The 57,671-nt window shown below is 72.9% G+C and carries 48 protein-coding genes (1 of these 48 running past the window's edge); 20 read left to right on the forward strand and 28 right to left on the reverse strand.

Annotated features, from left to right (window positions below; translation table 11 throughout):
• Positions 1-49: 49 nt before the first annotated feature.
• Positions 50-1,276: an HNH endonuclease signature motif containing protein gene (locus tag SD460_RS30990; protein WP_318307112.1), complete on the reverse strand. Its 1,227-nt coding sequence runs from the start codon at positions 1,274-1,276 to the stop codon at positions 50-52.
• A 167-nt stretch (positions 1,277-1,443) separates the two neighbouring features.
• On the opposite strand from SD460_RS30990, the gene SD460_RS30995 reads away from it, so the two are divergent.
• Entirely contained in the window at positions 1,444-2,262 is an 819-nt protein-coding gene (locus SD460_RS30995) for an IclR family transcriptional regulator (RefSeq protein ID WP_290062516.1), read from the forward strand.
• Positions 2,263-2,326: 64 nt separating this feature from the next.
• On the opposite strand, the gene SD460_RS31000 is transcribed toward SD460_RS30995, so the two are convergent.
• The 9 genes from SD460_RS31000 to SD460_RS31040 are packed head-to-tail and all read right to left on the reverse strand — an operon-like array spanning position 2,327 to position 11,861.
• Complete coding sequence (locus tag SD460_RS31000; protein ID WP_290062514.1) at positions 2,327-3,796, reverse strand: dihydroorotase; 1,470 nt, start codon at positions 3,794-3,796, stop codon at positions 2,327-2,329.
• An 8-nt stretch (positions 3,797-3,804) separates the two neighbouring features.
• The gene (locus SD460_RS31005) at positions 3,805-5,184 is read right to left on the reverse strand and encodes an FAD-dependent oxidoreductase (protein WP_318307113.1); all 1,380 of its coding nucleotides are present in this window, start codon (positions 5,182-5,184) and stop codon (positions 3,805-3,807) included.
• A complete protein-coding gene (locus SD460_RS31010; RefSeq protein ID WP_290062512.1) occupies positions 5,181-5,813 on the reverse strand; it encodes an aspartate/glutamate racemase family protein in 633 nt (210 codons plus the stop codon). Before SD460_RS31010 ends, SD460_RS31005 begins: the two co-directional genes overlap by 4 nt.
• Positions 5,814-5,825: 12 nt before the next feature.
• Positions 5,826-7,148, reverse strand: a complete 1,323-nt coding sequence (locus SD460_RS31015) for an MmgE/PrpD family protein (RefSeq protein ID WP_318307114.1) — start codon at positions 7,146-7,148, stop codon at positions 5,826-5,828.
• Complete coding sequence (locus SD460_RS31020; RefSeq protein ID WP_290057279.1) at positions 7,145-7,846, reverse strand: ABC transporter ATP-binding protein; 702 nt, start codon at positions 7,844-7,846, stop codon at positions 7,145-7,147. The genes SD460_RS31015 and SD460_RS31020 overlap by 4 nt, the downstream gene beginning before the upstream one ends.
• Positions 7,833-8,567, reverse strand: coding sequence for an ABC transporter ATP-binding protein (locus tag SD460_RS31025; RefSeq protein WP_290057280.1), 735 nt, complete (start codon positions 8,565-8,567; stop codon positions 7,833-7,835). The genes SD460_RS31020 and SD460_RS31025 overlap by 14 nt, the downstream gene beginning before the upstream one ends.
• Complete coding sequence (locus SD460_RS31030) at positions 8,564-9,610, reverse strand: branched-chain amino acid ABC transporter permease (RefSeq protein ID WP_290057281.1); 1,047 nt, start codon at positions 9,608-9,610, stop codon at positions 8,564-8,566. Before SD460_RS31030 ends, SD460_RS31025 begins: the two co-directional genes overlap by 4 nt.
• Positions 9,607-10,620, reverse strand: coding sequence for a branched-chain amino acid ABC transporter permease (locus SD460_RS31035; RefSeq protein WP_318307115.1), 1,014 nt, complete (start codon positions 10,618-10,620; stop codon positions 9,607-9,609). Before SD460_RS31035 ends, SD460_RS31030 begins: the two co-directional genes overlap by 4 nt.
• Positions 10,617-11,861, reverse strand: a complete 1,245-nt coding sequence (locus SD460_RS31040; protein ID WP_290057283.1) for an ABC transporter substrate-binding protein — start codon at positions 11,859-11,861, stop codon at positions 10,617-10,619. Before SD460_RS31040 ends, SD460_RS31035 begins: the two co-directional genes overlap by 4 nt.
• 246 nt (positions 11,862-12,107) lie before the next feature.
• On the opposite strand from SD460_RS31040, the gene SD460_RS31045 reads away from it, so the two are divergent.
• From SD460_RS31045 to SD460_RS31060, 4 genes are read left to right on the forward strand one after another with little or no spacing between them, the layout of a single operon-like run.
• Positions 12,108-13,295, forward strand: a complete 1,188-nt coding sequence (locus SD460_RS31045; RefSeq protein ID WP_290057284.1) for a CaiB/BaiF CoA transferase family protein — start codon at positions 12,108-12,110, stop codon at positions 13,293-13,295.
• Positions 13,292-14,107: an HpcH/HpaI aldolase/citrate lyase family protein gene (locus SD460_RS31050; protein WP_290057285.1), complete on the forward strand. Its 816-nt coding sequence runs from the start codon at positions 13,292-13,294 to the stop codon at positions 14,105-14,107. Before SD460_RS31045 ends, SD460_RS31050 begins: the two co-directional genes overlap by 4 nt.
• Complete coding sequence (locus SD460_RS31055) at positions 14,104-14,925, forward strand: cyclase family protein (protein ID WP_290057286.1); 822 nt, start codon at positions 14,104-14,106, stop codon at positions 14,923-14,925. Before SD460_RS31050 ends, SD460_RS31055 begins: the two co-directional genes overlap by 4 nt.
• Positions 14,922-16,325: an MmgE/PrpD family protein gene (locus tag SD460_RS31060; RefSeq protein ID WP_290057287.1), complete on the forward strand. Its 1,404-nt coding sequence runs from the start codon at positions 14,922-14,924 to the stop codon at positions 16,323-16,325. The genes SD460_RS31055 and SD460_RS31060 overlap by 4 nt, the downstream gene beginning before the upstream one ends.
• A 42-nt stretch (positions 16,326-16,367) precedes the next feature.
• Here the strand turns inward: SD460_RS31060 and SD460_RS31065 are convergent, their stop codons facing one another.
• Entirely contained in the window at positions 16,368-16,979 is a 612-nt protein-coding gene (locus tag SD460_RS31065) for a TetR/AcrR family transcriptional regulator (RefSeq protein ID WP_290057288.1), read from the reverse strand.
• 115 nt (positions 16,980-17,094) lie between these two features.
• Between SD460_RS31065 and SD460_RS31070 the strand changes: the two genes are divergently transcribed.
• From SD460_RS31070 to SD460_RS31080, 3 genes are read left to right on the forward strand one after another with little or no spacing between them, the layout of a single operon-like run.
• Positions 17,095-18,648, forward strand: coding sequence for an acyl-CoA synthetase (locus SD460_RS31070; RefSeq protein ID WP_290057289.1), 1,554 nt, complete (start codon positions 17,095-17,097; stop codon positions 18,646-18,648).
• Entirely contained in the window at positions 18,645-19,637 is a 993-nt protein-coding gene (locus SD460_RS31075) for an LLM class flavin-dependent oxidoreductase (RefSeq protein ID WP_290057290.1), read from the forward strand. Before SD460_RS31070 ends, SD460_RS31075 begins: the two co-directional genes overlap by 4 nt.
• Positions 19,638-19,648: 11 nt before the next feature.
• Positions 19,649-20,404: an SDR family NAD(P)-dependent oxidoreductase gene (locus SD460_RS31080; protein ID WP_290057291.1), complete on the forward strand. Its 756-nt coding sequence runs from the start codon at positions 19,649-19,651 to the stop codon at positions 20,402-20,404.
• Between the two features lie 39 nt (positions 20,405-20,443).
• Here SD460_RS31080 and SD460_RS31085 read toward each other — a convergent pair whose 3' ends face one another.
• Positions 20,444-21,925: a tannase/feruloyl esterase family alpha/beta hydrolase gene (locus SD460_RS31085; RefSeq protein WP_438860855.1), complete on the reverse strand. Its 1,482-nt coding sequence runs from the start codon at positions 21,923-21,925 to the stop codon at positions 20,444-20,446.
• A 159-nt stretch (positions 21,926-22,084) separates the two neighbouring features.
• Entirely contained in the window at positions 22,085-23,524 is a 1,440-nt protein-coding gene (locus SD460_RS31090) for an MFS transporter (protein WP_290057293.1), read from the reverse strand.
• Positions 23,525-23,625: 101 nt separating this feature from the next.
• Between SD460_RS31090 and SD460_RS31095 the strand changes: the two genes are divergently transcribed.
• Entirely contained in the window at positions 23,626-25,344 is a 1,719-nt protein-coding gene (locus tag SD460_RS31095) for a helix-turn-helix domain-containing protein (protein WP_290057294.1), read from the forward strand.
• Between the two features lie 6 nt (positions 25,345-25,350).
• Here the strand turns inward: SD460_RS31095 and SD460_RS31100 are convergent, their stop codons facing one another.
• Positions 25,351-26,985, reverse strand: coding sequence for a long-chain fatty acid--CoA ligase (locus SD460_RS31100; RefSeq protein ID WP_318307117.1), 1,635 nt, complete (start codon positions 26,983-26,985; stop codon positions 25,351-25,353).
• 100 nt (positions 26,986-27,085) lie between these two features.
• The gene (locus tag SD460_RS31105) at positions 27,086-28,387 is read right to left on the reverse strand and encodes an MFS transporter (protein WP_290057296.1); all 1,302 of its coding nucleotides are present in this window, start codon (positions 28,385-28,387) and stop codon (positions 27,086-27,088) included.
• Between the two features lie 118 nt (positions 28,388-28,505).
• Between SD460_RS31105 and SD460_RS31110 the strand changes: the two genes are divergently transcribed.
• Positions 28,506-29,360 (forward strand): PaaX family transcriptional regulator, encoded by an 855-nt coding sequence (locus SD460_RS31110; RefSeq protein WP_290057297.1) that lies wholly within the window; start codon positions 28,506-28,508, stop codon positions 29,358-29,360.
• 458 nt (positions 29,361-29,818) lie between these two features.
• Here SD460_RS31110 and SD460_RS31115 read toward each other — a convergent pair whose 3' ends face one another.
• A complete protein-coding gene (locus tag SD460_RS31115) occupies positions 29,819-30,826 on the reverse strand; it encodes a LysR family transcriptional regulator (protein WP_290057298.1) in 1,008 nt (335 codons plus the stop codon).
• Positions 30,827-31,181: 355 nt separating this feature from the next.
• Between SD460_RS31115 and SD460_RS31120 the strand changes: the two genes are divergently transcribed.
• The 6 genes from SD460_RS31120 (at position 31,182) to SD460_RS31145 (ending at position 38,942) form a co-directional block, all read left to right on the forward strand.
• Positions 31,182-31,949, forward strand: a complete 768-nt coding sequence (locus SD460_RS31120) for a choice-of-anchor P family protein (protein WP_318307118.1) — start codon at positions 31,182-31,184, stop codon at positions 31,947-31,949.
• Between the two features lie 4 nt (positions 31,950-31,953).
• Complete coding sequence (locus SD460_RS31125; protein ID WP_318307119.1) at positions 31,954-32,547, forward strand: class F sortase; 594 nt, start codon at positions 31,954-31,956, stop codon at positions 32,545-32,547.
• A 172-nt stretch (positions 32,548-32,719) separates the two neighbouring features.
• The gene (gene fdh, locus SD460_RS31130) at positions 32,720-35,995 is read left to right on the forward strand and encodes a formate dehydrogenase (protein ID WP_318307120.1); all 3,276 of its coding nucleotides are present in this window, start codon (positions 32,720-32,722) and stop codon (positions 35,993-35,995) included.
• The gene (locus tag SD460_RS31135) at positions 35,992-36,918 is read left to right on the forward strand and encodes a 4Fe-4S dicluster domain-containing protein (protein WP_290057302.1); all 927 of its coding nucleotides are present in this window, start codon (positions 35,992-35,994) and stop codon (positions 36,916-36,918) included. The genes fdh and SD460_RS31135 overlap by 4 nt, the downstream gene beginning before the upstream one ends.
• Positions 36,915-37,883, forward strand: coding sequence for an NrfD/PsrC family molybdoenzyme membrane anchor subunit (nrfD, locus tag SD460_RS31140; RefSeq protein ID WP_290057303.1), 969 nt, complete (start codon positions 36,915-36,917; stop codon positions 37,881-37,883). The genes SD460_RS31135 and nrfD overlap by 4 nt, the downstream gene beginning before the upstream one ends.
• A gap of 84 nt (positions 37,884-37,967) precedes the next feature.
• A complete protein-coding gene (locus SD460_RS31145) occupies positions 37,968-38,942 on the forward strand; it encodes a LacI family DNA-binding transcriptional regulator (RefSeq protein ID WP_318307121.1) in 975 nt (324 codons plus the stop codon).
• A 169-nt stretch (positions 38,943-39,111) separates the two neighbouring features.
• Here the strand turns inward: SD460_RS31145 and SD460_RS31150 are convergent, their stop codons facing one another.
• Positions 39,112-39,411 carry a helix-turn-helix transcriptional regulator gene (locus SD460_RS31150; RefSeq protein ID WP_290062367.1) on the reverse strand — a complete coding sequence of 100 codons (300 nt, stop codon included), beginning with the start codon at positions 39,409-39,411 and terminating at the stop codon, positions 39,112-39,114.
• A gap of 186 nt (positions 39,412-39,597) precedes the next feature.
• Here SD460_RS31150 and SD460_RS31155 point away from each other — a divergent pair, with 186 nt between their 5' ends.
• Both SD460_RS31155 and SD460_RS31160 read left to right on the forward strand, forming a co-directional pair.
• On the forward strand, positions 39,598-40,521 hold the full coding sequence (locus SD460_RS31155; protein WP_290062368.1) for a TerC family protein: 924 nt from the start codon (positions 39,598-39,600) through the stop codon (positions 40,519-40,521).
• A 40-nt stretch (positions 40,522-40,561) separates the two neighbouring features.
• Positions 40,562-41,776: a GNAT family N-acetyltransferase gene (locus tag SD460_RS31160; protein ID WP_290062369.1), complete on the forward strand. Its 1,215-nt coding sequence runs from the start codon at positions 40,562-40,564 to the stop codon at positions 41,774-41,776.
• Here SD460_RS31160 and SD460_RS31165 read toward each other — a convergent pair.
• The 5 genes from SD460_RS31165 to SD460_RS31185 all read right to left on the reverse strand — a co-directional run bounded on the left by SD460_RS31165 (position 41,773) and on the right by SD460_RS31185 (position 48,245).
• A complete protein-coding gene (locus SD460_RS31165; RefSeq protein ID WP_290062370.1) occupies positions 41,773-42,750 on the reverse strand; it encodes an Acg family FMN-binding oxidoreductase in 978 nt (325 codons plus the stop codon). The two genes, SD460_RS31160 and SD460_RS31165, sit on opposite strands and share 4 nt — an antisense overlap.
• Before the next feature lie 89 nt (positions 42,751-42,839).
• Positions 42,840-43,835: an Acg family FMN-binding oxidoreductase gene (locus SD460_RS31170; RefSeq protein WP_290062371.1), complete on the reverse strand. Its 996-nt coding sequence runs from the start codon at positions 43,833-43,835 to the stop codon at positions 42,840-42,842.
• Positions 43,836-43,918: 83 nt separating this feature from the next.
• Positions 43,919-44,557 carry a response regulator transcription factor gene (locus tag SD460_RS31175; RefSeq protein WP_290062372.1) on the reverse strand — a complete coding sequence of 213 codons (639 nt, stop codon included), beginning with the start codon at positions 44,555-44,557 and terminating at the stop codon, positions 43,919-43,921.
• Positions 44,558-44,660: 103 nt separating this feature from the next.
• Positions 44,661-47,375 (reverse strand): helix-turn-helix transcriptional regulator, encoded by a 2,715-nt coding sequence (locus SD460_RS31180; RefSeq protein ID WP_318307122.1) that lies wholly within the window; start codon positions 47,373-47,375, stop codon positions 44,661-44,663.
• Positions 47,376-47,408: 33 nt separating this feature from the next.
• Positions 47,409-48,245 (reverse strand): SDR family NAD(P)-dependent oxidoreductase, encoded by an 837-nt coding sequence (locus SD460_RS31185; protein WP_290063007.1) that lies wholly within the window; start codon positions 48,243-48,245, stop codon positions 47,409-47,411.
• Positions 48,246-48,315: 70 nt separating this feature from the next.
• Here SD460_RS31185 and SD460_RS31190 point away from each other — a divergent pair, with 70 nt between their 5' ends.
• The gene (locus SD460_RS31190; protein WP_290063006.1) at positions 48,316-49,227 is read left to right on the forward strand and encodes a LysR family transcriptional regulator; all 912 of its coding nucleotides are present in this window, start codon (positions 48,316-48,318) and stop codon (positions 49,225-49,227) included.
• 224 nt (positions 49,228-49,451) lie between these two features.
• Positions 49,452-50,342: a transposase family protein gene (locus SD460_RS31195; RefSeq protein ID WP_318307123.1), complete on the forward strand. Its 891-nt coding sequence runs from the start codon at positions 49,452-49,454 to the stop codon at positions 50,340-50,342.
• A gap of 565 nt (positions 50,343-50,907) precedes the next feature.
• Here the strand turns inward: SD460_RS31195 and SD460_RS31200 are convergent.
• The 6 genes in view from SD460_RS31200 to SD460_RS31225 are tightly spaced (at most 2 nt apart) and all read right to left on the reverse strand, a layout consistent with a single transcriptional unit that may run on beyond the window.
• Positions 50,908-51,204, reverse strand: coding sequence for a hypothetical protein (locus tag SD460_RS31200; protein WP_290061271.1), 297 nt, complete (start codon positions 51,202-51,204; stop codon positions 50,908-50,910).
• Entirely contained in the window at positions 51,197-53,284 is a 2,088-nt protein-coding gene (locus tag SD460_RS31205) for an ATP-binding protein (protein WP_318307124.1), read from the reverse strand. Before SD460_RS31205 ends, SD460_RS31200 begins: the two co-directional genes overlap by 8 nt.
• Positions 53,277-55,001 (reverse strand): hypothetical protein, encoded by a 1,725-nt coding sequence (locus SD460_RS31210; RefSeq protein WP_318307125.1) that lies wholly within the window; start codon positions 54,999-55,001, stop codon positions 53,277-53,279. Before SD460_RS31210 ends, SD460_RS31205 begins: the two co-directional genes overlap by 8 nt.
• Positions 54,998-55,519, reverse strand: a complete 522-nt coding sequence (locus SD460_RS31215) for a hypothetical protein (protein WP_290061266.1) — start codon at positions 55,517-55,519, stop codon at positions 54,998-55,000. Before SD460_RS31215 ends, SD460_RS31210 begins: the two co-directional genes overlap by 4 nt.
• Before the next feature lie 2 nt (positions 55,520-55,521).
• Complete coding sequence (locus tag SD460_RS31220) at positions 55,522-56,649, reverse strand: hypothetical protein (protein ID WP_318307126.1); 1,128 nt, start codon at positions 56,647-56,649, stop codon at positions 55,522-55,524.
• A protein-coding gene (locus SD460_RS31225) for a hypothetical protein (protein WP_290061262.1) crosses the window boundary here: on the reverse strand, positions 56,646-57,671 show its 3' portion. The gene runs 999 nt beyond the window's last position; 1,026 of the gene's 2,025 nt are visible here — the last part of the coding sequence; its start codon lies beyond the right edge, outside the window; the stop codon is at positions 56,646-56,648. The genes SD460_RS31220 and SD460_RS31225 overlap by 4 nt, the downstream gene beginning before the upstream one ends.

Consider the following 57,671-nt stretch of genomic DNA (forward strand, 5'->3'; position numbering starts at 1 on the left):
GGTGTAGGCCCGGAGCCGGTGGCTGCGGGCCTATCCCATGTTCAGTGCGTCAGGCCGCGAAGGGCAGGGGCTGATGCAGGTTGTTGCGCCTGGGTTTTCGGCGCTTATCCAAGAACCTCGGGGGCAGGAACTCCGGATGACCGTCGGAGGCGATGCGGACCTGCCAGCCCGAACGGTGCAGCAACCGGTGGTGGTGCGCGCACAGCAGGACCAGGTTGGCCAGCTCCGTCGGGCCGCCGTCGGCCCAGTGGCGGATGTGGTGACCCTGGCAGTGGCGGGGCGGGCGATGACAACCGGGGAAGGCGCAGCCGCGGTCGCGCAGGAACAACGCGCGGCGCAAGCCCGGGGTGATCAGGCGGCGGGCTCGGCCCACGTCGAGGGGTTCGCTTTGGGCGCCGAGGACGGCGGGGATCAGTTTGCAGTCGCAGGCGTGGACGCGGGCCTCGGCCGCGGAGATCCGGCCGGTGTCGCCCAGGGTCGCGGTGCCGAGACCCGACTGCAGGTCGGTCAGGGACACCGCCACCAGGACGTGGGCGCGTTCCCCGGCCTGCATCGGCAGGTCCGGGGCGTTGAGAGCCAAGTCCACCGCGTCGGAGAACGCGTCGCCATAGCGTTCCTGCGGGGAGCGCAGGTCGGGACCCTCGTCGGGGGTGGTGCGGCGCTCGGCCAGGGCGTCGAGCAGGGCGTGGGCGCGGGTGCCGGTCTCGTCGTCGAACCGGCCCGACAGCTCCCACATCCCGGTCCGCTTGCGACGCAGGGACAGTTCGCGGGCGGGGGTGACCGGGTCGGGGTCCACAGGCGGGGCGCCGTCGGGGTCGAGGTGGGCGATGATGCGGGCGCCGAGGGCGGCGACCTGTTTGTGGCCGGCGTCGGCGGCGAAGGTGAGCAAGTCCTCCTCGACGCTCTCGCGGTGCTCGACGGGGATCCGGGTCAACGCCTCGACGATCGTGTCGATCATCGGGGTGCTCAACCCACCGGACGCGGCGGCCACGGCGGTGGCGGGAGCCAGGGCGGGAGTGGAGTCGAGAGAACGGCTGAGGTGCAAGGCGTGCGCGCGGGTGACAGTGCGTTCGGCGGCGGCGCGGGGGACGTCGGCGAGGTGCTCGAACAACCGCGCCACCGACCGGTAGCCGAACAGCTCCTGCACACCGCGGGACTCGATTTCCACCAGCAGTGCACCGATTTCGGCCTCAGCGGAGCGGACGACGGTGAGCAGGGAGCGGAGGCGGTCGGCCAAGGCCTCCGCGTCCGCTTGCCACACCGCTTGTCTGTCCACACAACAAGACTACCGGGAATACGAACACCTGTTCATCACTCGATCAGGTAGACCGCGAAAACACCACCGTATCGCTCAACGGAACGAGATACTCCGACAAGACCAGCGAAGTGCTACGATGCCGACAGCACCGTTCCTGCCAGCGAAACACATCGAGGACGTCCAGCTTGGCCGCCAACAGTACCGCCGGGCGCAAGCCCGCCGCCCTTCCCGACAACTCCGGGACCGAGGCCGCGGCGCGGGTGGCCGATGTGCTGCTGCTCTTCACCGGGGGGCCGCGTTATCTGGGTGTCAGCACGATCAGCCGGGAACTCGACCTGTCCAAAGCGGTCGTCCACCGGATCCTGCAGTCGCTCGTCTCGCGGGAAATGCTGGCCACCGACCCCGGCGTTGCCGGGTATCGGCTCGGGCCCGCGGCCGTCGCGCTCGGGGCCAGTGCGCTGCGGCGGTTCGACGCGCGGGTCGCCGCCGCGCCCGTTCTGCGGCGGCTGCGGGACGAAACCGGGGAAACCACCACCCTTTCCGGGCTCGTCGGTGACGAACGCGTGTACCTCGACCAGTTCGAGAGCCCGCGTGAGATCAAGATGACCGTCGAGCTCGGCCGCCGGTTCCCGCTGCACGCCGGGTCGTCCGGCAAGGTCATCCTCGCGTCCCTGCCCGAGGACCGCCGGGAAGCCCTGCTGCACCGGGAACTCCCCGCGCTGACCGAGCACACGATCACCACGCCCGAGCAGCTGCGCGAGGCCCTCGCCGAGGTGGCCCGCGACGGCGTCGCCGTTTCACTCGGGGAACGGCAGCCGGGCGCGGGTTCTGTCGCCGCTCCCCTGTTCGGGCCGGACGGTGAGGTGCACGGTTCGGTCAGCATCTGCGGTCCGCAGTACCGCTTCACGCCCGAGGCGGTCGAGAGCTACCGCGACCTCGTGCGCGAGGCGGCGGCCGAGATCCGGCGGAGCTGGGCGTGGCTGCAGGAGCCGGGCGGCCGGTAGGAAACGTAGTGAATGACTCATTCCTGTCGTCTGACGACAGGAATGAGTCATTCACGTCATCCGGTCAGCGGCCGCGCTTGAGGTACCGCCCCACCGGCTCGCCCGCGATCTTGCCGTCGGCGAACACGTGGTGACCGCGGACGAACGTGTCCGTCACCTTCGCCGTCATGTCGAAGCCCTCGAACGGCGTGTACTCCTGCGTCGACTCCGACTCGGCCGCGCGCACGGTCCACCGGACGTCCGGGTCCACCAGCGCGAAGTCGGCGTCGAAGCCCTCCGCGATCGTGCCCTTCTTCAAGAGGCCGTAGCGCCGCGCGGGGTTCTGCGACGTCAGCTGCGCGATCCGCTGCAACGACAACCCCCGCTTCACGCCCTCGCCGACCAGCCCGGGCAGCAGGTACTCCGCACCGCCGAAGCCGGACTTCGCCAGGAACACGTCGTCGCGGTCCGCACCGAACTTCAGCTCGTCGCGGCAGCACGCGTGGTCGCTGACCACCCAGTCGACGTCGCCGGCGAGCACGTGCCGCCACAGCGCCTCGACGTCCTCGCGCTCGCGCAGCGGCGGGTTGACCTTGCCGCCGATGCCCGACGCGGTGTCCACATCGGCCAGCAGGTGCCCGATCGTCACCTCGCGCCGGAAGTCGATGTGCGGGAACGCCTTCCCCATCGTCAGCGCGGCCGACAGCGCCTTCTCCGACGACAGGTGCAGGAGGTTGATGTTCGGCAGCCCCGTCTCGTGCGCCAGGTACGACGCGATGGTGACGGCGAGGCCTTCGGAGTGCGGCGGCCGCGACGCGCTGTAGGCCCGCAGACCCGACAGCGAGCCGTCCTGCTCGACCAGTTTCGTGTACGCCGTCATGATTTCCGCCGTCTCGCAGTGCAGCGAGAGCGACAGGTGCGGCGCGTACTCGGTCAGCACCTCGCGCGCCTGCTGGACCCCGCGCATCACGAACTCGAAGTGCGCGATGTCGTAGCGCTCGTCCGGCGGGATCATCAGGAAGTCGCTCTGGCTGGTCGAGCGCCCGTGCAGGCCGTGACTGCCGTAGAACATGAAGATCTTGAACGATGTGACGCCGAATTCCTCGACCAGGTAAGGGATTTCGGAGATGTGCTGCGAGCTCATCGGCGCGAGGTGGAACGCGTAGTCGACGTAGGCGTTGCCCTCGGACGCGCTCAGCACCTCGGGGAAGAAGTCGCGGTAGCTGCCGCCCTTGTTGAGGTAGTACTGGCCGGTGCGCATGTACGTCAGCGACGTCGTGACGCCGCCCTGCGCGCTCGCGCGGCTCTCGGTGCGGGTGTCGGTGGCCAGCTCGTTGTAGATGCCCCAGTGCTGGTGCGCGTCGACCACGCCGGGAAACGCCAGCAGCCCGCGGCCGTCGACGACCTGAGCGACGTCGTCCGTCGGCAGGTTCGGCGCCACGCGCGTGATCGTGCCGTCGTTGACGGCGATGTCCAGCAGTTCCGGCTCGGACCCGTCGGCGTCGTCGGGCCGGACGACCCGGACGTTCTTCACGAGCAGTTCCGTCGTTGCCATGCTTCTCCTCAGCTTGCGGTGGAAAGGGTCCGGCGCCGGGCGACGTCGCCGGCGGCCAGGTAGGCCAGCCCGAAGGCCGGCAGGAGTCCGTTGCCGGGCAGGTACCCGGCGGCGCCGTGGCCGGAGATGCTCGCCGCGGCGCCCCCGGCGGCGTAGAGCCCGGGGATCGGGCGGTCCTGGGTGTCGACGACGGCGGCGTGCTCGTCGACCAGGAGGCCGCCTTGGGTGTGGAACAGCGCGGGCACCACGCGCACGGCGGCGTAGCGGCTCGCGAGGGGACGCTCCCAGTGGGTGCGGCCGTGCTCATCGGCCTGGGAGCCCCGCGCGATCGCTTGCGCGGTGGTGAGTTCCGCTTCCAGGGCGTCCGGCGGCAGGCCGGTCGCCCGCGCGAGCCCGGCGGCGTCGTCGGCCCAGACCAGCGCGCCGGCGGAGACGACGTCCCGGAAGTCCTGGAACGGCTGGCACTGCTCGAAGATCGTCTCGTCGAGCACGATCCAGCCGGTCGAGCCGGGCCGCGCGGCCAGCTCGGCCGCGTACTCCGAATAGCCACGGGTCTCGTCGCCGAAGCGGCGACCTTCGAGGTCGACGAGGAACCCGCCGTGGATGATCGTCGCCCAGCCGACCAGCGTGCCCGCGCTCGCGGACACCGCGCCGTGGCCCTGGTAGGCGTCGAGGAACCCGGTGGCGGCGCCCAGTTTCTCGCCGATGCGCAGCGCGTCGCCGAGCGACTGGTCGCTACCTTGGTAGAGCGACCCGGCGATCTCCGGCAAATACCGCTTGACCAGGTCGGCGTCGGCGCCGAAGCCGTTGGTGGCCAGGAGAACCGCGCGGGTCGGGATCTCCTCCTCGGTCCCGTCGGGGTACCGGACGACGGCCGCGCGCACACCGTCCGCATCGGACAGCACGTCGACCAGCCGGGCGGGCGCGAGCAGCTCGATGTTCTCGTGCTCGGTCACGCGGCGGGCGAGGTGGTCGACGACGCCGGAGCCGTGCCGCCCGGGGATCGTGTGGCAGCGGGTCACCGAGTGGCCCGGGTAGGTGAAGTCCGTCACCAAGGACAGCGGCAGCCCGGCGGAGTCCGCTAGCCACTCGACCAGCGGCGCGCTCACCTCGGCCAGCGTGCGGGCCAGCCGGGCGTCGGCCTGCCCGTGCGTCTTGGCCATGATGTCGGCGACGAACTGCTCGGACGAGTCGTCGACGCCCTGCTCGGTCTGCCAGCGGGAGCCGGCGCCGGGGAACATCGCCGTCGACATCGAGGTGTTGTTGCCGCGGCGGAAGTGTTCGCTCGCCTCGACGACCAGGACGTTCAGCCCCAGTTCGGCCGCGCGCAGGGCCCCGGCGAGCCCGCCGCCCGCGCCGGCGACGACGAGATCGGGTCCGTCGGTCACCGTTCCTCCACCGCCAGCAGCCGCATCGCCAGTTCGGTCGGGTCGACGATGCGCGCGGGCAGGTCGGCGGGCTCGACGTCGACGGCCGAACAGCCGTTGATGACCGCTGTCGCGCCCGATGCGGCGAGTTCGTGGACGGCCGTGCCGAGCGCCGCGTTCCACGTCTCGGTCTCGGCGATCGCGGAGAACGGCAGGTCCAGCACGCGGACGCCGGCGAAGTACTCGGTCAGCCGGTAGGCGGCGATGCGCTTCGCGAACTCCTCCGCGATGGCCTCGTTGCGCACGACCGCGCCGAATCGCACGCCCTTCCCGGCGAGGTAGGTCGCCGACAGCTTGAGCAGGCCGTGCACCGGCAGTGCCGGCTCGGCGACGGCGTCCGGGACGGCCGGGTCCAGCACGCAGTCCGGGAAGGCGAGGTCCCAGCCGTCGCCGGCGGCCGCGAGCGCGGCGGCGACCTCACGCTCGGACGCGCGGACGGCCTCGCCGGTGTCCAAAGTGGCCGGCGCCGCCGGGCCGATGTCGCGCAGCTCGATGATCAGGCCGGGCGGGGCGAGCCGGTCATAGCGCTCCTGCCGCCGCCGGATCTCCTCGGGCGGCAGGTGAATGGGCGTCACCGCGAGGGCACGCATCAGTTTTACTCCTTACTCTTCGGTTCCGGCCAGCGCACGCAACGCCGCGCCGACGCGGGGCAGGCCGGGCAGGTCGCGGCTCAGCGCCGCCGCGCGGTCCACGAACGGCCCGGGCAGCCACTTCCCCAGCAAACCGGTCACGTCGGACCCGGTCAGCGGGTGGTGGTCGGCGTCGCCGACCGGGTTGGGCACCTCGTGGCTGAGCGACGTCCCGTCGTCGAACGCGATCGTGACGCGGGCGGCGCGCTCGGCCGGCAGGCGCGTCGTGAGGTCCGGGGCTTCGACCAGCCGCACGCGGCTCGCCAGCGCCCGCACGCCCGGGTCGTCGAGCGGGCTCTCCGGGCCGACCTCGCCGGTCAGCGCGGCGGTGGCGACCACGAACGGCGTGGAGAACATCGCCGAGAGCCGGTTCGACCAGTCCACGGCGGACAGCCCGGCGCCCAGGACGTGGCTTTCCACGAGGATGTGCGTGATGTCCGAGGCCCGGAACGCCGGGTGGGAACGCAGGTCGAGGACCGCGTCGGCGGCCGGGTGGGTGAAGGAGCACGACGCGTGCCGCTTGAAGTAGCCACGCGTGATGTCCCACCTCGTGCCCAGCTCCGCGGTCAGCTCCCCGGCGTCCAGCGACCCGAGCAGCGTGCCGAGCGAGAGCGCGGCCGTGCCGGTGTTGCGCGCCATCCCGGCCGCCGCCATCCGCGCGGCGGCGAGCCCGGACGTCGCCGACGCGCCCAGCCAGGCGTTGCGCACCGGGTTGCCCTGGGTCGCCGAATCGAAGTGCCCGGCGATCGCCATGCCCGCCGCGGTGTCGATGGCCGCCGCCACGGCGCCGGGCGGGAGGCCGAGCAGGCGTGCGCAGCCCGCCGCCGCGCCGGGAACGCCCCAGCTGCCGTGCGGGTGCGCGCCCGCGCGCAGGGTGGTCGCGCGGCCGAACCGCGCGCTCACCTCGTAGGCGGCCAGCAGTGCCGCCGCCGTGTCCGCGCCGGTGCTGTCCAGCTCGGCGGCCAGCGCGAGCACGGCGGGGAACCCGTGGGCGGCCGGGTGGCCCTTGGCGTACTTGTGGCCTTCGTCCAGTTCCAGCGAGACCAAGGCGACGCCGTTGAGGAAGGCCGCCGCGTCAGTGCTCACGCAGCGCCCGCCGCCGATCAGCGGCGCCGGACCGGCGGGCGCGCGCCAGGCCTCCACCAGGGAACGCTGCTCCGGCAGTGAAGCACCCAATGCGGTGACGCCGACGACGTCGAGCAGAACCAGGGAGAGCCGGTCCAGCACCACATCCGGGACGTCCAGTTCGGACACCCACGCGCCCAGCGCGGCGGTAGCGGCTTGTTCGCGGTTCACAGTCCCAGGTACGCCTTCCGGACGCGCTGGTCGCCGGCGAGCTCGGCACCGGTGCCCTGCAGGACGGTCGAGCCGCTCTCCAGCACGTACGCCCGGTCGGCGATGGCCAGCGCCTGCTTCGCGTTCTGCTCCACCAGCAACACCGCCACCCCGCTGTCCCGGATGCGCTGGACCGCCTCCAGCACCGTCCAGGTCAGTTTCGGCGAAAGCCCGGTCGACGGCTCGTCGAGCATCAGCAGCCGCGGCCCGGCCATCAGCGCGCGGCCGATGGCGAGCATCTGCTGCTGGCCGCCGCTGAACGTCTGCGCGATCTGGCCCCGGCGCTCGGCGAGCACCGGGAACAGGTCGTAGACCTCCTTCAGGGACGCGGCGGCCTGCGCGGACGTGCGGGTCCACGCGCCCATCCGCAGGTTCTCCTCGACGGTGAGCGTGCCGAACAGCGCCCGGTCCTCGGGCACGTGCACCAGGCCGTCGCGCACCAGCTGGTCGGGACGGCGCCCCGCAGTCGGCTCCCCATCGAGCGTGACGCGGCCTGACGTCGGCTTCAGCTGACCGCAGATGCTGCGCAACGTCGTGGTCTTGCCCGCGCCGTTCGCGCCGACCAGCGCGACGATCTCGCCCGCGGCCAGGTGCAGGTCGACGTCGTGCAGGATCCGCATCCGGCCGTATCCGGCGCACACCTTCTCAAGCGTCAGCATGGGTCGGCTCCTCACCGAGGTAGGCGTCGATGACCCGCGGGTCGCTGGTGACCTCTTCCGGTGAGCCGACGGCCAGCACGCGGCCCTGGTCGAGCACGAGGACGCGGTCGGCCAGCCGCATCACCGCGGCCATGATGTGCTCGATGAACACGAGCGTGACGCCCTGCTGCTCGCGCAGCGTGGCGAGCAGGTCGAGCACCGGCTCGCGCTCGGCCGGGACCAGGCCCGCGAGGACTTCGTCGAGCAGCAGGACCTTCGGCCGCGTCGCGAGCGCGCGGGCCAGCTCGAGCCGCTTGAGCCCGGCGGTCGGCAGGTCGGTGGCGTTGCGGTGGGCCCACGGCCCGAGGCCGACCCGGTCGACGACGTCGAGCGCGTGCTCCCGCAGCTTCCTCGCGCTCAGGCGGTGGTGCTGGGCGGCGAGGCTGACGTTCTGCGCCACCGTCATGCTCGCGAAGGGCCGCATCAGCTGGAACGTGCGCACCATCCCGGCCCGCGCGATCCGGTCCGGCGCGCGGCCGGTGACGTCGTCGCCCGCCAGCCGCACCCGGCCGGTGTCCGGGTTGAGCGCGCCGGAGATGACGTTGAACAGGGTGGTCTTGCCCGCGCCGTTGGGCCCGATGACGCCGAGGATCTCGCCCTCGGCGACGGTCAGGTCCACATCGGACAGCGCGTGCATGCCGCGGAACGCCTTGCCGACGCCGGTGACTTCCACGATGCTCATCGACGCCACCTCGCAGCGAGAGTTCCGACGATCCCCTTGGGCAGCAACCGCACGATGAGGATCACGAGCACCGCGTACAGCACGACGTCGAGTCCGCTGCGGCCCTGCAGGAAGCCGAGGAACTCCGGTGGGGTGCGCAGGAGGGTCGCGGTGACGTCGGTGAGCGAGCCGATGATGATCGCGCCGACCACCGGCCCCCACACCGTGCCGATGCCGCCGATCACGACGGGCACGATGGCCTGGATCGAGATGGCCGAGCCGAACCCGAGATCGGGGTTCACGAACAGGTAGTACTGGGTGTAGAACGCGCCCGCCACGGCGGTGATCGCCGCGGACAGCGCGACCGTCAGCAGTTTGTGCCGCAGCACCGGGGCGCCCAATGATGCAGCGGCCAGCTCGTCGTCGCGGATGGCCGTGACGTACCGGCCGGCGCGGGAGTGCAGGAAGACGATGCTGATCGCGACCGCCGCCCCGGCCAGGACCAGCGCCACCCAGAAGTACGCGGGCGAGTCGGCCGGGAACTGGATCAGCCACAGCGACGAGTCCTGGATCAGCGGCACGCTGAACCCGACGGACTTGTTGGCGAACGCGCTGCTCGTGACGATCAGCCGCAGCATCTCCGCGAACGCGAACGTCGCCAGCGCGAAGTAGGCGCCTTGCAGCTTGTAGCGGAAGGAGAAGTAGCCGATGACCACGGCGACCGCGGCGGCCACCGCCATCCCGGCCAGCATCCCGATCCACGGCGACACGTTGTGCTTCACCAGCAGGTACGCGCTGGTGTAGGCGCCGAGGCCGAAGTAGGCGGCGTGGCCGAAGCTGAACATCCCGCCGAAGCCGCTCATGATGTTCCAGCCGACGGCCATCAGCAGGAAGATCAGGATCCGCACGGCGACCGCGCCCTGCGCCGCCGGGAGGATCAGCGGCAGCGGGATGGCGACCAGGACGAGGACAGCGAGGATCGCGAGCTGCTTGTTCTGCGGGCGCAGCGGCGGCGCCTTGACGGCGTCCGCCGAACCGGCGGGTGCCTCGATCGTGATGCTCATGCGCGCCTCCCGAACAGCCCCTGCGGACGGAGGAACAGCACGAGCAGGAACACCACGAACACGCCGAGCAGGGAGCTCTGGCCGCCGAGGTAGATCGTCGTGAGCTGCTCGACCAGCCCGATCAGCAGGCCGCCGACGAGCGCGCCGACGACGTTGCCCATCCCGCCGAGCACCACCACGACGAACGCCGTGATGTTGAACTGCTCCCCCAGCGTCGGGGTCACCGTGACGAGCGGGCCGGCCAGCACCGCCGCCGCACCCGCGCACGCCGTGCCGATGGCGAAGGTCAGCGTGTGCATGCGGCGGACGTTGATGCCGACCAGCGCCGCGCCGGGCGCGTTCGCGGCGACCGCGCGGATCGCCGTGCCCAACCGGGTCCGCCGGAGCAGCCAGTACAGCAGCCCGCCGAGGACGACCGCGCCGAGGAACGCGTAGAGCCGCGAGCCCGCGACGACCGCCCCCAGCAACGGGAACTGGAAGTCGCCGGGCAGGTCGATCGTCTTCGGCTCAGCGCCGAAGAACATCAGCAGCCCGTTCTCCAGCAGCAGCGAGAGGCCGAGGGTGATCAGCAGCTGGTTCTCCAGCGACCTGCCACCCGCCCCGGACAGGAGTCCACGGTGGACGGCCGCGCCGAGCAGGAACAGCACCGGCACCGCGACGACGAGCGTCAGGTACGGGTGCAGACCGGTCGCCTGGATCATGCCGAAGGACAGGAACATCGCCACGGTGAGGAACGCGCCGTGGGCGAAGTTCACGATGTCGAGGACGCCGAAGATCAGGGTCAGGCCCATCGCGATCAGGCCGTAGAGGCCGCCGGTCAGGATGCCGGTGACCACCGACTGCCAGACCACCAGTCCGCTGCCGGACTGCAGCAGCGCGACGACGATCGCGACCACGAGGACGGCGGCGACGATGCCCGCGCGGCTCAGGAAGCCCTTGTCCGCCTTGGTTTTCCGGTCGGGTGGTGCGGTGTCGGGGACGACGGGCGCCCCGGTGTCGAGTTCGGTCATGGTCGCCACGCCACCCTGTAGTCGGGCCGGGATTCGGCTTTTTCGGGGGGATACACCTGCTGGACCCGCCCGTCCCGGACCTGCATCAGCACCGGGAAGGCGTTGCGGTTGTCGCCGTTGGGGGCGAACTGGATCGGGCCGCGGCCGACGGTCAGCGGCGCGACCTGGGCAGCGGCGATCGCGTCCCGCACCTTCCGCGGGTCGGTGCTCGCGGCCTGCTCGACGCCGTGCGCGATCACCTGGACCGCGTCGTAGGACAGGACCGCGCCGGTGCGCATCGGGTCGCCGTACTGCTTCTGGTACTTCTCGCGCAGCGCGACGGTTTCGGGGTTGGTCGCGTCGTAGTGGTAGTTGGTGCTGAAGTACAGGTTGCCGACCGCGGCCGCGTCGGTGACGAACTTCGGCTGGTCGTACGCGCCATTGGAGACGCCCCAGACCGCGCTGAGGTCCGGCTTGACCGAGGCGATCGCCTTGGCCGCCAGCAGGCTGTCGCGGTAGTAGCCCGCGACGGCCAGCACGTCCGCGCCCGACGCCTTGACCTGCGTGATCTGGGCGGTCAGGTCGCTGACCGTGGTGGCGTCGTAGCTGATGTTCGGGCCGATCCCGATGCCGAGCTGCTTCGCGGCCGCGGTGAAGGCGTCGGCCGCTCCACTGCCGAAGTCGCTCTGCTCGTGCAGGAACGCGACCTTGCGGACCGGCTTGCCGGCCTGCTCGGACACCGCCTTGAGGTACTGGGCCGCGGCCGTCGCGATCGCCTTGCTGCCGGGCTGCACGCGGAACGCGTACCGGTAGCCGTGGGAGAAGATCGCGTCGGACGCGGTCACGTCCATCACGAACGGGACCCGGTTGCGCTCGGCCACGACGGCGACGTTGGTGCTCACCGCGCTCTGGTAGGTGCCGACCAGGCTGACCGCGCCGGCCGAGATCAGCCGCTGGGCCTCGCTCTGCCCGATGTCGGCCTTGCCCTGCGTGTCGCCGGTGAGCAGCTCGACCTTGCGGCCGCCGAGCGACTTGATGCCGCCGGCCGCGTTGATCGCGTCGACCGCCAGCTGCGCGCCGCGGCGCATCTGCAGGCCGTCGACCGCGTTCGAGCCGCTGACCGGGTGCAGCGCCCCGATCTTGACCGGGCCCTCGTCCCGCCCCGCGGCGGCACCGCCGGCCCCCATCGGAGCCGATCCCCCGCACCCGGTCACGAGCAGGGCCAGTGCCCCGAGTCCCGCGACGAGCATTCGTGCGGACATGTCACCTCTTCCCACTGGAAGTGGCTGGCGTTCCGCTAAGCGAAACGCCAGGTTTGTTGCCGGTCATCGTGACACTCGCCCCGACGTCAGGTCAACATCTGCGCATAACTTGACGGACACGTGCGATCAGTGCGAACTTGGGAAACACGGAGAGACGCTGCTACGAAACCTGAGCGTCATCAGCGTTCCCCTTGGCGAAACAGCGGTCCACCCTGGCTCGCCGCACGAGAAAGGCAGGTACGCCCCATGACGGGCGCTTTGTCCGGGATCCGGGTGCTCGACACCGCCACCCTGTTCGCCGGCCCGCTGGCCGCGACGCTGCTGGGCGACTTCGGCGCCGAGGTGATCAAGATCGAGCACCCGAACGGCGACCCGGTCCGCAGCCACGGCGCGCAGCGCGACGGCGTCGGCCTCTGGTGGAAGATGCTCGGCCGCGGCAAGAAGGCGATCACCCTCTACCTCGGCTCCCCCGAGGGCCAGGAGGTCTTCAAGAACCTGGTAGCCGACGCCGACGTCGTCGTCGAGAACTTCCGCCCCGGCACCCTCGAGCGCTGGGGCCTCGGCTACGACGTCTTGAGCGAGATCAACCCTGGTCTGGTGCTGACGCGCGTCACGGGATTCGGGCAGATCGGCCCGTACGCCAAGCGGCCCGGCTTCGGCACGCTCGCCGAGGCGATGAGCGGGTTCGCCGCCATCACCGGCGAACCGGACGGCCCGCCGACGCTGCCGCCGTTCGGCCTGGCCGACGGCATCGCCGCGCTGACCACCGCCTACGCCGTGATGACCGCCCTGCGGGCCCGGGACCAGACCGGCCGCGGCCAGGTCGTCGACCTCGCCATCATCGAGCCGATCCTCACGCTGCTCGGGCCGCAGATCATCGCCTACGACCAGCTCGGCACCCTCCAGCCGCGCACCGGCAACCGGTCCACGAACAACGCACCGCGCAACACCTACCGCACCCGCGACGGCAGCTGGGTCGCCATCTCCACCAGCGCCCAGTCCATCGCCGAACGCGTGATGCGGCTGGTCGGGCGGCCGGAGCTGATCGACGAGCCGTGGTTCGCCAGCGGCGCCGAACGCGCGAAGCACGCCGACCTGCTCGACGACGCCGTCGGGTCGTGGATCGCTTCGCGGGACCGTGACGAAGTCGTGAAGGCGTTCGAGGAGGCCCAGGCCGCCGTCGCGCCGATCTACACCGCCGCCGACGTCATGACCGACCCGCAGTTCGCGGCCCTCGACAGCATCACGACGGTCGACGACGACGAGCTCGGGCCGGTGAAGATGCAGAACGTGCTGTTCCGGCTGTCGGAGACCCCCGGGCGGATCACGTCGGCCGGGGCGCCGCTGGGCGCGCACACCGCCGAGGTGCTCGGCCGCCTCGGGCTCGGCGAGCCGGAACTCGCCGCCCTGCGCGAAAAAGGCGTGATCAAGTGAACGAAGTCGTGCGCAGCTGGCTCTATGTGCCCGCCGACCGGCCCGACCGGATCGCGAAGGCCCTCGCCGGCCCGGCGGACGCCGTGATCATCGACCTCGAAGACGCCGTCGCCGCGGCGGCGAAGGACGAGGCCCGGCGGAACGCGCAGTCCGCTTTGGACGGTGGTGCGACTGCGTTCGTCCGGATCAACGCGCCGGGCACCGACGCCGGTGAGGCCGACATCAAGGCACTGCGCGGCGCCGCGGGCGTTCGGGTACCCAAATGCGAAGACCCCGGTGAGCTGCGCCGGGTCGCCGACGCGCTCGGCGTGCCGGTGTACCCGGTGCTGGAATCCGCGCTGGGCGTGGAAAACGCCCTGGACATCGCCACCGCGCACCCGCTCGTCGCCGGGATCTCCCTCGGCGAGGCCGACCTCGCCGCGGACCTGCGCGTCGCCGGTGGGGACGCACTGACCTGGCCGCGCTCGCGGGTGGTCGTCGCGGCGCGGGCGGCCGGGCTGCCGAGCCCGGTGCAGAGCGTCTGGACCGCCGTGCGCGACCTCGACGGCCTGCGCGCCAGCACCGAAGCCGGGCGGGCGGCCGGGTTCTTCGGGCGGTCGGTGATCCACCCCGCCCAGATCCCCGTGGTGCACGAGGTGTGCGCGCCCGACCCGGCCGAGACCGCCTGGGCGAGCGACCTGCTCGACCACCTCGAAACGACCGGGTCGGCGGCCTGGATCGACCACCACGGACAGTTCGTCGACGCCGCGATCGTGGCCCGCGCCCGCTGGGTGCTCGCCCTCGCGGGAGAAAGGGAAGGCCAGCACTCATGACACGTCCCCAGGATCCGCTGCTGTCGGCGATCGCCGGCGGGGTCCGGCTGATCGAGCTCGGGCAGCCGTTCTTCACCGGCATGCCCTGCTCGCCGAACCACCCCGGGTTCCGGATGACGCTGATCCGCCGCCACGGCGACATGCGCCGCCCGGACGGCGGCTCGGCCGCCAACGAGATCATCGTGACCGGCGGGCACGTCGGCACCCACATCGACGCGCTCTCGCACGTCAGCCACGACGGCAAGCTGCACGGCGACGTCGACGCGGCCGAGGCTCAGCAGGGTGGCGTGTTCCGCACGCACGGCGCGGAAAACCTGCCCGGCCTGTTGCGCCGCGCGGTGCTCCTGGACGTGGCCGCGGTGCACGGCGTCCCGACACTGGAGCCGGGCTACGGCGTCACGGCCGACGACCTCGACGCCGCCGCGAAGCGGGCCGGCACCGAGCCCGGCGCCGGTGACGTCGCGTTGATCCGCACCGGCTGGGCGCGGAACTTCGACGACGCGGTTTCCTACATGGGCAAGGAAACCGGCGTCCCCGGCGCGACGACGTCGGCGGCGGAGTGGCTGGCGGCCCGCGAAGTCGTCGCGACCGGCGCGGACACCACGGCGTACGAGCAGATCTCGGCCGGAGCCGGGCACGCCGTGCTGCCGGTGCACCGGATCCTGCTGGTGGAGTCCGGGATCTACATCCTGGAGCACCTGAACCTCGAAGCCATCGCGGCCGAAGGCGTGCACGAGTTCGCGTTCGTGCTGGCGCCGCTGCGGATCGTCGGCGGCACCGGCTCGCCCGTGCGTCCCCTCGCGGCGGTGAGCGCATGACCGGCACCATCGTGCAGCAGCTGGCCGCGTTCGCCGCGTCGGTGCGGGCGAAGGGACTGCCGCCGGAGCTGCGGGACGACGCCGCGCGGCGCGTCCTGGATGTTCTCGGCAACAGCCTGGCCGCCACCGCCGAAAAGCCCGCCGCGGCCGTCGGCGCGCTGGTGCGGGAGTGGGGCGGCGACGGCCGGGCGACGGCGATCGGCACCGGCGACCGGCTGCCCGAGCCGAGCGCGGCCCTGCTCAACGGCACCCTCGCGCACTCGCTCGACTTCGACGACACGCACCTGCCGTCGGTGCTGCACCCGTCGGCGTCCGTGGTCCCGGCGGCGCTGGCCGTCGCGGAGGCCCGCGGCGCGACCGGGGCGCAGCTGCTGGACGCGATCGGCGTCGGCGTCGAGATCACCGTGCGGCTCGGGATGGCGGGCTACGACGAAGAACTCGGCAACTCGGTGTTCTTCGAACGCGGCCTGCACGCGACGGCGATCTGCGGCGCCCTGGGCACGGCCGCGGCCGCGGCGATGCTGTCCGATGTGTCCGCAGAAGGCATCGCCGACGCCATCGGGATCGCGGCCAGCATGGGCTCGGGCCTGCTGGAAGCCAACCGCACCGGCGGCACGGTGAAGCGCGTCCACTGCGGCTGGGCGGCCCACGCGGCGGTGACGGCGGCGGGCATGGCCCGCCACGGCATCACCGGCCCGCCCACGGTCCTGGAGGGCCGGTTCGGCCTGCTGCAGGCGTTCTGCGGTGACCAGTCCGATGTGGACGCGATCGTCGACGGCCTCGGCGAGCGCTGGGAGCTGCCGGGCATCTTCTTCAAACCCTACCCGTGCAACCACTTCACCCACGCCGGCATCGACGCGGCCCGCCGGCTGCGCGACCGCGGTGTCGACCCGGCGGAGATCGTTTCCCTGGAACTGGGCGCGCCGACGGCGGTGCTGCGGACGATCGCCGAGCCGCGCGAGGACAAGATCCGGCCGAAGTCCGGCTACCACGCCGCGTTCTCCGGCCCGTACACGGTGGCCGCCGGCCTGCTGGGCGGCGGCGGGCTCGGTGTCTTCCACGACGACTTCACCGACGAAGCCGCCGCGGACCCGGCACGGCTGGAGCTGGCGGCCAAGGTGCGCTGCGTCCCGGACGCCCGGTGCGACGAGATCTTCCCCCACCAGTTCCCGGCGGTCCTGCGGGTGCGGCTGCGAGACGGCCGGGAGCTCGAGGAACGCGTCGACGCGAACCGTGGCGGGCCGGAAAACCCGCTGTCGGCGGAAGAACTGGCGACGAAGTTCCGGCTGAACGCGGCGCGGGTCCTGCCGGACGAGGTCAGCGCGCGGATCACGGAGCTGACCTACGGGCTCGCGGAACTGGCCGACCTCACCGAGCTGACCACCCTGCTCCGCACCTGAGATCCCCGGCTGCCCGGCACGCCCGGGCAGCCGGGCCGGGGCTCAGCCCACCAGCCGCGGGAACAGGTCCCGCACCGCGCGCCGGAAGTCGTCGAGAGCCGTCTCGGCCCCCGCGAGGTACCCCAGCAACGCTTGCTGGAAGAGCCCGTCGAACAGGGCGTAGGCCTCGGCCGGACGGCAGCCCGGCTCGGCGCCGGCGAGCTCGGCGTAGGCCGAAACGTTGCGCCAGATCATGTCCTGCAGGCCCTCGTCGATCTCGGCGACGTCGGCGCGGAACGCTTCTTCGAACATCGCCTGCGTGCGCAGGTCGTACCACAGGCGGTGCATGAGCGGGGCTTCTTCGAGCGCGACGGCCAGCCCGTCGGCGCAGGCGGCGGCGAGTTCGCCGGGGGTGGCGACCTCGCCGACCCCGCCCTCGTAGCGCTGCACGCACGCGTCCTTGTACCGCCGCACGCAGTAGGTGATCAGCTCGACCTTGTCGGCGAAGTAGTAGTGCAGCAGGCCGTGCGAGAACTTCGTGTGCTCCGCGATCGTGCGGAGGCTGGTGCGGGCGTAGCCGAGGTCGGCCAAGGCGAGGAGCGCCGCGTCGGCCAGTTCCCGGCGGCGGTCCTCGAACTTGTCGGCACGGCGCGTCACCGCGGCTGCGCTGGTCACCGGCCGAACATACCATCGAGCGCTTCTCTGACCAATCGTCCAAGAAAATCTTGACATTCGTCCAAACGGCGGCCAAGGTCGTGTCCAGCCACCGGCGAGTTCGAGAGGGACGACGATGTCTCTGTACTTCTACCTGGAAAAAGGCGCTTCCCTGGACCCCGGGGCGCCCTGCCTCACCCTCGACGGGGAATCCCGGTCCTACGGCGAAGTCGTCGAGCTCGCCGAGGCCGTCGCCCGGGCGCTGCGCCGCTCGGGAGTCGCGCCCGGCGACAAGGTCGGCATCCTCTCGGCCAACGACCCGACCGCGTTCACCTGCGTCTTCGGCATCTCCCGGGCGGGCGCGGTGTGGTGCCCGATCAACCCGCGCAACGCCGCCGGCGAGAACGCGGAACTGCTGGACCTGTTCGACTGCGGCACCCTGGTCTTCCAGCCGGCGTTCGAGGAGCTGGTTCGTCAGATCGCCCCGAAGCTCCCCAAGCTGACCACCCTCGTCCGGCTCGGCGACGGCGACGACTTCGCACCGGGCTTCGCGGACTGGGTCGCCGCCGCCCGCGACGACCCCGGCGCCGCGGCTCCGCAGCCCGAAGGCGTCGTCGCCCTGGTCGGCACCGGCGGCACCACCGGACGACCCAAGGGCGTCATGCTCACCGACCGCAACCTCGAGGTCATGTCGGCGATCACGCTGATGAGCTACCCGTTCGAGGGGCGCCCGGTGTACCTGGCCCTGGCGCCGCTGACGCACGCTGCCGGCGTGCTCTGCTTCCCGGTCCTCGCCCGCGGCGGCGAGGTCGTGATCATGCCCAAGCCCGACGTCGGCCGCTTCCTGGAGCTGATCGAACGCCACGGCGTCACCCACACGTTCCTGCCGCCGACGCTGATCTACATGGTGCTCGGCCACGAAGCCCTCGACCGCACGGACCTCTCGTCCCTGCAGTGCTTCTGGTACGGCGCGGCTCCGATGTCGACCGCCCGGCTGACCGAAGCCCTCGAGCGCATCGGGCCGATGGCCCAGCTGTTCGGCCAGTCCGAAGCGCCGATGATGATCTCGACGATGGCGCCCGCGGACCACCGCCACCCCGACGGCACCGTCCACACCGGACGGCTGGCCTCGGCCGGGCGCCCCTCGCCGCTGGTCACCGTCGCGATCCTCGACGACGAGGGCCGGCCGGTACCGCAGGGGGAACGCGGGGAGATCTGCGTGCGCGGCTCGCTGGTGATGGCCGGCTACTACCGCGACCCCGGGGCGACGGCGGAGGCGTCCGCGCACGGCTGGCACCACACCGGTGACATCGGCTTCCTCGACGACGAGGGCTTCCTCCACATCGTCGACCGGGCCAAGGACATGGTCATCACCGGCGGCTTCAACGTCTACTCCGCCGAGGTCGAACAGGCGGTGATGGCCCACGACGCCGTGCGCGACTGCGCCGTGATCGGGCTGCCCGACGACAAGTGGGGCGAACGCGTCACCGCCGTCGTGCAGCTGCAGCCCGGCCGGGACCTCGACACCGGCGAGCTGATCGCGTTCGTCAAGGACCGCATCGGCAGCGTCAAGGCGCCGAAGCAGATCGAAATCTGGCCGGAGCTGCCGCGCTCCACCGTCGGCAAAGTCTTGAAAGCCGACATCCGCTCCACCTTCACCGAACGCAGCAAGGAGGCTGTCCGACCATGAAACTCGCGCTCTACCTGCCGAACTTCCGGGACAAGGTCACCGTCCGGGAGCTCGAAGACCTCACCGCACTCGCCGAAGACCTCGACTTCGACTCCGTCTGGACGCTCGACCGGATCATCGTGCCGGAGTCGTCGGACCGAGGGGAAATGCAGTACCCCTTCGGCATGCTCGACGAAATGGGCAAGCAGCTCCCGGTGAGCTCGCGGGGCGAGTTCCTCCAGGGCATGCCGCTGCTCCCGTGGCTCGCCGCGAAGACCTCGAAGGTCCGGATCGGCATGAGCATCATCGACACGCCGTACCGCTCCCCCGGCGTGCTCGCCGCGGAGCTGGCCACCATCGACCACCTCTCGGGCGGGCGGCTCAACGTCGCCGTCGGCTCCGGCTGGATGCCGGAGGAGTTCGCCGCCGCCAGCGCCGCGCACATCTTCCCCAAGCGGCACAAGCACGTGCGCGAAACCCTGGAGATCATGCAGGGCATCTGGACCAACGAGGTTTTCGAATACCACGGCGAGTTCGCCGACTTCGAGCCGGCCGGGTTCGGCGCCAAGCCGGTGCAGAAGCCCCACCCGCCGATCTTCTTCAGCGGCCTCAAGGACCCGAAGCGCTCGGCCAGCCGCATCGCCAAGTACAACCTGTCGGGCTGGATCGGGATCCAGGACTCGCCCGAGGACATCCGGCGGTGGCGCACCGAGATCCAGCGCGAGCTCGACCAGCTCGACACCAAGCGGTCGGTCGACGACCTCGAGATCTCCAGCATGATCTGGTTCGTCATCACCGACCAGGACATGGACCAGACCCCGCGGGGCAAGGGCACCAACCTGCTCGTGGGGTCGGCGGCGCAGATCACCGACCAGCTCAAGCGGTACAAGGAAGCCGGACTGACGATGCCCTTCCTGTGGCCGCCGTTCGCGGACGTCCCGGTCGCGAAGACACTGGACGACCTGAAGCGCCTGAAGGAAGAAATCCTGCCCAAGATCGAAGCGATGTGAGAGGAACCAGCATGCCCGAACTCGAGGGAAAGCGCGTCTTCGTCACCGGCTCGGGTGCGGGGATCGGCAAGGCGATCGCGGCGCTGTTCATCGAACGCGGCGCGAAGGTAGTCGTGAGCGACCTGAACGCCCTCTCGGCCAAGCAGACGGCCGAAGAGATCGGCGCGGCCGGCGTCGCCAACTGCGACGTCACCGACGAAACCCAGGTCCAGACCGCGATCCAGCAGGCGGTCGAGATCCTCGGCGGTCTCGACGTCCTGGTCAACAACGCCGGCATCGAGGTGGCGTCGCCGCTGCTGCAGCAGTCCACGGAGAGCTTCGACAAGATCTTCGCGGTCAACGTGCGCGGCACGTTCGTGACGATGAAGGCGGCGACCCCGCACCTGGTGGAGTCCCAGGGGAACATCGTCAACATCGCGTCGATCGCCGGGGTCGGCGGCAGCCCGCTGCTCGGCTCCTACTGCGCGACGAAGGCCGCGGTCATCCAGCTCACCCGCGTCGCCGCGGTGGAAATGCGCCCGGCGGGCATCCGGGTCAACGCGGTCTGCCCCGGCTTCGCCGACACCGCCATGGTCGAGCGGCTGGTACCCGACTTCGAGGCGGCGACCCAGGTGCCCTTCGGCGACCTCGTCGCGGCGAAGCAGGGCCGGCTCGGCACGCCGCAGGACATCGCCGAGGTGGCGGCGTTCCTGGCGTCCGACCGGGCGAGCTGGGTCACCGGCAGCCACTACGTCCTCGACGGCGGCCTGACCGCGTCGCTGGTCTGACGCCTGGCCGGCGGGCCCGGTCCGGGCCCGCCGGCGACGTCACCGGGTGCAGGCGAAACTCGACGCGCTGCCCGGATCACCGCCCCGGTACCGGGGCCAGCCGGGGTACTCGCAGAGCGGCCGCGTGCGGGCGTGGGTCAAGTCGGTGACGACCTGGTTCCCCGGTGCCCGGCCGCTTTCGACCCAGCGTTCGAGCGCCGTGAGCGAGTCCCAGCCGGCGGCGAGCGCCGGCGTGCCGAAGTTGGCGTGGTTCGCGCCCGGTACGACGTAGTAGCGCAGGAACGCGTCAGTGGCCCTGGGACCCGCGACCGCGCGCACCCGCTCGTAGTAGTCGCTCGTCGAGTACGGGGAAACGAGTTCGTCCGCCGCGCCGTGCATGAGGATCAGCTTGCCGCCCGCCCGCGCGAACGGGCGCAGGTCGGCGTTGTTGCGGTCCTCGATCGTGGACAGCAGGTTGATCCGGTCGAGCCACTTGCCCGGGCGCCGCGGGTCGATCTCGAGCGAGTTCTGCCCCGGGTCGCGGGTCAGGAAGTACTTGACCCACTGGTCCCAGTACTGCATGCCGTACCCGCTCGTCACCGGCATCGGGTTCGCGGGCGCGGTGGTGCCGAACCCGAGGAACGGCGTCCGCATGTCCGCCCCGGAAAGGAACGGGAAGCCCGGGTACTGCGTTTCGCCGCTGGCCACCCGGTACGGCCACCGGAACGGTGTCGACATGGCGACCACGGACCCGATCTGCGGATCCGACAGGCACGCCGGGCCGGTGTCGGCGCCGGCCGGGCAGCGAAGCGCGCGCGGGTCGAAGTGGCAGCCGCCGGGGTTCGAGACGATGCCGTCCACGACGCCGTCCAAGCCGTCGCACGCCTTGACGACGCTGTCGTACACCAGCTTCTGCTTGTCGGGCCCGGGAAACGCGCCGGGCCGCGAAAGCACCTGCGTCAGGTACCCGAGGTCCAGGATCTCGGCGAGGTTGTTCCAGGCGGGGTAGGCCGAAATCACCCCGTCGAACGCGGCCGGCCACCGCTGGGCGACGTTGAGGGCTTCGCGGCCGCCCGTCGACCCGCCGGCGAAGTAGACCTCCGCGGGCTTGGTGCCGTAGGCGTGGCGGATGAGGAACAGGCTCGCGTCCCGCGTCTTCTTGAGCGCGTCCCCGGCGGCGAAGTTGACGAGTGCCTCGTCGTTCGCGCCGAACGAGCCGTCCAGCGACGGCGGGGCGGCCGGGTTCTGCTGGTGGCCGGAGTCGCTCGCGAACGTCGCGTAGCCGCGGGCCAGCGGCACCGGCCGGTCGGCGGGCCCGAACGGCACGTTCGCCGTCACGTCGGGGATGGTGCCGTTGTAGCCGCCACCGCCGAACATCAGCGCCTTGCCGTTCCAGCCGGCGGGCAGCGCGACGCGCAGCTTGATGGCGGGCGCGGCCGGGTCGACCGGGAAGAGGTCGGCGTCGGCCTGGCAGTACCGGCCGGCCGGGCCGGTCACTTCCGCGGCCGCCGTGACGCGGCCGCCGGTGGTCGGCAGGCTCATCGCCGACGCGGGGATCTTCAGCTGCCGCAGCCCGGCGCACTCCGGGGCGGTCGCCGCGGTGGCGGTCCCGGCGGCGGGGATCGCGGTGGCGATCAGCACCGCGGCCGCCACCGCGGCGAACCGGCGAATTCTCTTCACACTGGCCTCCTTTCCGGGCGTTCAGCGGTAGAGGTGGGCGCCGGGGACGGCGTTCGGGTCGGACCGGACCTCGGCGGGGTTCGTCTCGGGCAGGAACCACGCGCTGGCGAAGGTGATCAGCCCCATCAGCGTGATGTAGGCGGCGACCGGCCAGGTGCTCCCGGTTTCCGCGATCAGCGCCGTCATCAGGAACGGCGTGCCGCCGCTGACGATGATCGCGGAGAGCTGGTAGGCCAGCGAAGCGCCCGAGTAGCGCACGCCGGGGGCGAACAGCTCGCCGAGGAAGCTCGCGATCGGGCCGTAGGTGAGGCACTGGAACACGAACCCCACCGCCACCGCGACGAAGATCAGCGGCAGCGACGCGGTCCCGACCAGCCCGAAGTACGGGAAGCCCCAGGCGGCGACACCCAGGCCGCCGATGAGGATCAGCGGGCGGCGCCCCACCCGGTCGGAGAAGTGCCCGGACCACGGGATGGTCGCCAGCATCGCCGCGGAGGCGAGCAGGACGACCGCCAGCAGGGCGTCGCGCTTGAGCCCGAGCGATCCCGTGCCGTAGCTCAGCAGCCCGGAAATGCTGACGTAGAACAGGCTGTTGGTGGCGGACAGGAGCCCGCAGCCGAGCAGGATGGTGCCCCACTTGCCGCGGATCACCTGCGCGAGCGGCGCGCGGACCACCGCGGCTTCCGGCTTCGCCGTTTCCGTTTCCCGTTGCAGCTCGCGGAATTCCGGCGTGTCCTCGACCTTGGCCTGGATGTAGAGCACGACCGAGAACATCACGACGCTGAGCAGGAAGGGGATGCGCCAGCCCCAGGTGAGGAAGGCGTCGTCCGGCATCAGGCCGCTGGCGGCCACGAAGATCAGGTTCGAGAGGATCACCGCGACCGGGACGCTGGTCTGCCCGAAGGTCCCGGCGAAACCACGTCGCTTCGGACCGGCGGATTCGGTCAGCAGCAGCATGATGCCGCCCCACTGGCCCCCGGCCGCGAGCCCCTGGACGAAGCGCAGGGTGACCAGCAGGATCGGCGCCAGCGGGCCGACGGCCGCCGCGCTGGGCAGGCAGCCGATCAGGAAGGTCGCGGCCCCCATCAGCGCCAGGCACGTGACGACCACCGGCTTGCGCCCGTACTTGTCCCCGAGGTGCCCGGCGAGCACACCGCCGATCGGCCGCGCCACGAACCCCGCCCAGAACGTGCTGAAGGCGAGCAGGGTCCCGGTCAGCGCCGAGGACTGCGGGAAGAACACCTTCGGGAACACCAGCGCGGCGGCCGTGCCGTAGAGGAAGAAGTCGTACCACTCGATCGAGCTGCCGATGAGTCCCGCGGCCAGCAGTTTGCGGAAGGATCGGCGCCGGGTAGCGGACACGCCGGCGTCGGCGTGGCCGGGCTGCCCTTCGGGCTGGGTGAGCGGAATGGCCATGGATGCCGCCTTCGTCGATGAGTGCAGCCGGGTGATGGCGGTCATGCTAAGACGCCGTCACCGCGTCGACGGAGGTGCGGACCACCCACTCCTGGCCCCGCAACGGTGGGGCTTTCTTCCACCCCGGGCCGTGGCAGGATGGCGGGGTGACCACCGGCCCGCTCGAACGACGGCAGCGCGAACTGGCGTCGTTGTACGCCACCGTCAAGTCGCTCACCGCGCTCGGCGGGCTCGACGAGGTCCTGCAGTCGATCGTGCACCACGCCCACGACCTGATCGGCACGGACTTCACGTACCTTTCGCTGGTCGGCGCGGACGGGCGGCTGACGGCCCGCGCGTCCGAAGGCACGATCTCCGCGGAGTTCCTCGCGGCGGCGATCCCCGCGACCGTCGGGCTCGGCGGCAAGGTGCTGGCTTCGAAGAGCCCGCACTGGGTGCGCGACTACGCCACCTCGACCCGCATCCGGCACGACCGGAACTTCGACCGCCTGGTGGGCACCGAAAAACTGGTGGCGCTGCTCGGGGTCCCGCTGGTCATCCGAGGCGAGGCAGTGGGCGCGCTGTTCGCCGCGGACCGCGCCGAACGGTCGTTCCGGGCCGACGAGATCGCGCTGCTGAACGCGTTCGCCGACCACGCCGCGGTCGCCCTCGACAACGCCCGCCTCTACGAAGCGAGCCGGACGGCGTTGCAGGAGCTGCAAAGCGCGTACCGGAAGATCGAGCGGGCGCAGGCGATCCACGAAGCGCTGACCGGTGTCGTGCTGGGCGGCGGGACGCCGGGCGACGTCGCGCAGCTCCTCGCCGACCAGCTGGGCGGGAGCGTCACCCTGCTGGACCGGACCGGCACCACCCTCGTGCACCAGGATTCCGCGTCGGGCGCGTGTCCACTGGAGACGGACCTGGCCGAAGCCGTCGAGGAGGCCCGCCGCACGGGCCGCTGCGCGGTGCGGCCCGGCCCCACCGTCCGCAGCGTGGCCGCCATCCAGGCCGGCGACAGCTACCTCGGCGCACTGGCGTGGAGCCGGCGGGCGGCCGTCCCGGACGACACGGACCTGCGCACCCTCGAGCGGGCCACGCACATCCTGGGCCTGCTGATCCTCAAGGAGCGGGCGGTGGCCGAGGCCAGCGAGCGGCTGAGCGGCGAGCTGCTCACCGAGTTCCTGGTCGGCGGCCCGGGCATCAGCCCGGCCCAGCGCGCCCGCACCCGCGCCCGCGGCATCGACCCCGACCGCCTGGACCTGGTCCTCGTCGCGGATTCCCCGGCGGTGTCGCCGACCGACCTGTCCCGCCGCCTGCACGACATCGCCCGCGACCGCTCCGGCCTCGCCGGCGAACACCTGGGCCGGGCCACGATGATCCTGCCGGGCACCGACGCCGAACGGACCGTCCAGGAAGTCCACAGTGGACTACGCCGCTCCGTGGGCGGCCCGGTCACGGTCGTCGCGGAAGGCGCGGCCGACCACGACTGGGCCCGGGCGTTCGCATTGGCCGCCCGCTGCGGCGCGGTGATGCGGGCGATCGGCCACACCGACACCGGCGCCACGACGGCCGGCTACGCGTTGTACGCGATGGTGTTCGACCCCGAGCGAGCCGGCGAACTGGACCGGTTCCTCACCGGCGCGATCGGCCCGCTCCTCGACCACGACCGCCAGCGCGGCACGGATCTGGTTGCGACCTTGGGTGCGTACTACGAGAACCGAGCCAACGTGGCGGCGACGGCGCGGGCCCTGCACGTCCACGTGAACACGCTGCTCAAGCGGCTGGACCGCGCCGGGACGATCCTGGGCGTCGATTGGCGGCAAGGCAACGATCTGGAGCTGCAGCTCGGCCTCCGCCTGCACCAGCTCCGGACGACGATCGCCTGAAGCCGCTCAGGCGATCCGCACCGCCTCGCGCAGTTCCGTTTTGGACAGCTTGCCCGTGCCCGTCTTCGGCAGCGTGGCCATGAACACGAACTCGTCCGGCAGCCACCACTTCGCGACCATCGGCCCCAGGTGCCGCGTCAGCTCATCGGCCGTGGCGGTCGTGCCCGGGTGCAGGACGACGTACGCGACCGGGCGTTCCATCCAGCGCGGGTCCGGGCGGCCGATCACCGCGACCTCGGCGACGGCGGGGTGGGCGGCGATGGCGGCTTCCAGCTCGACCGACGAAATCCACTCGCCGCCGGACTTGATCAGGTCCTTCATCCGGTCGACGAGCCGCAGGTAGCCGTGCGCGTCGATGGTGGCGAGGTCGCCGGTGCGCAGCCAGCCGTCGGCGGTGAAGCTTTCCGGGGTGTCCACGCGGAAGTAGCCGCCCGCCACCCAGGGGCCCGACACCTGCAGCTCGCCGATCGCGGTGCCGTCGCGGGGCAGCTCGCGGCCGGTCTCGACGTCGACGATCCGCACGTTCACCAGCGGCAGCGGCTGGCCCTGCGCCGCGCGCACGGCCACCTGCTCCGCCGGGGTCGCGTCGCGGTGCTGGGTGCGCGTGCCGCCGATGACGCCGACCGGGCTGACCTCCGTCATCCCCCAGGAATGCGTGATGGGCACGCCGGTCGCCGCGCGGAAGGTCTCGGACAGCGCCGCGGGCACCGCCGAGCCGCCGCCGAGCAGGAAGCGCGTGGCGCTCAGGTCGTGGTCGCGCAACGTGGGCGCCATGCTCGTCCACACCGTCGGCACCGCGCCCGCGACCGTCACCCGCTCGGCCGCCATCAGCCGCAGCAGGTGGTCCGGCTCCGCGGACGCGCCGGGCAGGACCAGCGCGGCGCCCGCCATCATCGCGCCGTAGGGCAGGCCCCAGGCGTTGGCGTGGAACATCGGCACGATCGGCATGACGACGTCGCTCTCGCGGAGGCCGATCAGGCCCGCGGCCAGGGTGCCGAGGCAGTGCAGGACCGTGGAGCGGTGGCTGTAGAGCACGCCCTTGGGCCGCCCGGTCGTGCCGGAGGTGTAGCACAGCCCGGACGCCAGGTTCTCGTCCGCGAGCGTGAACGCGTCCTCGAACGAGCCGGTGTGCGGCTCGGCGCCGTCGAGCAGCTCGTCGTAGTCGCGGACGCGCGGGTCCGCCGGGATCTCGGTGTCGGTGCCGTCGGGCAGCACCACCCAGTGCCGCACCCCCGGCAGCCGCGCGGCGCTCGGCCAGATCCGCGGCAGCAGCCCGCGGTCGACGAACACGACGTCGTCCCCGGCGTGGCCGACGATGTACTCGAGGTGCTCCGGGGACAGCCGGATGTTGAGCGAGTGCAGCACCCGCTTGGTGGCCGGCACGCCGAGGTAGAGCTCGAGGTGGCGCCGGTTGTTGCTCGCGAACGTCGCGACCCGGGCGCCGATCGGGACGCCGAGGGCGTCGAGCGCGCCGGCGAGGCGCCGGGCCCCGCCGGTCACGTCGGCGTACGTGCGCCGCTCGGCGTCCGCGGTGACGACTTCCTTGTGCGCGTAGAGCCGCTCGGCCCGCTCCAGGATGTGGGCGATGGTGAGCGGCCGCGGCTGCATCAGCCCGTCCAGGACTTCGTTCTCGTCGCGCATGTCGAGTGACCCTAGGCGCGGTTCCGGCCCCGGCAGAGGTCGGAACCGTCCACTCGTTCCCCCTTCCCGGCGGTGTTTCCACCCACTCGCCGCGGTCGTCCTAGTGCCCGGCGCCCGTCAGCCGCTGCGCGGCCGGATCCCCGAGATCGACGCGGTTGCTCTCGCGCAGCGCCAGCACGCAAACCACCGTCAGCAGGCAGCAGGCCGCGATCACCGCGGAGATCAGCACCGTGCCCGAGCCGGCGAGCGCCGCGAAGACGACCGGCGCGATCCCGGCGCCCAGCCCGGCGATCTGGTAGCCGAGCGACGCGCCGGTGTAGCGGGTGCGCGTGGCGAACAGCTCCGTGTACAGCGCGGCCAGCGGCCCGTACATCGCCGGGTGCGCGATCGACTGCCCCAGCACGACCCCGAGCGTCAGCAGCGCGGCCGAGCCGGAGTCGATCAGCGGGAAGAGCACGAAGCCGACCACGCCGGTGGCGACGGCTCCGGCGACCACGACGGGACGGCGCCCGACGCGGTCGGACAGCGCCGAAAACCCGATGATGCCGAACACCGCGCCGACCGAAGACACCGTGATGGCGTTGAGCACGGTCTGGCGGGAGAAGCCCGCGTGTACGGCGTAGGAGAGGACGTACGTGGTGAGCGTGCCCTGCGCGACGAACGCGGCGAAGCCGACGCCGATCGCCAGCAGCAGGTTCTTCGGGTGGTGGCGCAGGACTTCCAGCAGGGGCGCGCCGGCCCGCCGTTCCGTCGCGGCGAAGACCGGGGTCTCGTCGACCTTCAGCCGGACGAACAGCCCGACCGCCAGCAGCACGACGCTGAGCAGGAACGGGACCCGCCAGCCCCAAGCGAGGAACTGCGCGTCGGTGGTCACCGCGCCCATGAGGGTCAGCAAGAGCGTGGAGACCACCATCCCGCTGGGCGCCCCGGCGTTGGTGAAGCTCGCCCACAGCCCGCGGCGGCTGGTCGCGTGCTCGGCCGACATCAGCACCGCGCCACCCCATTCACCGCCGACGGCGACGCCCTGCAGCACGCGCAGCACGATCAGCAGCACCGGCGCCCACACGCCGATCTGCGCGTAGGTCGGCAGGAGGCCGATGAGCGTGCTGGCGACGCCCATCATCGTCATCGTGATGACGAGCATCCGCTTGCGCCCGAGCAGATCGCCGAAGTGCCCGAAGACGATGCCGCCGATCGGGCGCGCGAGGTAGCCCGTGGTGAACGTGCCGAGGCTGGCGATCGTGCCGGCCACCGGGTCGAGGTTGGAGAAGAACACCTTGTTGAAGACCACCGCCGACGCGGTGGCGTAGAGGAGGAAGTCGTAGTACTCGATCACGCTGCCGAAGTAGCTGGAGAGCACCGCGCGGCGCAGCTGCGCCCGCGAGCGGAGGTTTTCTGCCATTGAGCCCTGCCTCGTCGCCGACCCCGCGTGACCCGCGTCACGCCGCGACGAACGTTAAGCACTTCGGTGACGGCGGTCAAGGCTCTGCCCAACGTCGAGGCGGGCTTATGCTCGCGAGGTGACCGACCTGGCCGCTCCCGCCGCCGCCGAAAGCCTCGGCGCCGACACCCCGCGTCCCCAGACGCTGCTGCTCACGTTCTTCGGCGGCCACGTCCTCGACCGCGGGATCCACGTCGCCACCGCGAGCGTCATCGACGTCCTGGACCGCGCCGGCGTCTCCGAGCACGCCACCCGCTCGACGCTGAGCCGCATGGCGCGGCGCGACCTGCTGCACCGCGTGCGCCGCGGCCGCCACGTCTACCTCGGCCTCACCGCCCACTCCCGCGCGATCCTGCACGACGGCGAGCGCCGCATCTGGCGCACCGGCGCGGTCAACCGGCAGTGGGACGGCACGTGGACACTGCTCGGGTTCTCGATGCCGGAGTCGTGGCAGCGCCAGCGCCACGCCCTGCGCTCACGCCTGCTGTGGGCCGGCTTCGGCAGCCTCCAGGGCGGCCTGTGGATCGCTTCCGGCGAGGTGGACCCGGTCCCGCTGCTCGACGGCCTCGGCGCCGACGGCCACGTCAAGGTGTTCCAGGCCCGCGCCCTGCCGCCGACCGACATCGCGGGGATCGTCCGGGAGGCGTGGGACGTCGACGGGCTGGCGGCGCGCTACCGCGCGTTCCTGACCCGCTGGCAGGACCCGGCCGCCCAGGCCTCGGACAGCCTCGCCCGCGACCTGCTCCTGGAGTCGGATTGGCTCCGAACCATCCGCGACGACCCGCGGCTGCCCCGGGAGCACCTGCCATCGGACTGGCCGGCGGAGCCCGCGCAGGAGTTGTTCCACGCGCTCAGCGCGGAGTTGAAGCCGGCGGCACGGGCGATCGCGGCGGACTTGCTCGACTCGATCACGGACGAACAGGCCGACGGCTGACGACAGAGGGCACCTGCTACGGCCTGGACGGTGGCGCGCCGAGGCTCCCGGCCGCGGCTCGAACGGCAGTGCGTCCGGCGGGCCCGAGCGACCCGGCGGCCACCGGCACCGGCGCGCGTCTGCACTGCGGCCGCGGCCCAGCGGCCTCGGCCACGAACCTCCCGCACAGCGCCACCTTTCGGTGCGACTCGGCGGCCACCGGCATCGGCGGGCGCCCGCAGCCCGGCCGCAGCCCCGACGCCAGCGGCCCGACGCCAGCGGCCCGGCGACCGGCGACCGGCGACCGGCACCGGCGTGCGCCCGTGTCCCAGCGATCACCACCTCACCGTCCACTCAGGACGGCCCCGCCATTCATCGATCCCGCAGCTGAATCCCAGCGAAACTGTGCGTTGGACTCCCGCCCGCACCAGGCGAACACTCGACGCATGCACCCGTCGAACAGCCAAGACAGCGAGGCGTCAGACCTGGCCCGGCTGCTGCGGCAGTTCGGGGTCCGCGCCCTCGTGCTCGGCGGCGTCGTGGCTGTCGCCGGGTGGACCACCGTCGCGATGGCGCTCGTGCTCGCCGGGTGTGGGTTGCTCTTCGCTCGCGTGCGGTGACCTCCCGGCCAGCAGGTGCGCCAGCAGCGCGCGGGCGGCCGGGTTCGCCGGGGTCGGTCCCCGGCCCGCCAGGTGGATCGAGCGGCTGAAGCCCGGCTGGCCGATGCGGGCGAACGGCAGCCCGGACTTCTCCGCGACCGGCCGCGGGACGATCGACACCCCGAGCCCGGCCGCCACCAGGTCGACCAGCAGGGGCATGTGCGTCGCCTCGCAGACGCGGTGCTGGCGGACGCCCGCGTCCGCGAAGCGGCGGGCCACCATCACCTCGATGCCGCTGCCGCTGAAGTCCACGAACGGCTCGCCCGCCAGTTCGGCCAGCCGGATCCGGTCGCGGGCGGCGAGGCGGTGGCCGGGGTGGCACAGCAGCACCAGGTCCTGGGTCCAGCTCGCGAAGCTGTACACATCATCCGCCAGCCCGTCGGCGGCCGCGAGGAAGGTCAGGTCCAGTTCGCCGTTGGCGATGCCCGCCGTCAGGTCGAAGACCGTGCTCTCGCGCACGTGGATCCGGACGCCCGGGTAGCGGACCCGGAACTCCCCCAGCTTCGACGGCAGGTCCACCACGGTCAGCGTCTGGATCGTCCCGATCGACACCCGCCCGCGCGTCAGCCCGGTCACCGCCGCCACCTCGCCGCGTGCGGCCACGACGTCGGCGACGATGCGGTGCGCCAGCGGGAGCAGCGCCCGGCCCGCTTCGGTGAGCGCGACGCGGCGGGTCGTGCGGTCGAACAGCGCGGCGCCCAGTTCGCCTTCGAGCTTCCGGATCGACGCGCTCAAGGCCGACTGCACCACGTGCACGTCCTGCGCCGCCCCGGTGAAACTCCCGTTCCGCACCACCGCGAGGAAGTGCTCGACCTGCCGCAGCTCCATCCGCCGACTCTAGACCGGCCGCGGCACCGTGGCGGTCACATCACGGTGCGTATCCGCCGCCACCCATCCAGGCAATCACTCGTACGTGTCAAATCCCGCCCCACACCGCCTCGAATGCCGCAGCGCGCACTACAGCCTGTCCGCAAATAGCGAAAACTTTCCCGTCCCGGCGTTCACGACAAGGTGGCCGCACAGCCGGTGATCACTTTTCGCGCATCCGCCGGACCCTCGCCGACACGCGGATTCCTTGCCCCGCGTGACGATTTTGATAGCGTGGCCGGGATTTCTCCCCGCGGCACCGGACCACCGTCCCGTTCCGCGCTCTCCCTTCCGTTGCGGTGAAAGGAAATTCCTGATGCGCACCACCCTGCTCCGAGCCGGGAGCCTGGCCGGGGTGACGGCCGCCGTCCTCGCCGCTTCCGCCGGTGTCTCCGCCGCCGACGACACCGTCGCCGGATCCGCTTTCGGCGCCTCCGCCACGGTTTCGCTGCTGCCCGGCGTGCTCACCGCGAGCAAGGGGATCACCGTCGAGACCGGGCAGCTCGCCGCGTCGCGCAGTGGCGGACCGGCGTCGGCGAGCGTCGCCGACGTGCCGCTCGAGGGCGTCGTGACGGCGAAGGCGATCAGCAGTTCCGTGGTCGACGGCGCCGGGACCGTGGCCGCGAAGGCGAGTGTCGCCGAGGCGACGCTGCCCCTGCTCGCGACCGTCGCCGGGCGGGTGCCGTCGATCCGGCTGATCAGCGCGCGCTGCGCGTCCGCCGACGGGCACGTCACCGGCAGCAGCGACCTCGCCGGCGTGAACCTCGGCCGGCTCGGCACGCTGCCCGCCGCCACCGGCCCGAACCAGCGGCTCGGGATCCCCGGCGTGGCCGAGGTGATCGTCAACGAGCAGGTCCAGCGCTACGACGGCGCCCTCGAAATCACCGCGCTGCACGTCAAGCTCCTCGACGGCGACGCCAAGAAGCTCGGCAGCGGCGACGTCAAGCTCGCCTCGGTGACCTGCGGCCCGTCGAAGGAACGCGCCCCCGAAGCGCCCCCGCGGCCGGGTGGGCCCGGGCAGGTCGTCGTGATCCCCGCCGGTGCCCCGCAGACCGGTGACGGCACCCTCGCGGCAGAGGGCTGAGCCAATGACAGCCGCGCCGAGACCCCGCCGCCTGCTGATCGTCCTCCTCTCCCTGCTGCTCGCCGCCGCGTGCGGCACCCCGGCGCCGTCGGCGTCCCCCGCGTCCTCCGCGTCACCGGGGAACGAAGCACCCGTCGCCGGCGTGACGCGGTCACTGCCGACCGCGCTCGACGTCCCGGCCATCGACGCCCGGTCGTCGCTGGTGTCGCTGGGCCTCAACCCCGACCGGACCGTCGAGGTGCCGCCGGTCGACCAGCCCCTGCAGGCCGGCTGGTACGAATACGGCCCCACGCCGGGCGAGGCCGGGCCGGCGGTGATCCTCGGCCACATCGACGGCGCCCACCGCAAGGGCATCTTCTGGCGGCTGCACGAACTCAAGCCGGGCGAGGAAGTGCACGTCGACCGGGAAGACGGCGGCCGTTTGACGTTCGCGGTGACGAAGGTGGAGCAGATCGCCAAGAAGGAGTTCCCCACCGAAGCCGTGTACGGCAACACGACCGACCCGGAACTGCGCCTCATCACCTGCGGCGGCCGCTACGACGCGGCGAACCGGAACTACCTCGACAACGTCATCGTCTACGCGAAGCTCAAACGCTGAGTGGCCGCGTCCGGAATGGAGTGAATGACTCATTCATGTCGTCAGGTGACATGAATGAGTCATTCACGACATCCGGGCGGGTACCGAAACACTGCGGTCGCCGACCGGCGTGACCCGGTTTACGCTCGGCAGAGCCTGGGTAGCCGGGCGGGGACCGTGAGCGGGAGGTGACGTGGGACCGCGCAAGTGGCTTGATTCCTGGCCGGTGTACCGCCAGCTCACCGGCGCCGACCCGCTCGGCCGCGGCAAGGCCGCCGAGTCCCCGCGGTCGGAAGCCCTCGCCCCGCGCACCGCGAGCGCCGACCGGGTCGCCAAGTCCGTCTGCCCCTACTGCGCCGTCGGGTGCGGGCAGCAGGTCTTCGTCAAGGACGAGCGGGTCGTGCAGATCGAAGGCGACCCGCACAGCCCGATTTCGCGCGGCCGGCTCTGCCCGAAGGGCTCGGCCAGCAAGCAGCTGGTCACCGGGCCGCACCGGGAGCAGACGGTCCGGTACCGCGCGCCCTACGCCACCGAGTGGACCGACCTCGACCTCGAAACCGCGCTCGACATGGTCGCCGACCGGGTGCTCGACGCGCGGCGCAAGGGCTGGCAGGACACCGACGGAAACGGTGCGCCGCTGCGCCGGACCACGGGCATCGCCAGCCTCGGCGGCGCCACGCTGGACAACGAAGAGAACTACCTGATCAAGAAGCTCTTCACCGCGCTGGGCGCGATCCAGATCGAAAACCAGGCGCGTATTTGACACTCCGCCACCGTTCCCGGTCTGGGGACTTCCTTCGGTCGCGGTGGCGCGACGGACTACCAGCAGGACCTGCAGAACGCCGACTGCGTCATCATCATGGGCTCGAACATGGCCGAGGCCCACCCGGTCGGGTTCCAGTGGGTGATGGAGGCGAAGGCCCGCGGCGCTCAGGTGCTGCACATCGACCCGCGCTTCACCCGGACGAGCGCGCTCGCCGACGCCCACGTGCCGCTGCGGGCGGGGACGGACATCGCCTTCCTCGGCGGGGTCATCAACCACATCCTGAGCAACGACCTGGACTTCCGCGAGTACGTCGTCGCCTACACCAACGCGTCCTTCCTGGTGCACGAGGACTACCGGGACACCGAGGACCTCGACGGCCTCTTCAGCGGCTACGACGAGGCCACGGCCGCCTACGACCCGGCGACCTGGCACTACCAGGACGCCGAGCCGCAGGACACCGGGCACAGCAAGGAAACCTCACCGTCGGACCAGCACGGCTCCGGTGGCCCGGCGCTCGAAGGCACCAACGAGGAGATCGCCGCCGACCCGACGCTGGAAGACCCCCGGTGCGTGTTCCAGATCCTCAAGCGCCACTTCGCCCGCTACACCCCGGAAATGGTCGAGGCGACCTGCGGGACGCCGAAGGAGCTCTTCCAGCGGGTCTGTGACGCCTGGACGAGCAACTCGGGCCGCGAACGGACCGCCGCGCTCGTCTACAGCGTGGGCTGGACGCAGCACAGCGTCGGCGCGCAGTACATCCGCGCGGGCTCGATCATCCAGCTGCTGCTGGGCAACATCGGCCGGCCCGGCGGCGGCGTGTTCGCGCTGCGCGGGCACGCGAGCATCCAGGGCTCGACCGACATCCCGACGCTGTTCAACCTGCTGCCCGGCTACCTGCCGATGCCCATCCCGGAGCAGCGCACGCTGGCCGACTACATCGACGCCGTCCGCGGCGACAAGCAGAAGGGCTTCTGGCGCAACGCCGACGCCTACACCGTGTCGCTGCTCAAGGAGTACTGGGGCGAAAAAGCCACCGCGGACAACGACTTCTGCTACGACTACCTGCCGCGGATCAACGGCGACCACGGCACCTACCGCACGGTCATGGACATGGTCGACGGCAAGGTGTCCGGCTACTTCCTGCTCGGGCAGAACCCGGCCGTCGGGTCCGCGCACGGCCGCCTGCAGCGGCTCGGCATGGCCAACCTCGACTGGCTGGTCGTCCGCGACCTGACGATGATCGAAAGCGCCACCTTCTGGAAGGACGCGCCGGAGGTCGAAACCGGCGAGATCACGCCGGAGACGTGCCGCACCGAGGTGTTCTTCTTCCCCGCCGCCTCGCACGTCGAGAAGGAAGGGACGTTCACCCAGACCCAGCGGATGCTGCAGTGGCGCGAAAAGGCCGTCGAACCGGCCGGGGACCAGCGCTCGGACCTGTGGTTCTTCTACCACCTCGGCCGCAAGCTGCGTGAGCGGCTGGCCGGGTCCGCCGACGAGCGCGACCGGCCGCTGCTCGACCTCGCGTGGGACTACGCGGTGCACGGCGACGAGCCGTCGGCCGAAGACGTGCTGCGGCGGATCAGCGGCCAGGACCTCACGACCGGCAAGGACGTCAGCGGCTACCTCGAACTCAAGGCCGACGGCAGCACCTCGAGCGGCTGCTGGATCTACAGCGGCGTCTACGCCGACGGCGTCAACCAGGCCGCCCGCCGCAAGTCCCGGTTCGAGCAGGACCACCTGGCCCTCGAGTGGGGCTGGGTGTGGCCGCTGAACCGGCGGGTGCTCTACAACCGCGCGTCGGCCGATCCGCAGGGCCGGCCGTGGAGCGAGCGCAAGGCACTGGTGTGGTGGGACGCCGACGCCGGCGAATGGACCGGCCACGACGTGCCCGACTTCGAGAAGACCAAGCCGCCGGACCACGTGCCGCCGCCCGGTGCGGTGGGCCCGGCCGCGCTGCGCGGCGACGACCCGTTCATCATGCAGGCCGACGGGAAGGCGTGGCTGTTCGCGCCGTCCGGGCTGGCCGACGGCCCGCTGCCGACGCACTACGAGCCGCACGAGTCGCCGTTCCGCAACCCCTTCTACACGCAGCAGGGCAACCCGGCGCGGAAGGTCTACGGCCGCCGGGACAACCCGTCGAACCCGTCGCCGCCCGAGGCGCACGGCGAGGTGTTCCCGTTCGTCTTCACCGCCGCGCGGCTGACCGAGCACCACACCGCGGGCGGGATGAGCCGGACCCTGCCGTACCTGGCGGAGCTGCAGCCGGACCTGTTCGTCGAGGTCTCCCCCCAGCTCGCGGAGCTGCGCGGGCTGGAACACCTGGGCTGGGCGCACGTCGTCACCTCGCGGGCGGCCGTCGAGGCGCGCGTCTTCGTGACCGACCGGATGCGGCCGCTGCGGGTGCAGGACCGGGTCGTGCACCAGGTGTGGATGCCCTACCACTGGGGCGGTTCCGGGCTGGTGCCCGGCGACGTCGTGAACGACCTGTTCGGCGTCGTGGTGGACCCGAACGTGTTCATCCAGGAGAGCAAGGTCGCCACCTGCGACGTCCGGCTCGGCAAACGGCCGCGCGGCGCCGCGCTCACCGCGTACCTCGCCGAGTACCGGGATCGCGCGGGCATCACGCCGGACACGGGTACCCAGGTGGCGACGGTGCACGAGACCCGGCACGTCGAACCCGGCCACGAGGAGGACGGCACGTGAGTATCGAAGACCGGCTGTCCGGCCCGCTGCCGGACGTCGCCGGGGAAGCCGGGCACGCCGGGCACCCGCCGCGGGTGGGGTTCTTCACCGACACGTCGGTGTGCATCGGCTGCAAGGCCTGCGAAGTGGCCTGCAAGGAGTGGAACGCCGTCCCCGAAGACGGGCTGGACCTGCTCGGGATGTCGTTCGACAACACCGGCGCGCTGGGCGCGAACACCTGGCGGCACGTGGCTTTCGTCGAGCAGCCGCACCCGCCGAGCGGGCCGTCCACCGCTCCCCCGCCGGCCACTGCCGAGGACCTCGGCATGCCGTCGTTCGACCTGCCGGGCGCGAAGACCGGGGCCGACGGGCGGACCGACTTCCGCTGGCTGATGGCGTCGGACGTGTGCAAGCACTGCACCCACGCCGGCTGCCTCGACGTCTGCCCGACGGGCGCGCTGTTCCGCACCGAGTTCGGCTCGGTCGTGGTGCAGCAGGACATCTGCAACGGCTGCGGCTACTGCGTTTCCGGCTGCCCGTACGGCGTCATCGACCGGCGGCCGGACGACGGGCGCGCGCAGAAGTGCACGCTCTGCTACGACCGGCTGCACGACGGCCTCGAACCGGCCTGCGCCAAGGCGTGCCCGACCGACTCCATCCAGTTCGGCGAGCTCGACGAGCTGCGCGAGCGGGCCGCCCACCGCGTCGAGCAGCTGCACGAACGCGGCGTCACCGAGGCCCGGCTCTACGGGCACGACCCCACCGACGGGGTCGGCGGCACCGGCGCGTTCTTCCTGCTGCTGGACGAACCCGAGGTCTACGGCCTGCCGCCGGACCCGGTGGTGCCGACCCGCGAACTGCCCGCGATGTGGAAGTACGCCGGGGTGGCGGCGTCGGCGCTGCTCGCCGCCGCCGTCGCCGCGTTCGGAGGACGCCGCCGATGAGTGCCCGCAAGCCCGGCCGCGCCCGCTCCCGCGAAGAGCTGATGGTGCCGGACGCCGAGTTCCAGTCCTACTACGGGCGGCCGGTGCTCAAGCCGCCGGTGTGGGAGTGGAAGGTGCCGGCCTACCTGTTCACCGGCGGGCTCGCGGCCGGCACGTCGCTGCTGGCCGCCGGCGCCGACCTGACCGGGCGGCCGCGGCTGCGCCGGGTGGGGCGAACCGGCTCGATGGCGGCGCTGCTGGCCAGCGTCTACCTGCTGGTCGCCGACCTCGGCCGGCCCGAACGGTTCCACCACATGCTGCGCGTCGCGAAACCGACGTCCCCGATGAGCGTGGGCACCTGGATCCTCACCGCGTTCGGGCCCGGGATGGGGATCGCGGCGGCCGCCGAGGTGCTGCCCGCCGGGCTGCGCCGCCGGTGGCCCGGCAAGCTCCTCGGCGCCGTCGCCCGCCCCGCCGGGCTCGCGTCGGCGCTCGTCGCCCCGGCGGTCGCGTCCTACACGGCGGTGCTGCTGTCCCAGACGGCGGTCCCGGCCTGGCACGAAGCCCATCCGCAGCTGCCGTTCGTCTTCACCGGCTCGGCGGCCGCGAGCTCCGGCGGCTTCGCGATGGTGCTGGTCCCGGTCGAGGAGGCGGGCCCGGCCCGCGCGCTGGCGGCGATGGGCGCGGTGGCCGAACTGGTGTCGTCGAAGGTGCTGGAGCAGCGGCTCGGCCTGACCGCGGAGGCGTACACGACGGGCAAGGCGCACCGGCTGCGGAAGTGGTCCGAGCGGCTGACCGCGGCGGGCCTGCTGGGTGCGCTCGCCGGGCACCGCAGCCGCGCGCTGTCGGTGGCCGCCGGTGCGGCGCTGTTCGCGGGGAGCGCGCTGCAGCGGTTCGGGGTGTTCGAGGCGGGCGTCGCGTCGACGAAGGACCCCAAGTACGTCGTCGTGCCCCAGCGGCAGCGCGCGGACGCGGCCGAGGGGTAGCGCGGCTTGACCGGCGGATCCACCCGCGATTAGGGTCGGCCTCCCCCTTGGTGTTAGCGCTAACTCCAGTGAAGGTCCCCGACGATGACGAACCCCCGCGGCGCGGTGACCATCACCGACGTGGCGAACGCGGCCGGGGTCTCGGCGAGCACGGTGTCGTACGTGATCACCGGCAAGCGGACGATCTCCCCGGCGACGCGGCGGCGGGTCGAGGAGACCATCCGCACCCTCGGCTACCGGCGCCGCGGCGGCTCGCCGGCCCCGCTCGCGGCCCGGGCCGGCGTGCTCGCGGTCGCGGTAGCGCTGGACTCGCACCCGGGCGCGGCGATGGAGTTCTTCGCCGCGGCCGCCGGCGCCGCCCGCGACCTCGGCTTCGACCTGCTCCTGGTCACCGACGACACGGGCACGGCGGGCCTGCACCGGGTGACGTCGGCCGGGCTGGCCGACGCGGTGATCGTGCTGGACGCCGGCGACGACGACCCGCGCATCCCGGTCCTGCTCGCCTCCGGGCGCCCGGCGATCCTGGTCGGCCGCCACCGCGGCCCGGCCGCCGTCCCCCTGGACTTCGCCCCGGCCGGCCAAGCCTGCGCCACCCACCTCGCCGGCCTCGGCCACCGCTCGATCGCCCACCTCACCCCATCGGCCGGGAACCGCCTCCGCTACCTGGCGGGCTTCCGCGAATCCGTCGCCCACCGGGGTCTGGAAGCGCTTTCCCGGCCGTGCGGTCCTGAGGACGTCCCGCGCTGCCTGGACGAGCTGCTGCCCGGGCCGACGGCCTTGGTCGTGCACGACGAAGCCGTGCTGCCCGTGCTACTGGCCGACCTTGGCCGTCGTGGGTTGCGGGTGCCGGCGGACGTGTCGGTCGTGGCGGTGTGCTCGGCCACGGTGGCGACCCGGCAGCGGAGCCACCCGACCGCGGTGGTCATCCCGGCACCCGAGCTGGGCGTGCGGGCGGTGGAGCTGGCGGTCCACCGGCTGGACGGGGCGGGCGAGCTGGAGCAGGAGCCGGTGACGCCCGCGCTGGTCATCGGCGAGACCACGGGCCCACCCGCCGGTTGAGCGGCCGCGCCGGCGATGCGCCCCAATGTGGCGTTCGGTGCTCCATCCATGCCCCCGCCACCACCCTCAACGGAGGCGCTTCGCGCCGCGGTGCCCATCCAACGCACCCAATGTGGCGTTCGGTGCGTTGGACGCACCCAATGCCACATTGGGGCGCTTGACCCGCGCCTCACTCCGGCGCTGCGAGCCCTCCCGGCTCCAGGCCGAGTGCCGCCACCAGGTCGGCCACCCGGTGGTGGGACTCCAGTGGGTGGCGCAGCCTGCCCTCCGGGTGGATCTCGTAGTGGTTGCGCCTGCCGATGCGGTGGCGTTCGAGGTAGCCCTCCTCGATCAGGTCGCCGAGGATGAGCTGCACCCCGCGTTCCGTGATCCCCACCCGGGTGGCGATGTCGTGCAGGGTCCGGTCGGGATCCGCGGCCACGCACAGCAGGACGTGCGCGTGGTTGCTCAGGAACGTCCACGAAGCCATACCGTCCACAGTAGACGTCCGAACTTGACAGACGAAGTGCGGTTCGTCATTCTGGAGTAACGGAGGGGAGTACCCGCCCGGTCCGGCATCGTCAATCCGGCTGCCCCGGCGCAGTCCGGTGCCGGCGTCACACCGCGTGTGACCGGGGAGACCTCTGGTTCGTCACCGAACCGGAGGAGTGTGCACGTGATCGTTCCCTTCTGGGCCTGGCTCGCCGTGCTCGGGGTCATCCTGGCGATGCTCGCCGTCGATCTGGCCGCCCATCGCCGGGCGCACGTCGTCGGGGTCCGTGAAGCCCTGGCCTGGTCCGGCGTGTGGGTGACGCTGGGGGTGGCCTTCGGCGCCGTCGTCTGGTGGGTCTGGGGCGCGGAGTTCGCGGGCCAGTACTTCGCCGGCTACGTCATCGAAAAGTCGCTGGCGGTCGACAACGTCTTCGTCTTCGCCATCATCTTCGGGTACTTCGCCGTTCCCCGCGAGCACCAGCACCGCGTGCTGTTCTACGGCGTGCTCGGCGCGCTGGTGTTCCGCGCGGTGTTCATCGCGGCGGGCTCGGCGCTGATCGCGAGCTTCGCCTGGATCCTCTACGTCTTCGGGGCTTTCCTGGTCGTCACCGGCGTGCGGATGGCGGTGCACCGCGAGGAGGAAGTCGACTACGAGCGCAACATCGTGCTGCGCGCGTTCCGCCGGGTCGTCCCCTCGACCGATCGCCACCACGGCGCCCGGTTCCTCGTCCGCGAAGGCGGCCGCTGGGTGGCGACGCCGCTGCTCGCCGTCCTGGTGCTGATCGAGGTCGTCGACGTCGTCTTCGCGGTCGACTCGATCCCGGCGATCTTCGCGGTGACGCGGGAGCCGTTCCTCGTGTTCACGTCGAACGCCTTCGCCGTCCTCGGCCTGCGGGCGATGTACTTCCTGCTGGCCGACGTCATGCACCGGTTCGTCTACCTCAAGTTCGGGCTGGCGCTGGTGCTGGTCTGGGTCGGGGTGAAGATGCTGCTGCTGGAGGTCTGGAAGATCCCGACGGCGCTGTCGCTGGGCGTGGTGGCCGCGATCCTCGCGACAGCGGTCGGCGCCAGTCTCCTGAAAACAAGGGCGAACGCCGGCTCGCCGTAATTCGCTTGCCCCGCACCCGGCCCGCCGCTGGACTGTCCCGATGGAGATCCGCTCGACCACCGGCGAGGACCTCGACGCCTTCGTCGCCACCTTCCACACCGCGCTGGGGCGCTTCCCGGACACCCCGGGCCCGGACGGCGGGGTCTGGTGGTCGGCGCTCGAAATGGACCGCAACCTGCTGGCCGTCGCGCCGGACGGGCGGCCCGTCGGCACCGCGGGCGCGTACTCCTTCGAGCTCACCCTGCCCGGCGAGATCGTCGCCCCGGTGACCGGGGTGACCGCCGTCGGGGTGCTGCCCTCGCACCGGCGGCGGGGCGTGCTCACCGCGATGATGCGGCGTCAGCTCGCCGACCTGCGCGCCCGCGGGGAGTTCCTCTCCGTGCTGCTGGCCTCCGAAGCCGCGATCTACCGCCGGTTCGGCTACGGGCCAGCGACCTACACGCAGCAGCTGACCGTGCCGCGCCACCAGGCCGAGCCGGCCCTCCCCCGGGCCCGTACCGCCGCGGCGGCGCCCGGCTCGATCGAGGTGCGGCCGCGTGCCGAATGCGTCGAGACCATGGCCGAGGTCTACGACGCCTACCGCCGCGCGCAGCCCGGTGCGCTGTCGCGGCCGCCGCGCTGGTGGAGCTCGGGCGCGGGGAAGCCCCCGATCTCGCCGGTGCCGCGGTACGTCGCCGTCCACCGCGACGCCGACGGGGTCGCCGACGGCTACGCCAGCTACTCGGTCGGCGGGCCCCGCACCTTGACTGTCGACGAAACCATCACCACCGACGACGCCGTCTTCACCGCGCTGGCCCGCTTCGCGCTCGGGCACGACCTGGTGTCCGACGTCGTGTTCAAGCACGTGCCGCCCGGGCACCCGCTGCGCTGGCAGTTCGCGGACTTCCGCGCCGGCCAGGTCGGCGACGACACGGACTGGCTCTGGGTCCGCCTGCTCGACGTCCCCCGCGCGCTGACCGCCCGCGGCTGGGCGGCCGACGGCGAACTGGTCCTCGACGTCACCGACCCGTTCCTCGCCGAGCGGAACCGCTACCTGCTGACCGTCCGGGACGGCAAGGCCGAATGCGGCCTGACGGACCGCGAACCCGACCTGTCCCTGGACGTGAGCGACCTGGGTTCGATCTACCTCGGCGGCACGGTCCCGGGCACGCTGGTGCGCGCCGGCCACGTCGAGGCCCACCACCCGGCGGCGGCCGCCGTCGCGGACGCGCTCTTCCGGCCCGAGCGCGCGCCGCACTGCCTGCACTGGTTCTAGGCGTTCACGTCGCCGTGGCGGGTGAGCACGTCCTCGACCGGACGGCGCGCCGTCAACCGGGCCGGGTAGCCGTAGCCGATGCGCAGCAGGGTGTGCGGCTGGCCCAGCCCCGCGAACAGGGCGGCGAGCGCCTCCCGCGTCCGCGGGGTCTCGAACGGCTGCGACAGGAACGACGTCGCCAGGCCCTCCGCGGTCGCGGTGAGCAGCACGCGCTGCATCGCCATCCCGGCCCGGACTTCCGCGTACGGCCCGTGGTCGCGGGTCAGCAGCACGCCGAGCAGCGGCTCCCGCTCGTACTCGCGCTCGGGCAGGTCCCGGTTTTCGTGCGAGGCGCGCAGCGACACGACGCCGTGGCCGCGCGGCGGCGGCCCGGACGCGGTTTTCGGGACTCCGTCGGGGCTCGAGGCGTCGCGCTGGGTCCAGAAGGCCGTCTCCCGCCGGAACTCCGGGTCTTCCGCCTGGAGTGCTTCGGCCTGGCGGACCAGCGACGCCACCGGGGTGTACCGGCCGGAGGCGTCGAGGAATTCGAGCTGCCCGCCCTCGTCCAGGGCCGCGGCTTTGAGCGCCACGCGCGCCGCGGGCGGCACCGCCTTGTCCAGCAGCGGACGGCGGTTGGTGTGCCGGCGGAAGACGGCCTCGGCGAGCCGGCGTTCGGCGGCGGTCGACTTCTGGTTGCCGTCGAGCCGGACCGTCACGGCCAAGGCGGGCTCGGCCGGGTCCGGCAGCATCCGCACGAGCGTGGCGAACCCGTTGGCCCGCAGGCAGATCTGCAGGTTGAACGCGGCGGCCCCGCAGGCGAGCCGCGCCTCCCGCCCGGCCGGGTCCGCGACCGCGAGGACCCGCTCGCGGTCGAGCCACACCTCGACGGTGTCCGGCCGGACGGCGAACCGCCACGGCTGGGTGTTGTGCGGCGAAGGCGCGCGCACGGCGGAGGCGAGGGCCTGGTCGAACACGCTCGGCAGGGGTCGGCTCATGGTCGGGCTCCGCGGGCTGGGTGACGGACTTGGGGACGACGGACGGCCTCAGCATCGCCGCCGGCCGGGCGGCGCGCGACGGCCGCGCGTCACGACCGGAGAGGACCAAAGACCCCGGTGGCCGAAGCGAACAGCTCGCCGAGCGGAAGCCGGGGCGAGGGCGCCGCCGGGACGGCCGGGTGGCCGAAGCGGAAGATCGCCTGCGGGACACCGGGCAGCGCCAGCTCCGAGACGAGCCGGGCGCGGAAACCGGTCAGGTGCAACGGCTGGGTGAGCACCGAACCGGCCAGTGCCTTGGCGGTCGCGGTCAGCCAGGCGCGCTGCAGGGCGGCGCCGGCGGCGAGGTGCTCGGCGCGCGCGTCGCCGTCCGTGCAGACGATCAGCAGGGCCTCCGCGGCCAGCCGCGCGGCGAGCACCGCATCGTCCGGGACCGGGGTGCCGCGGCGGACGAGTCCCGCCGCCGGCAGGGCTTCGGAGCTGAGCGCGTCCTCGGGGACGCCGTCGCCGGTCACCGCGCCGCCGTGGCTGTGCGCGGTCCACAGCGCCAGTTCGCGCTGGTAGCCGCGGTCTTCGCGGAGCACGCGCGTCGCGAAGCCGAGCAGCTGCGCCAGCTTGTCCAGGTGCCTGGGTACGACGAGCCGCACCCCCGCCGTCTCCCCCGCGGCGACCAGCGCGGTGCGGGCACCGGCGGGTACGCGGCCGGGGCCGAACGGGTGCCGGTAGGTGCGGCGGCGGGTGATGGCCCGGTACAGCGCGAGTTCGCGGGCCGCGATGGGGCGCGGCCGGCCGATCGTCACCGTGGCCGCGACGTCCGCGCCGGTCGCGAGCTCGGTGCGGCAGTCGCGGCCGAGGGCGCGGACGGCGAGCTCCAGGTTCGTGAGGGCGGCGCCGCAGGAGAGCGTCCGGTCGCGGCCGGCCGGGTCGTGCCGGCGCAGCCCGACGTCCCGGCGCTCGATCAGGTCCACTTCCCCGCCGCGGACGAGCAGCTGCCACGGCTGGCTGTTGTGCACCGAGGGCGCACGGCTGACGGCCCGCGCGAGCAGGCCGATCTGCTCCGACGTCAGACGCGCTCCGGAAGTTGTCACGAGACCAGCAAACGCCGGCCGGAGGCGCCGCGACGCGGCCGGATTACCCTGGTACGCGGGGACTTTCGTCACCAGCGTGGCGCTCAGCCCTTCGGCTTCCGCAGCTCGGTGGCCAGCACCGCGGCCTGGGTCCGGCGTTCCAGCCCCAGCTTCGTCAGCAATCGCGAGACGTAGTTCTTGACCGTCTTCTCCGCCAGGAACATCCGCTCCGAGATCTGCCGGTTGGTCAGGCCCTCGCCGATCAGCTCCAGCAGCTTGCGCTCCTGCTCCGAAAGCTCGGCCAGCGGTCCCTTCTTCGCCTGGCTGTCCCGCAGCCGCGCCATCAGCGCGGCGGCCGCGTGCGCGTCGAGCAGGGATTGGCCCGCGCCGACCGTCCGCACCGCGGAAACCAGGTCCATGCCCTTGATGTCCTTGATGACGAACCCGCTCGCGCCGGCCAGCACCGCGTCGAGCATGGCCTGCTCGTCGGTGTAGGAGGTGAGCATCAGGCACTTGAGGCCGGGCAGTTTCGACCGCAGCTCCCGCGCGAGCTCGATGCCGTTGCCGTCCGGGAGCCGGACGTCCAGCACCGCGACGTCGGGGTTCAGCGCGGGCACGCGGGCCAGTGCCTGCGACACGCTACCGGCCTGCCCGACGACGAGCAGCTCCTCGTCCTCGTCGAGCAGATCGGCGACCCCGCGGCGGACGACCTCGTGGTCGTCGACCAGGAACACGCGCAGCATTCGGACCTCCCGGCGGCGGTGCGGCGGAGGATCAGCCTACGGCCCCGCGTCCCCGCGCGGAGGTGACCAAAGTCCCCGGCCGGGGGCCACAGGTCCCGGGACGTCAGCGCACCGTGTCGAGGGGCGTGTCGAGGGGCGTGTCGCGCAGCTGGCGGCGTGAGCTGATGCCGAGCTTGCCGAACACCTTGCGCAGGTGCCATTCCACCGTGCGGGGGCTGAGGAAGAGCCGCGTGCCGATCTCCGGGTTGGACCACCCTTCGCGGGCCAGGCGCGCGATCTGGGACTCCTGCGCGGTCAGCCCCTCCGTGGTCCCGGCCGTCCGCTTGCGCGCGGTTTCGCCGGTCGCCAGCAGCTCGCGGCGGGCGCGCTCGGCGAACGCCTCGAGGCCCATCGACGACGTCATGGTGTGCGCGGTGCGCAGGTGCTCCCGAGCGTCGGCACGGCGGCCCTCGCGGCGGAGCCATTCGCCGAACAGCAGGTGGCCGCGGGCCAGCTCGACCCGCAGCGGCGTGTCGGCGAGCAGGGCGATCGAGGCGCGGTAGCACTCTTCCGGGGTGTCGCCGGCCAGTGCGCGCGCCCGGGCTTCGAGCGCCCGCGGCCACGCCGCCGGGGTGGCGCGGGCTCGCTCGGCCAGCCGGTCCAGTGCCTCGGCGACGAGGGCGTCGTCTCCCGTGCGCGACGCCGCTTCGGCCAGCTCGGCGGTGGCCAGTGCCTGGTGGCCGACGACGTCGGCGGCGAAGACCCGGCGGGCCGCGTCGCGGGCGGTGTCGTGGCGGCCGAGACCGTTGGCGAGCACGGCGTGCGCGTAGTCGGCGAAGCGCACGACCCGGCCCTGGCCCCGCTCGGCCGCCTCCGCCGCCGCGGTGGTGATGGCCGTGGTCTCGCGGCCGCGCAGGGCGGCGAGCAGGATCGCGGAGTACCCGACGGGCCGGCCGCCGGTGATCCCGGCGAGCAGGCGGTCCTCTTCGACCAGCGCCTCGGCCGCGGTCAGGTCGCCGGCCAGCAGGTCGTGGTTGGCGAGGAAGTTGACGGCGAACTGCACCTGGACCAGCGCGCCGCTCTCGCGGGCCAGCCGGACCTGGCGTTCGGCGAACGCGCGGCCGGCGGCGTAGTCGAGCACCTCCGTCGCGAGGGTGCCGCCGGCCCGGTTGCCCAGCAGCCACAGCGCCTCTTCGCGCCCGGTGTCCAGCGCGCGGACCGCGTCGATCGCCTTGGTCAGCAACGGCGCCGCGGCCGGGTAGCCGTCCGTGAGCCGGGTCGCGAAGGCGTCCAGCACGAGGTCGGCGACGGCCGGCTCGGGCGCGGCCGGGGCCGTGCGCGCTCGCTTCGCGGCTTCGACGACGCCGGAGCCCGCCCACACCGCGGCGCCCAGCGCCTCCAGGTACGTCTCGCGGGCCGCGGCGCCGTCGAGCCGGCCGGCCGCGTGCAGCAGCAGCGCCGCCGCGTCGCCGCCACGCCGCTGGTCGAACGCGATCTGCCCGCGCAGCCGCTCGCCTTCGGCGTCCCGTGCGGGATCCGGCGGTCCCGCCCCGGCCGCGCCCAGCAGGCCCAGCGCCGCTTCGAGCGCACCCGCGGCGTGTTTCGCCCGGGCCGCCGCGAGTTCGCGCCGGGCCCGCCGGGCCGGGTCCGGGGTGAGCGTGGCCGCCTGTTCGAGCAGCGCCGCGGCGGCGGCCGGGCCACCGCGGGCGCGGGCCCGCCCGGCCGAGCGTTCGAGGTCGGCGGCGACATCTTCGTCGGGGGCGACGGTCGCCCGCGCGCGGTGCCAGGCCCGCCGGTCCGGGTCGAGCGCGGGATCGGTGACCGCGGCCAGCGCGCGGTGCGCTTCCTGCCGGTCGTGCGGGGACGCCGAGCGGTAGACCGCCGACCGCACCAGCGGGTGGCGGAAGCGGACCCGCGGGCCGAACTCGATCAGCCCGGTCGCCTCGGCCGCGGCCGCCGGGTCGGCACCGAGACCGAGCTCGCCGGCCGCGCGCCACAGCAGGGTGGCGTCGCCGAGCGGCTCCGCGGCGGCGGTCAGCAGCAGCCGCCGGGTGTCCGGCGGCAGCGGCTCCACCTGCTGCAGGAAGCACCGTTCGAGGCGGCCCGCCAGCGCGTCGCCGTCCGGCCGCAGGAGCCCGTCGGCCTGTTCGGCGGCGGTCCAGAACCGGGGCAGCTCGACCAGGGCGAGCGGGTTGCCGTGCGTCTCGGCGATGATCCGGTCGCGGACCCGGCTGTCCAGCGGGCCGGTGAGCACCGAGTCCAGCAGCGTGCCGGCCGCCGCTTCGCCGAGACCGCCGACGACGAGCTCCGGCAGCCCGGTCAGGTCCGGCTCGTCCGCCGGTTCGCGCACGGCGACGACGAGGGCGATCGGCTCGGCCAGCAGCCGCCGCGCGACGAACGCGAGCGTTTGCGCGGACACCCGGTCGAGCCACTGGGCGTCGTCGACCAGGCAGACCAGGGGCTGGTCTTCGGCGACCGCGGCGAGCAGCGTGAGCACCGCCAGCCCGACCAGGAAGCGGTCCGGGGGCTCCCCGCCGCTCAGGCCGAACGCGGTGCCGGCCGCGGCCCGCTGCGGTCCCGGCAGGTCCGGCAGCCGGTCGAGGAAGGGGGCGCAGAGCTGCTGCAGGCCCGCGTACGGCAGCTCGCGCTCGGCCTCGGCCCCGGCCGCCCGCGCGACCCGGCAGCCCGGCACGCGCCCGGCGACGTGCTCCAGGAGCGCGGTCTTGCCGATCCCGGCTTCGCCGCGCAGCACCAGCACCCGGCTCCGCCCGGCCCGCGCGGCGGTGAGCGCGTCTTCGAGTGCGGCGACTTCGCCTTCGCGGCCGACCAGCTCCGACATGACCTGCGCCCTCCGGGTGTTCGTCCCGGAACCCTAGCGCGGCAACCAGGGCACGACCTCCCCGTAACGGACGAGTTCGCCGTAGTGGGCGGGGTCGGTGGGCCGGAACACGAGGTCCAGGAGCTCGTCCGCGGCTTGGGCGGGACTGGGCGCGTCCCGCACGTCCCACCACAGGGCGGACGTGGGGGTGTTCATCATGCCGGGGCAGACGGCGGCGAGCAGGATCCCGCGCGCGAGGTCGTCCGCCCGCCGGTGCGCGGCCAGCGTGCGCACGGCCGCGACCTGGCCGATCTTGGACGGGATGTTGACGAAGCCCGGCCAGTCACCGGCGCGGGCGCTGCCGTCGGCGACCGCGTCGCGCCAGGCGGCCACGCGCTCGTCTACTTCGTCCAAAGAGGACAGTCCGGTGAAGTGCCGGTGCAGCGCGGGCGCCAGGTGGTTCAGCGTGCCCAGCGAGCTGGCCACGACGAGGAAGCGGCCGCCGTCGCGAAGCAGCGGCGCGAAGGCGCGCAGCAGCCGGGTGGTGCCGAAGTTGTTGACCTCGGCGTACTCCCGGACGAACGCGCGCGGGTCGTCGTCGGGGCCGACGCGCATGACGGCGTTGCCGACCACGACGTCGACGCCGCCGTGCCGTTCCCGCAGCCGCCGCGCGAGACGCGCGGCGGCTTCCGGAGCGGCGACGTCGAGGACTTCGCCGCGGATTTCGGCGCCGCCGGCGGGCATGGCTTCGACGGCCTGGGCGACGCGTCCGGCGTCGCGGCCGGTGAGGTAGACGGTGTCCGCCGGGGACAGCCGCCGGGCGAGCCCTTCGACGAGGGCGAGGCCGAGGCCCTGGGTCGCCCCGGTGACGAGGGCGGTTTTCGTGGTCATGACGCCAAGTTAGGAGCGTTTCGGGCATGCGGAAAGCGAAAGATGCGCAGACCTGGTATGCGTGGACGTCATGGCTTTCTCCGACGCTTCCCTGACCGCGCTGCGGGTGTTCCGCGAAGTCGCCGAGCGGGGGACGCTGACGGCCGCGGCCACCGCGCTCGGCTACACGCAGTCCGCGGTCTCGCGGCAGATCGCGTCGCTGGAGCGCGCGGCCGGGGCGCCGTTGCTGGAACGCCGCCACGACGGCGTGCGGCTCACCGCGGCCGGACAGATCGTGCTCCGCCGCGCCACCGGCGTCGTCGACCAGCTCGACGCCACCGCGCGCGAACTCGCCGGACTGCCCGCCGAACGGGGCACGGTCCGGCTCGGCTGGTTCCCGACCGCCGGCGCCGAGCTGGTCCCGCGCGCGCTGACGGCCCTGCGGCGCAGCGACCCGGCGATCACCGTGCTCAGCCGCGAAGGCGGCACCCCGGCGCTGGTCCGCGCCCTGCGCGCGGGCACGCTCGACGTCGCCCTGCTGGCCTCGGCGCCGCCGTTCCGCCCGCCCGACACCGAAACCCCGGCGCTGACGGTGCACACCCTGGCCGAGCGCAGCCTGCGCGTCGCGGTGCCCACCGACGACCCGCTCGCGCGACGGAGTTACATCGACGTGGCGGACCTGCGCGGCCGCCGCTGGATCGCGGGCCCGGGCGACGACCGGACGCTGGGCGTGTGGCCGGGCCTGGACGAGCGGCCGGAGATCGCGCACACCGCCCGCGACTGGCTGGCCAAGCTCCACCTGGTGGCCGCCGGCTGCGGCATCACAACGGTACCGGGCTCGATCGGCCCGGTGGCCCCACCCGGCGTGCGCGTACTCCCGGTGCGGGGCGGGCCGGGAGAACGGCGGCGCTTGCTGCTGGCGCACTTGCCGCGACGACTGCCGGAACCGGCGGCCCGGGTAGCGGCTGCGTTGCGCGCGGCCGCCGTGGCGACGGAACCCTGACGGCGGCCGGGAATGCGCCCCAATGTGGCGTTCGGTGCGTCTGACGCACCGAACGCCACATTGGGTGCGCTGGACGCACCGAACGCCACATTGGGGTTGTTTCATCGTGGTTGTGGCTGGTCGGGGCGGTGAGAGCGAGCCAATCAGGTTGTGCCGGGAGGAAGTGACGCCGGGACCGGCGTGGTGGCCCCGGACATAGGTGAAGCCCTCGGCAAGATCGAGATGTGAGTCAACAACCCGCCGAGGGCTTCGACCCCATTTCTTACCAGGTCACCCTCCCGCTCTCATCCTCGACCCTGCAGATGGTCGCCGGGCTGATCCGTTCCCACCGGTGCCGGTTGCGGTCCCGCTGGCGCAAAGCCACCCCCGCCGAGCAGGCCCTGGTCGTGCTGGCGGTGCTGCGCCACGACCCGCGCCTGGCTCATCTCGGGGCCGGTATGGGCGTGTCGGCATCCACGGTCCGGCGGTGGGTGCTGGAGGTCATCGCCTTGCTCGCCGCCCGCGCGGCACGCCTGAACCGTGTCCTGCGCCGCCTGGCCGCCCAGGGCGCGGCGGTGGTGTTGGTGGACGGCACCTTGATCCGGACCCGTCGCCGCACCGGAAAAGCCAACCGGGCCCATTACAGCGGCAAACACAAACAGCACGGCCTGGTCGTACTGGCCCTGACCGACGAGGACGGCCGGTTGTTGTGGATATCGGCGGCGGTGCCGGGCAAGACCGCCGATATCACCGCTGCTCGCCGGCTGCGGATCCGGGAACACCTGCATGCCCACGACCTGACCCCGGTTGGGGACAAGGGCTTTCAGGGCTGGCACAAAGACGTCCGCGCCACCAAGCACTGTGGTGTCTGCGAGGGGGCGTGTGGGCAGGTGGTGCTGACTCCGTATAAGGCTGAAGCGAAGCGGCCGTTGAGCAAGGCGCAGAAGCAGGCGAATGCGGTGTTCGCGGCAATGCGGTGCGCGGTGGAGGGCGGCTTCGCCGCCCTCAAAGCCTGGCGGGTCCTGGACAAACTCCGCCTGGCACCCCGTCATGCCACGACGTTGCTGCGGGCTCTGCTCGTGCTGACCCAGCACGAGCAGAGCGTCCGCGACGGTGCCCTGCCTGATCCCGCGTGAGCGTTACCAGACCCGGTCAACCCATCGTGACCAGCACAAACCACGATGAAACAACCCCATTGGGGCGCTCTCCGGGAGTGCCAATCGACTTGCGCCGCGCGGCACCGAGCAGGGCTGGGCCGCCGCGGCGGCCAGGCCAGGGCCGGAGCCGGGGTCGGGGCTGGGCCGCCGCAGCAGCCGGGCCGGGCCGGGCCGGGCCGGGCCGAGGCCAGTCCGCGGCCGGGGTCAGGGTCTGGGCTGGGCCGCCGCAGCAGCCGGACCGGGCCGGGCTCGGGCCGGCCGCAGCCGGGCCGGGCTCAGGGCCGGGGTCAGGGCTGGGCCGCCACCGCAGTTGGGCCGCCGCCAAGGCCAAGGCCAAGGCCGGGGCCGGGGCGGGGCCGGGGCGGGGCCGGGCCGGGCCGAGGCTGGGGCCGAGTCGGGACCGGAACCGGGCCGCCGCCGGGACCCGGCTGGGGCCGGGGCGCCGCCCCGGCTGGGCTGGGCTGGGCCTCGAACGGGTCACGACCGGCAGCATCCCGGCCCGCCGCCGCGATACCTGCGCCACGGCACCGAGGTCCGATCAGGCTCAGCAACCCGGGCAGGCTTCCTTCTTCGGCACTGCCATCGGTACCACCCGCATGGCCGCCCCGGCCATCGCCGCATTGCCCACTCGGTCCTGGCCCGCCGCCAGCGTCGACGCCAAATGGGATGGGACCGTCTTCGCGTTGCCGTCCATCGCTGTCTTCGCGGCCTGTGCGTTGCCGATCACCGCCGGGACCAGGACCAGCTTCTGGTGCCCGCGGTCCGCGGCCGCGGCCGTGCGGAGTTCCTGGGCGGTGACCGGTGGGGTGGGTTTCGTCTGCGGGGGCATCAGTTCAGGCATGCGCACTCCCGTTGTCCGTCAGGAGTTCAGCGTACCGGCCCAGCTCCGCCGGGCGGAACAGCCGCGCCTCGCGCTGGAACTGCCGGGATACGCCGCGGACCACGTGGCGCATCCCGATGGCCGCACTCCGCGCGTCGGCGGCCGCCAGTGCTGCCGTGCGGGCCGCCGATGTGATGCCCGCGCCCGTCATGTCCAAGCGGCACAACACGTCCACGTCGACGTCCGGGGCCAGCGGGGCCTCCGGGGGGAACGCCAGGAGCCACAGGCGGCGGCGCTCCGCCGCGCTCGGGCGGGGGAAGTGGACCACGAAGTGGAACCTGCGGGTGAACGCCGGGTCGATGTTCTCCTTGAGGTTGCTCGTCAGGATGATCAGGCCGTCGCTCGATTCCAGGCGCTGCAACAGGTAGCCGACCTCCAGGTTGGCGTACCGGTCGGTGCCCTGCTTGACCTCGCCGCGTTTGCCGAACAGGGCGTCCGCCTCGTCGAACAGCAGGACCGCGTGGCTGTCCTCCGCCTGGCGGAACACCGCCTCCATGTTCTTCTCGGTCTCCCCCACCCACTTCGACACCACCTGCGCCAGGTCCACCTTCAGCAGCTCCAGGCCCAGGATCCCGGTGACGACCTCCGCCGACATCGTCTTGCCCGTGCCCGGCTCGCCGGTGAACAGCGCCTTGACGCCGCCGGTCGTCGTCTTGCGGGCGAAGCCCCACGCCTCCGCGATGCGGGGCCACGCGCGGAACGCCGACGCGATTTCGGTGATCTGGGCCATCTGCGCGTCCGGCAGGACCAGGTCCGCCGTCCCCCGGCGCGGGATGATCGACTGCACCGCGCCGCTCGTGCGGCCGCGGGTCACCGTGGCGATCGCGGGCTCGACGTGGTCGGTGATCGGGTGGCCGGCCCCCGACAGCCGGGCGCCGGTGTCGGCGACCGCGGCCACCGCGCGGAGTTCGCCGCCGCTCATGCGGTAGCGGGCGGCCAGGTCCGCCAGCACGTCCTCGCCCAGCACCGGGAACGCCGACGACCACATCGCGCGCCGTTCCGGGTAGCCCGGGGCCGGGATCGTCACTTCCGCGTAGGTGCGCGCGGCCAGCAGCCGGGGCGGGCGCCACGGGGTCGCGCCGGTCAGGCACAGCGGCACGCCCGAGCTCACCCACGGCTCGTCGGACGGCGCCTCGAGGCCGTCGGTCGGCAGCCACAGGATCGCGTCCAGGGCCGCCGCGGTCCGCAGGTCGTGCGCGACGTCCGCGGTCACGCGGCGCAGGGGACGGCCGGCCACGGCCGCCAGTGCCTGGGCGGCGTCGAGCTGGCTGTCGGCGGGACAGCCCCACAGGCCGACCACGTCGACGTCGCCGGCGGCCAGCGCGCGCCCGAGCGTGGCGAGCCGCTCGGCCGCCAGGTACGGGGACGCCACCGGCCGCTCCGGCCGGGCGACCTCACCGGGGTCGTGGCCGAGGACCCCGAGGTCGCCGCCCCAGCCCATCAGGTACTCGAACACGCCGCCGCCGAGGGTCAGCTCCTGGGCGAGCTCGGTCGGCGCTTCGCCGTACGCACGCACCAGGCCGTAGCGGCGCAGCCGGCCCGCGGACCCCAGCGCGCGGCGCAGGGCCAGCCGGTCCGCCGGCGTTTCCGCGACCACCGCGAGCAGCAGCTCCACGCACGGGGCCCGCCGGTTGAGGTTGTCCACGACGTACGCGTAGACGCGCTCGTAGCCGGGGTCCAGCTCCGGCGCGGCCACCAGCAGCAGCGCGTCCTGCTCGTCCCGGGACAGGCCGTAGCGCGTCGCGAGGGCGTCCAGCGGGAGCGTCACACCGCGCGCCGCGGCCAGCCGCCGGAGGTGCAGCTCGGACTCCGGCGCCGGCCGGGCCGGGGACACCGGCTCGGTCATCCCGGCCGCGAACGCGTCCACGCGGTCGAGCAGCGCGTCCACCTGCTCGTCGGTCACGCAGAACGGCGTCAGGTCCGGGCGCGTCAGCAACGCCGCGGCCTCGGCCTGCCGCGCGACGGCGCCGCGCAGCGCGTGGTGCAGCTCCGCCAGGCGCACCCGCAGGTGCTCGGCCGCCGGCCCGCTCACGTCAGCCACCGGAGAAGGTCAGGGTCCGGCCGCCGAGCCAGACCACGTCGGGTACGTCGGTGAGGGCGCCGCCGCGCCACAGGTCCGTGTGGCGGCGGCCCAGCGGGACAGTCACGCGCACGGCGTCGCGGGTGAACCGGACCGTGGCTTCCAGGTCGGCGAACGTCGTCAGGGCCCGGACCGGGGAGTCGCCCTCCCACAGCTGCCAGGCGATCATGCCCAGCGCCAGCGCGGCGGCCAGCGAGACGCTGTGCTCCAGAGCGCGGCTGCCCGCCACCGGCACGGCGCGGTGCTCGACGAACAGAACCCGGACCAGCTCGTCCAGGCGCCCGGACGGCAACCGGGCGGCCAGCCGGGGTTCCACGCCGCCGGTCGTCCACAGTGGAGTGCGCCAGCGCAGCCGGGTCAGCGGGTCGTCGCGCACCGGGCGCGCGTCGGTGATGAACCGGATCCCCGCCGCCGCCAGGTCCCGCAGGCTCGACGGCGGGAGCGGGCCGTCCCGGACCAGCACGGGCGGCCGGCCGCACGCCGTCCAGTGCGGCACCAGCTCGTCCACTGTGGACGACCACGCGATCGGGAACAGGCCTTGCGCGTCGACCAGCAGCAGACCCTCGTCCACGCCCGCGATCAGCAGCGGCTCGGCGGGTTCGTGGCCGCGGCACAGCGAGAGCGCCAGCACGGCGTCCAGCACCGGCAGCGCGGAGGCGGCTTCCCTGGCGAACGCGGCCAGGTCCGGGACCGACGCCAGGCCGGCGAACGTCGCCGCGGCGACGTCGTCCGCGGGGGTCCGCCGCCAGCCGCGCTGCGGCGCGCCGAGCACCTTGTAGGCCAGTGCCGCGGCGAACAGCGGGGCCGCGCCGGCCAGCGCCGGGCCGATCGCGTCCAGGTAGCCGGTCCTGGACAGCGGGCCGGCCAGCAGGAACGGGAGCACGGAGCCGACCCTCGTCTCCCCGGACGGCCTCGGCGAGGTGGTGACGCCGCCGGGCGCAGTTTCCCCGGCCGGCGTGCCCGCCTCGGGCGGCGGGTCCAGCAGGACGGCGAGCTCTTCGCGGGTCGCGGGCGGCCGCGGGAGGGACAGCCGCCGGGCCAGTTCCGCCGCCAGGTCACCCACCGGGCCGGGGAGTCCGGCCACGACGGGCGCGCCCGGACTCCCGCCGGTTTCGCTCGCGGCGGAGCCGGGAAGTCCGCCACCGGGCTCGGAAAGCAGCGCCGACAGGTACCTCCGCACGGTTTCCTCGGGTACGAGGGCGAGCAACGCGACGAGTTCGTCCCGCGCGGCGAGTTCCTCGAACAGCTCGGCCATCGTCGCTCCAGCCGCGGCCGCACCGAACGACGGCGGCTCGTCCACCGTGTCCACAAGGGATAGTTCAGGCGGCGATCCCGCGGGAACCGGGAAAGGCGACGGGATCGGGAGCGCGATCGGTTCGGAGACCGTCCCGCCACCGGGCGCCGCGGCTTCGAGGACGAGCCCGGACGGCACCAGCCCGGTCCCGGCGGTCCCGGCCGCGGAAAGCCGGACGGACAGCCGCACCGGCTCGGTGATCTCGACGTCCGGGCCGTCGCCGTCGAGGAGGTCGCCGAACCGCTCGGCCAGCAGCTCCGGCAGTGCGTCGAGGACCCGCTGGACGAGGCCGCGGGGATCGGGCCCCCAGCTCCACCCACCGCGCCGGACCACCCGCACCACGCAGTGGCGCACGGTGACCTCGCCGCCGGTGGGCGCGTTCACTTGGTGACCTCCTCCAGCCGGCCCGCCCAGCCCGCGACCAGCAGCAGCACGGCGTGCGCGCCCGCGCCCACCGTGAGCGGCAGCGACACGTGGTCGGCGTCCTTCTTGACCTTCCCGGTCACCGGCAGCGTGTCCGGGCCCTCGGAGACCAGCGCGAACACGGCGGTGTCCTCGGTCGCCGGGCCCGGCAGCTTGACCAGCAGCCCGGTCGGGTCGAAGACCGGCGCGTCGGGCAGGTCCGCCAGTTTCGCCAGCGCCGGCTTCACCGGCTGGCCGCTCACCAGCGTGACGCCGTAGGCCAGCGGTTCGACGAACACCGCCGGCTGGTCGTCGGCCTCGTGCACGGCCAGTTCCCGGCCCGCCAGTGCAAGGGTCACCACTTCGCCCGACTGCAGCGAAAGCCGCACCGGCAGCGCGTCGCCGACCAGCGCGGCCGCGGCCGGCACCGGCGTGCCGATCGCCTTGACCGCACCGACCACGGTGCCGGTGCTCGATTCGTAGACCGCGAAAACGCTCACCGTCAGCCACCCCCGCTCGTCGCCGCGACCGTCGCCAGTACCAGGAAGTCGACCGAGCCCGGTGTCTCGGTGACCGCGGGCCCCACGCCCGGGTCGTAGGTCCGCAGCCGGCACCGGACCCGGCGGTCACCGTCCACAGTGGCCTCCGACGGCACGGTGAGCCCGGACCCGGACGGCGGGATCCGCGGGGTCACGAAGACGTGCAGCGACACGCGGCCGTCGGCGAGCTCCGCCGGCGTGACCCCGGACGGCAGCGGCAGCACCATGCCGTCCGTCGCGCTGCCGGACGTCGCCAGCACGCTGCCCGCCGAGATCTGGCCGGAGAAGCTGCCCGCGATGGTCAGGTTCCCGTTGGACTCCACCGTCAGCAGTGGATCGACGTCGCCCGTTCCCTTGTACAGCCCGTAGACCAGGGTCGGCGCGGCCGTGCCGGACAGCACCAGCGCGGGCTTGCCCTCCTGGAACTCCGGCAGGGTGCGCAGCGCCAGCGAGCCCGACCGGGCCGACACGGTGTCCGCGCGCACCCCGACGTACCGCGGCCCGACCCCGCGCGCCGCCGGGAACACCGCCGTGAAGTGCCCCGCGGTCCACTGGACGAACCCGAGCAGCACCAGCCACTGCGCGGGCGGGGCCGCCGGGGCGTCGGCCACCGCGGGCGGCTGCTGGTCGGCCACCAGCCGCTCGTCGCCGAGCCGCCGGAAGAGGATCTGGTAGGACTCCTCCACCCGGGTCGGCCCGGCGGTGCCGGCGCACGACGACGGACCGGTCGCCTGCTGGGCGCGGTCGGCGGCGGTGAGGAACACCGGGTACGGCTCGGTCGTCGGCCCGTCGGCACCGTTGACGGCCTCGAAGTCCGCCTCCGACAGCACGACCGTCGACGGCACGACGATCTCCCGGCCGGTCCCGTCGACCGCGAGCCCGGCGTGCACGCTCACTTCGACGAACCGGTCGCCCGACACCGGATCGGTCCGGTTTTCGGTCGTCATGCCGAGCCCGTCGGCGATGCCCCAGTCGTGCGAGAGGCGCGCGTGCCGGACGGCCGCCGAGCGGGCGTAGGCGACGGTCGCCGCGAGGTCCGCGGCGGCGAGCACCTGCCCCTCGTGGAACTCCGGGCGCAGTGGACCGGTCACGACGACTCACCCGACCGCGGCTTGCGGGCGGTACCGCCGCTGCGGGCCGAGGACGACCGGCCCCGCCGCGGCGGCGGCTTCGGTTTCACCGTCTGCGCCTCGTCGTCCGCCCCGGCGTCGGCGTCGGCGTCGGCCTCGGTTTCGGGGGCGCTCTCCAGGTCCGCGAGCCGGTCGGACAGCCGTTCCGGCAGCTCGTCCCGCACCTGCGAGACCTGCTCGCGCGCGGTGTCCAGCTGGCCCCGCAACGCCTCCACGGTCGCGACCAGGTCGCTCACCTGCCCCCGCAGCGCGTTCATCTCCTGCAGGCTGTCGGTCACCTCGGCCGGCACGGTGTACACCTGCTCGCGCACCGGCTTCGGCACGGTCTCCCCCGGCGCCGGGGTCACCAGGAGGTCCCACATCCGCTCCAGCGGGCCGCGCGGCCGCCACTTCTCGAGCAGCCGCGGCACGTACGGCCGCGGGATCGCCCCGGATTCCGGCACACCGGGCGGCCGGTACACCGGCGTGGGCTGGCAGCACACCTGCTCGGCGAAGTGGCGCAGCTGGTAAAGCTTCGGCAGCCACTCGCCGTAGGCCGAGCCGCCGGGCAGCACCTGTTCCCGGGTCGCCGAGCAGACGCGCACGACGTCGCAGCCGTCCAGCTCCAGGTGCGCGAGCAGCACGTCGTTGTCGGCGCAGGCGGTGCACGGCGGGTTCAGCGTCGAGCAGGCCGCGTCGGTGACGAACCGGCGCACGTACGTCGTCAGCTTCCCGGCCGCGTCCGTGAGCAGGCCCAGGTCGGCGACGGTCAGCCGCTGCATCTGGTCCGGCTCGGGGATCGGCAGCGGCTGCGGGATGGCGACCTTGCGGACGTCGTCGTGCAGCGCGCAGTCCGCGATGCCGTCCACCCGGTCCAGCCGGCCGAGCAGCCATTCCCGGATCCGCACGAGGTCGGCCCGGAACTCCGCCTCCAGCACGTTGTCCAGCGGCGTGCCCTGGGCCAGCAGGCGGAGCTCGATGGGGGCGTCGGGATCGGGCGTGGC

This window comes from Amycolatopsis solani (assembly GCF_033441515.1).
In the GTDB taxonomy this organism is placed as follows: domain Bacteria; phylum Actinomycetota; class Actinomycetes; order Mycobacteriales; family Pseudonocardiaceae; genus Amycolatopsis; species Amycolatopsis solani.

Excerpts from the sequence above, each read along its gene's own strand:
- SD460_RS31000 (WP_290062514.1), bottom strand. The coding sequence starts at position 3,796 with ATGGCAACGACGGAACTGCTCGTGAAGAACGTCCGGGTCGTCCGGCCC.
- SD460_RS31010 (WP_290062512.1), bottom strand. The coding sequence starts at position 5,813 with ATGCGTGCCCTCGCGGTGACGCCCATTCACCTGCCGCCCGAGGAGATC.
- SD460_RS31020 (WP_290057279.1), bottom strand. The coding sequence starts at position 7,846 with ATGCTGACGCTTGAGAAGGTGTGCGCCGGATACGGCCGGATGCGGATC.
- SD460_RS31025 (WP_290057280.1), bottom strand. The coding sequence starts at position 8,567 with ATGAGCATCGTGGAAGTCACCGGCGTCGGCAAGGCGTTCCGCGGCATG.
- SD460_RS31030 (WP_290057281.1), bottom strand. The coding sequence starts at position 9,610 with ATGAGCATCACGATCGAGGCACCCGCCGGTTCGGCGGACGCCGTCAAG.
- SD460_RS31035 (WP_318307115.1), bottom strand. The coding sequence starts at position 10,620 with ATGACCGAACTCGACACCGGGGCGCCCGTCGTCCCCGACACCGCACCA.
- SD460_RS31040 (WP_290057283.1), bottom strand. The coding sequence starts at position 11,861 with ATGTCCGCACGAATGCTCGTCGCGGGACTCGGGGCACTGGCCCTGCTC.
- SD460_RS31045 (WP_290057284.1), top strand. The coding sequence starts at position 12,108 with ATGACGGGCGCTTTGTCCGGGATCCGGGTGCTCGACACCGCCACCCTG.
- SD460_RS31055 (WP_290057286.1), top strand. The coding sequence starts at position 14,104 with ATGACACGTCCCCAGGATCCGCTGCTGTCGGCGATCGCCGGCGGGGTC.
- SD460_RS31060 (WP_290057287.1), top strand. The coding sequence starts at position 14,922 with ATGACCGGCACCATCGTGCAGCAGCTGGCCGCGTTCGCCGCGTCGGTG.
- SD460_RS31070 (WP_290057289.1), top strand. The coding sequence starts at position 17,095 with ATGTCTCTGTACTTCTACCTGGAAAAAGGCGCTTCCCTGGACCCCGGG.
- SD460_RS31075 (WP_290057290.1), top strand. The coding sequence starts at position 18,645 with ATGAAACTCGCGCTCTACCTGCCGAACTTCCGGGACAAGGTCACCGTC.
- SD460_RS31080 (WP_290057291.1), top strand. The coding sequence starts at position 19,649 with ATGCCCGAACTCGAGGGAAAGCGCGTCTTCGTCACCGGCTCGGGTGCG.
- SD460_RS31085 (WP_438860855.1), bottom strand. The coding sequence starts at position 21,925 with ATGAGCCTGCCGACCACCGGCGGCCGCGTCACGGCGGCCGCGGAAGTG.
- SD460_RS31090 (WP_290057293.1), bottom strand. The coding sequence starts at position 23,524 with ATGACCGCCATCACCCGGCTGCACTCATCGACGAAGGCGGCATCCATG.
- SD460_RS31100 (WP_318307117.1), bottom strand. The coding sequence starts at position 26,985 with ATGCGCGACGAGAACGAAGTCCTGGACGGGCTGATGCAGCCGCGGCCG.
- SD460_RS31105 (WP_290057296.1), bottom strand. The coding sequence starts at position 28,387 with ATGGCAGAAAACCTCCGCTCGCGGGCGCAGCTGCGCCGCGCGGTGCTC.
- SD460_RS31115 (WP_290057298.1), bottom strand. The coding sequence starts at position 30,826 with ATGGAGCTGCGGCAGGTCGAGCACTTCCTCGCGGTGGTGCGGAACGGG.
- SD460_RS31120 (WP_318307118.1), top strand. The coding sequence starts at position 31,182 with ATGCGCACCACCCTGCTCCGAGCCGGGAGCCTGGCCGGGGTGACGGCC.
- SD460_RS31125 (WP_318307119.1), top strand. The coding sequence starts at position 31,954 with ATGACAGCCGCGCCGAGACCCCGCCGCCTGCTGATCGTCCTCCTCTCC.
- nrfD (WP_290057303.1), top strand. The coding sequence starts at position 36,915 with ATGAGTGCCCGCAAGCCCGGCCGCGCCCGCTCCCGCGAAGAGCTGATG.
- SD460_RS31145 (WP_318307121.1), top strand. The coding sequence starts at position 37,968 with ATGACGAACCCCCGCGGCGCGGTGACCATCACCGACGTGGCGAACGCG.
- SD460_RS31150 (WP_290062367.1), bottom strand. The coding sequence starts at position 39,411 with ATGGCTTCGTGGACGTTCCTGAGCAACCACGCGCACGTCCTGCTGTGC.
- SD460_RS31160 (WP_290062369.1), top strand. The coding sequence starts at position 40,562 with ATGGAGATCCGCTCGACCACCGGCGAGGACCTCGACGCCTTCGTCGCC.
- SD460_RS31165 (WP_290062370.1), bottom strand. The coding sequence starts at position 42,750 with ATGAGCCGACCCCTGCCGAGCGTGTTCGACCAGGCCCTCGCCTCCGCC.
- SD460_RS31175 (WP_290062372.1), bottom strand. The coding sequence starts at position 44,557 with ATGCTGCGCGTGTTCCTGGTCGACGACCACGAGGTCGTCCGCCGCGGG.
- SD460_RS31180 (WP_318307122.1), bottom strand. The coding sequence starts at position 47,375 with ATGTCGGAGCTGGTCGGCCGCGAAGGCGAAGTCGCCGCACTCGAAGAC.
- SD460_RS31185 (WP_290063007.1), bottom strand. The coding sequence starts at position 48,245 with ATGACCACGAAAACCGCCCTCGTCACCGGGGCGACCCAGGGCCTCGGC.
- SD460_RS31190 (WP_290063006.1), top strand. The coding sequence starts at position 48,316 with ATGGCTTTCTCCGACGCTTCCCTGACCGCGCTGCGGGTGTTCCGCGAA.
- SD460_RS31200 (WP_290061271.1), bottom strand. The coding sequence starts at position 51,204 with ATGCCTGAACTGATGCCCCCGCAGACGAAACCCACCCCACCGGTCACC.